The sequence below is a fragment of the candidate division KSB1 bacterium genome, assembly GCA_022566355.1.
Lineage (GTDB): Bacteria > Zhuqueibacterota > JdFR-76 > JdFR-76 > DREG01 > JADFJB01.
In genome coordinates this window covers 1-57,671 of the sequence record JADFJB010000010.1, presented here as the reverse complement: position 1 = coordinate 57,671, position 57,671 = coordinate 1, and the positions used below count along the sequence as shown (strand labels likewise).

At 38.7% G+C, this 57,671-nt stretch carries 44 protein-coding genes (1 of these 44 running past the window's edge); 34 read left to right on the top strand and 10 right to left on the bottom strand.

Annotated elements, in window-relative coordinates:
- The 3 genes in view from IIC38_03515 to IIC38_03505 are tightly spaced (at most 40 nt apart) and all read left to right on the top strand, a layout consistent with a single transcriptional unit that may run on beyond the window.
- Positions 1–579, top strand: partial view of an endonuclease III domain-containing protein gene (locus IIC38_03515; protein ID MCH8125017.1) — the 3' portion only. The gene continues 66 nt to the left of window position 1, outside the view; 579 of the gene's 645 nt are visible here — the last part of the coding sequence; its start codon lies off the left edge, out of view; the stop codon is at positions 577–579.
- A complete protein-coding gene (locus tag IIC38_03510; protein MCH8125016.1) occupies positions 576–1,988 on the top strand; it encodes a tetratricopeptide repeat protein in 1,413 nt (470 codons plus the stop codon). The genes IIC38_03515 and IIC38_03510 overlap by 4 nt, the downstream gene beginning before the upstream one ends.
- A gap of 40 nt (positions 1,989–2,028) precedes the next feature.
- Positions 2,029–3,081, top strand: coding sequence for a hypothetical protein (locus tag IIC38_03505; GenBank protein ID MCH8125015.1), 1,053 nt, complete (start codon positions 2,029–2,031; stop codon positions 3,079–3,081).
- Positions 3,082–3,187: 106 nt separating this feature from the next.
- On the opposite strand, the gene IIC38_03500 is transcribed toward IIC38_03505, so the two are convergent.
- Entirely contained in the window at positions 3,188–3,391 is a 204-nt protein-coding gene (locus tag IIC38_03500; GenBank protein ID MCH8125014.1) for a hypothetical protein, read from the bottom strand.
- Between the two features lie 354 nt (positions 3,392–3,745).
- Between IIC38_03500 and IIC38_03495 the strand changes: the two genes are divergently transcribed.
- From IIC38_03495 to IIC38_03405, 19 genes are all read left to right on the top strand, one after another.
- Complete coding sequence (locus IIC38_03495) at positions 3,746–7,576, top strand: S8 family serine peptidase (protein ID MCH8125013.1); 3,831 nt, start codon at positions 3,746–3,748, stop codon at positions 7,574–7,576.
- 159 nt (positions 7,577–7,735) lie between these two features.
- Positions 7,736–8,086: a response regulator gene (locus IIC38_03490; GenBank protein MCH8125012.1), complete on the top strand. Its 351-nt coding sequence runs from the start codon at positions 7,736–7,738 to the stop codon at positions 8,084–8,086.
- Between the two features lie 186 nt (positions 8,087–8,272).
- Complete coding sequence (mutS, locus tag IIC38_03485) at positions 8,273–10,876, top strand: DNA mismatch repair protein MutS (protein MCH8125011.1); 2,604 nt, start codon at positions 8,273–8,275, stop codon at positions 10,874–10,876.
- Between the two features lie 76 nt (positions 10,877–10,952).
- On the top strand, positions 10,953–11,933 hold the full coding sequence (locus IIC38_03480; GenBank protein ID MCH8125010.1) for a PorV/PorQ family protein: 981 nt from the start codon (positions 10,953–10,955) through the stop codon (positions 11,931–11,933).
- 170 nt (positions 11,934–12,103) lie between these two features.
- Positions 12,104–12,982 (top strand): YicC family protein, encoded by an 879-nt coding sequence (locus IIC38_03475; protein MCH8125009.1) that lies wholly within the window; start codon positions 12,104–12,106, stop codon positions 12,980–12,982.
- A 32-nt stretch (positions 12,983–13,014) separates the two neighbouring features.
- Positions 13,015–13,608, top strand: a complete 594-nt coding sequence (gene gmk, locus IIC38_03470) for a guanylate kinase (protein ID MCH8125008.1) — start codon at positions 13,015–13,017, stop codon at positions 13,606–13,608.
- Between the two features lie 3 nt (positions 13,609–13,611).
- Positions 13,612–13,917, top strand: a complete 306-nt coding sequence (locus tag IIC38_03465) for a DNA-directed RNA polymerase subunit omega (GenBank protein MCH8125007.1) — start codon at positions 13,612–13,614, stop codon at positions 13,915–13,917.
- An 11-nt stretch (positions 13,918–13,928) separates the two neighbouring features.
- Positions 13,929–15,167, top strand: coding sequence for a bifunctional phosphopantothenoylcysteine decarboxylase/phosphopantothenate--cysteine ligase CoaBC (gene coaBC, locus IIC38_03460; GenBank protein MCH8125006.1), 1,239 nt, complete (start codon positions 13,929–13,931; stop codon positions 15,165–15,167).
- 9 nt (positions 15,168–15,176) lie between these two features.
- Positions 15,177–15,941, top strand: a complete 765-nt coding sequence (locus IIC38_03455) for a uracil-DNA glycosylase (GenBank protein MCH8125005.1) — start codon at positions 15,177–15,179, stop codon at positions 15,939–15,941.
- 35 nt (positions 15,942–15,976) lie between these two features.
- Entirely contained in the window at positions 15,977–17,356 is a 1,380-nt protein-coding gene (gene dnaB, locus IIC38_03450) for a replicative DNA helicase (protein MCH8125004.1), read from the top strand.
- A gap of 31 nt (positions 17,357–17,387) precedes the next feature.
- The gene (locus IIC38_03445; GenBank protein ID MCH8125003.1) at positions 17,388–19,607 is read left to right on the top strand and encodes a bifunctional (p)ppGpp synthetase/guanosine-3',5'-bis(diphosphate) 3'-pyrophosphohydrolase; all 2,220 of its coding nucleotides are present in this window, start codon (positions 17,388–17,390) and stop codon (positions 19,605–19,607) included.
- Between the two features lie 5 nt (positions 19,608–19,612).
- Complete coding sequence (ruvX, locus tag IIC38_03440) at positions 19,613–20,047, top strand: Holliday junction resolvase RuvX (GenBank protein MCH8125002.1); 435 nt, start codon at positions 19,613–19,615, stop codon at positions 20,045–20,047.
- Between the two features lie 69 nt (positions 20,048–20,116).
- The gene (gene lnt, locus IIC38_03435) at positions 20,117–21,649 is read left to right on the top strand and encodes an apolipoprotein N-acyltransferase (GenBank protein MCH8125001.1); all 1,533 of its coding nucleotides are present in this window, start codon (positions 20,117–20,119) and stop codon (positions 21,647–21,649) included.
- Positions 21,642–22,661, top strand: a complete 1,020-nt coding sequence (locus tag IIC38_03430) for a hypothetical protein (protein ID MCH8125000.1) — start codon at positions 21,642–21,644, stop codon at positions 22,659–22,661. Before lnt ends, IIC38_03430 begins: the two co-directional genes overlap by 8 nt.
- Positions 22,662–23,315 (top strand): hypothetical protein, encoded by a 654-nt coding sequence (locus tag IIC38_03425; protein ID MCH8124999.1) that lies wholly within the window; start codon positions 22,662–22,664, stop codon positions 23,313–23,315.
- 58 nt (positions 23,316–23,373) lie between these two features.
- Positions 23,374–24,135 carry an outer membrane protein assembly factor BamD gene (gene bamD, locus IIC38_03420; GenBank protein ID MCH8124998.1) on the top strand — a complete coding sequence of 254 codons (762 nt, stop codon included), beginning with the start codon at positions 23,374–23,376 and terminating at the stop codon, positions 24,133–24,135.
- A gap of 53 nt (positions 24,136–24,188) precedes the next feature.
- Positions 24,189–24,773 carry a nicotinate-nucleotide adenylyltransferase gene (locus IIC38_03415; GenBank protein MCH8124997.1) on the top strand — a complete coding sequence of 195 codons (585 nt, stop codon included), beginning with the start codon at positions 24,189–24,191 and terminating at the stop codon, positions 24,771–24,773.
- A gap of 113 nt (positions 24,774–24,886) precedes the next feature.
- Complete coding sequence (locus IIC38_03410; GenBank protein ID MCH8124996.1) at positions 24,887–25,693, top strand: diaminopimelate epimerase; 807 nt, start codon at positions 24,887–24,889, stop codon at positions 25,691–25,693.
- Between the two features lie 22 nt (positions 25,694–25,715).
- Entirely contained in the window at positions 25,716–26,192 is a 477-nt protein-coding gene (locus tag IIC38_03405) for a RidA family protein (protein ID MCH8124995.1), read from the top strand.
- 104 nt (positions 26,193–26,296) lie between these two features.
- On the opposite strand, the gene IIC38_03400 is transcribed toward IIC38_03405, so the two are convergent.
- A complete protein-coding gene (locus tag IIC38_03400; GenBank protein MCH8124994.1) occupies positions 26,297–29,059 on the bottom strand; it encodes a TonB-dependent receptor in 2,763 nt (920 codons plus the stop codon).
- Between the two features lie 1,313 nt (positions 29,060–30,372).
- On the opposite strand from IIC38_03400, the gene xdh reads away from it, so the two are divergent.
- The 8 genes from xdh to IIC38_03360 all read left to right on the top strand — a co-directional run bounded on the left by xdh (position 30,373) and on the right by IIC38_03360 (position 40,084).
- On the top strand, positions 30,373–32,967 hold the full coding sequence (xdh, locus tag IIC38_03395) for a selenium-dependent xanthine dehydrogenase (protein MCH8124993.1): 2,595 nt from the start codon (positions 30,373–30,375) through the stop codon (positions 32,965–32,967).
- 129 nt (positions 32,968–33,096) lie between these two features.
- Complete coding sequence (locus IIC38_03390) at positions 33,097–34,149, top strand: PLP-dependent cysteine synthase family protein (protein ID MCH8124992.1); 1,053 nt, start codon at positions 33,097–33,099, stop codon at positions 34,147–34,149.
- A 344-nt stretch (positions 34,150–34,493) separates the two neighbouring features.
- Positions 34,494–35,702: a YgeY family selenium metabolism-linked hydrolase gene (locus IIC38_03385; GenBank protein ID MCH8124991.1), complete on the top strand. Its 1,209-nt coding sequence runs from the start codon at positions 34,494–34,496 to the stop codon at positions 35,700–35,702.
- Positions 35,699–36,679 carry an ornithine carbamoyltransferase gene (locus IIC38_03380; protein MCH8124990.1) on the top strand — a complete coding sequence of 327 codons (981 nt, stop codon included), beginning with the start codon at positions 35,699–35,701 and terminating at the stop codon, positions 36,677–36,679. The genes IIC38_03385 and IIC38_03380 overlap by 4 nt, the downstream gene beginning before the upstream one ends.
- A gap of 52 nt (positions 36,680–36,731) precedes the next feature.
- Positions 36,732–38,090: a dihydropyrimidinase gene (hydA, locus tag IIC38_03375; GenBank protein MCH8124989.1), complete on the top strand. Its 1,359-nt coding sequence runs from the start codon at positions 36,732–36,734 to the stop codon at positions 38,088–38,090.
- A gap of 196 nt (positions 38,091–38,286) precedes the next feature.
- Positions 38,287–38,466 (top strand): hypothetical protein, encoded by a 180-nt coding sequence (locus IIC38_03370; GenBank protein MCH8124988.1) that lies wholly within the window; start codon positions 38,287–38,289, stop codon positions 38,464–38,466.
- Between the two features lie 359 nt (positions 38,467–38,825).
- Positions 38,826–39,413: a hypothetical protein gene (locus tag IIC38_03365; protein ID MCH8124987.1), complete on the top strand. Its 588-nt coding sequence runs from the start codon at positions 38,826–38,828 to the stop codon at positions 39,411–39,413.
- Positions 39,401–40,084 carry a nucleotidyl transferase AbiEii/AbiGii toxin family protein gene (locus IIC38_03360; protein ID MCH8124986.1) on the top strand — a complete coding sequence of 228 codons (684 nt, stop codon included), beginning with the start codon at positions 39,401–39,403 and terminating at the stop codon, positions 40,082–40,084. The genes IIC38_03365 and IIC38_03360 overlap by 13 nt, the downstream gene beginning before the upstream one ends.
- A gap of 520 nt (positions 40,085–40,604) precedes the next feature.
- On the opposite strand, the gene IIC38_03355 is transcribed toward IIC38_03360, so the two are convergent.
- A complete protein-coding gene (locus IIC38_03355) occupies positions 40,605–41,273 on the bottom strand; it encodes a class I SAM-dependent methyltransferase (protein MCH8124985.1) in 669 nt (222 codons plus the stop codon).
- 138 nt (positions 41,274–41,411) lie between these two features.
- Between IIC38_03355 and IIC38_03350 the strand changes: the two genes are divergently transcribed.
- From IIC38_03350 to IIC38_03340, 3 genes are all read left to right on the top strand, one after another.
- On the top strand, positions 41,412–42,068 hold the full coding sequence (locus IIC38_03350; protein MCH8124984.1) for an HAD-IB family phosphatase: 657 nt from the start codon (positions 41,412–41,414) through the stop codon (positions 42,066–42,068).
- Entirely contained in the window at positions 42,065–43,309 is a 1,245-nt protein-coding gene (gene serA, locus IIC38_03345) for a phosphoglycerate dehydrogenase (GenBank protein ID MCH8124983.1), read from the top strand. The genes IIC38_03350 and serA overlap by 4 nt, the downstream gene beginning before the upstream one ends.
- Positions 43,310–43,447: 138 nt before the next feature.
- On the top strand, positions 43,448–44,416 hold the full coding sequence (locus tag IIC38_03340) for a hypothetical protein (GenBank protein ID MCH8124982.1): 969 nt from the start codon (positions 43,448–43,450) through the stop codon (positions 44,414–44,416).
- A gap of 52 nt (positions 44,417–44,468) precedes the next feature.
- On the opposite strand, the gene IIC38_03335 is transcribed toward IIC38_03340, so the two are convergent.
- From IIC38_03335 to IIC38_03320, 4 genes are all read right to left on the bottom strand, one after another.
- Positions 44,469–46,712, bottom strand: coding sequence for a M28 family peptidase (locus IIC38_03335; protein MCH8124981.1), 2,244 nt, complete (start codon positions 46,710–46,712; stop codon positions 44,469–44,471).
- A 52-nt stretch (positions 46,713–46,764) separates the two neighbouring features.
- Complete coding sequence (locus tag IIC38_03330) at positions 46,765–47,193, bottom strand: HIT family protein (GenBank protein ID MCH8124980.1); 429 nt, start codon at positions 47,191–47,193, stop codon at positions 46,765–46,767.
- Between the two features lie 14 nt (positions 47,194–47,207).
- Positions 47,208–48,581, bottom strand: a complete 1,374-nt coding sequence (locus tag IIC38_03325) for an amidohydrolase family protein (GenBank protein ID MCH8124979.1) — start codon at positions 48,579–48,581, stop codon at positions 47,208–47,210.
- Between the two features lie 76 nt (positions 48,582–48,657).
- A complete protein-coding gene (locus IIC38_03320; protein ID MCH8124978.1) occupies positions 48,658–48,900 on the bottom strand; it encodes a GlsB/YeaQ/YmgE family stress response membrane protein in 243 nt (80 codons plus the stop codon).
- A 265-nt stretch (positions 48,901–49,165) separates the two neighbouring features.
- Between IIC38_03320 and IIC38_03315 the strand changes: the two genes are divergently transcribed.
- Positions 49,166–51,826, top strand: a complete 2,661-nt coding sequence (locus IIC38_03315; protein ID MCH8124977.1) for a TonB-dependent receptor — start codon at positions 49,166–49,168, stop codon at positions 51,824–51,826.
- A 56-nt stretch (positions 51,827–51,882) separates the two neighbouring features.
- Here the strand turns inward: IIC38_03315 and IIC38_03310 are convergent, their stop codons facing one another.
- The 3 genes from IIC38_03310 to IIC38_03300 all read right to left on the bottom strand — a co-directional run bounded on the left by IIC38_03310 (position 51,883) and on the right by IIC38_03300 (position 57,027).
- A complete protein-coding gene (locus IIC38_03310; GenBank protein MCH8124976.1) occupies positions 51,883–52,896 on the bottom strand; it encodes a PD40 domain-containing protein in 1,014 nt (337 codons plus the stop codon).
- 98 nt (positions 52,897–52,994) lie between these two features.
- Positions 52,995–53,264 (bottom strand): hypothetical protein, encoded by a 270-nt coding sequence (locus tag IIC38_03305; GenBank protein ID MCH8124975.1) that lies wholly within the window; start codon positions 53,262–53,264, stop codon positions 52,995–52,997.
- Between the two features lie 469 nt (positions 53,265–53,733).
- Positions 53,734–57,027, bottom strand: a complete 3,294-nt coding sequence (locus IIC38_03300) for a glycosyl hydrolase (protein MCH8124974.1) — start codon at positions 57,025–57,027, stop codon at positions 53,734–53,736.
- Between the last annotated feature and the right edge of the window lie 644 nt (positions 57,028–57,671).

The window sequence follows — 57,671 nt, the reverse complement described above, 5'->3', positions numbered from 1 at the left end:
TTTGAAGTAATTATTGGAGCAATATTAACGCAGAATACTTCATGGAAGAATGTCGAAAAAGCTATAATGAATCTTAAAAAACAAAATCTTCTTTCTCCGAAAGCAATTTATAAAATTAGTGAAGAGAAATTAGCTGATGTTATCCGTCCTTCGGGTTATTACAATCAAAAAGCAAAAAAAATAAAAGAATTTGTAAAGTATTTTTATGAACAATACGATGGGTCAATAAATAAAATGAGAGAGGAAAGAACTTCCTCCCTGCGCAGTGAACTGTTGGGAATTCATGGCATTGGCCCGGAAACAGCCGATGCGATTCTTTTATATGCCTTAGGAAAACCAATTTTTGTTGTAGATACTTATACAAAAAGAATACTGCAACGACATAAGTGGATAAACGAAAAAGCAACCTATCAGGAAATCCAAGATCTTTTTATGAAACGATTGCCGAGAAATACACAACTCTTTAATGAGTATCATGCACTCATTGATTTTGTCGGCCACAACTATTGTCGAAAGCAACCCAAATGTCATGGTTGCCCTCTGGAAAAAAGATTGCCTCAAATGAAGGAAAGCTTATGATTATGTATATTGTATCCAACCTATTTGCTGTTCTATTTTTCCTGGTTTTTTCAATAATTTCGATTCGGGGACGATCTTTATATCTGACATTGATTAACATCCTGGGAGTTGCTTCGGCCAGCTTAGCTATACTTTTGGAGTTTTCAGGCTCATTTATTTTGAACATGGAATATCCCATAGAGCAAGCTCAAAATCTTCAAATCGTATTAATTTTTCTGGCAGTCGTTATTTCTTTAGTACTTTTACTTGACCTCATCAGTCTCATTTTAAGAATTGTTAAGTATAATAAAAACAAATTTGAGATGCCTGAAACATGGCAGAAGGTAATGGAGGGAAGACCTTATAAAATGATATTCTCTTCTGAGATTTTTAATTCGGAATTGGAAATTTCCGGTGAAGTCAAAATGACCGAGAGACTACAAGCGTTGCAAATGTGGAAGTTGGCGAATCAGGCCTTTAATGATGCTGATTATGATGATGCTATTGAAAAGTATGATCTATCTAACAGATGGGTTGCCACAAGCACTTCTTGGCTAAATAAGAGTGGAATTTGTTTCGAAAAAGGTGATTTTTACGAAGTAATAAAATGCACTGAAGAAGCCACTAGGCTTAATTCAAATAAATATGAATTATGGTTCAACCGGGGTTTGGCTTATATGTCACTGAATGAATTTACCAATGCACTTCAAAGTTTTGAAGAAGCTCTATCTATCGATTCCAATAGATCAGAGACGTATACATACCATGGAACAGCTTTAAGAAAATTGGGTAAGATAAATCCGTCAATCGAAAGTTATGATAATGCCATTAAACTAGATCCGGAACATTTGAATGCCTGGTATGAAAAAGGAATTGCCCTGACCATGAATGAACATTTCGAAGAGGCAGCTGATTGTTTTCGCAAAACCTTGGATATAGATAAGAAATTTGCTATGGGTCATTATTATTTAGCAAATACTTTAAATAGACTCGATTGGAATGAGGAAGCTGTTGAGTCATACCACCGTTGTTTAAAAATCAACCCGGGTTATCAGGAAGCTTGGAATAACTTAGGAATCGCACAATCTAAATTAGGTAAAATAAAATATGCTTTAAAGAGTTACAGTCATGCCATATCAATCAACCCGGATTATCAAGAAGCCTGGCTTAACCGGGCTCTAAGCTATGAAACTTTGAAAAAGTACGACCTTGCAATTGAATCTTATCGCAACTTTCTGGAAATAGTACCATTGACTTCGAATAAACACCGTGAGATAGCTCAAAATCATATGAACGCTTTAAAGACCGAATTGCAAAGCAGAGAGAAATCCAAAGCGCTTAAGAAAAAACCTAGAATGAAACTCAATCAAAAGAAACAAGAAAGCAAATCTCAAAAGGTGAAAACCGATCCGGAAAATATTGAAGCTTAATTTGCAGGGAATTTGAGTCTTAAGTTATAGTTCTGGAAAAATGAAAACGATAAAAGTTAATTTCGAAGGAGCATCGTTCCCATTATTTATTGGCAATGATGTTCTTGAGCGCTTTAGTGAATTATTAAACCTTTACCGTTTTCCAGACAAAATAGCCATTGTATTACAGGAAGGAGTTAGCGCTCAATTTATTCCTGGATATGAAACATTTGATGAGATTATCCTTCCCAAAAATATCAATTTAAGTGAACTAGAAACAATTGAGCAATTTTACGCAGGCATCCCATGGAAACAAATAGAGTCGAGTTTTACACTTATTGTTGTTGGTGATGAATTGCTCCTGAATTTGGTTTCCTTTGCTTGCCGACTTCTCACACATCCACCAGTTATCGTGAATATGCCCACAACATTATGGGCAATGAGTGAATGCGGGGTAAAAAATAGTGCCTTCTTAAACTGGAAAAAAAGACCTTCGGTAATCTCAGTTTTTACATGGCCCCAAATGGCAATATTGGACCTTCAATGTTTGCAGAATACAGATCGTAACGAAATATTCCTATTACATGCAAGTTTTGTAAGAAATCTTTTGCTAGCCAGTTCTGAAAAATTCGCGGAATATGAAGAATCTTGGCAAAAAATTGGATTCGAAAATGAAGAATTACTGATCGATAGCCTGGAACATAATGCAAAGACCCGGATTGCAATTTATAATCAGGGTAATCAAGCCCATTATTTATTGGAAGATTTCGGTAATCGAGCAATCAATATAATAAAATCAGAAGGCAAGTATCGCTTAAAACCAAGAGAAATTGCCTCGATGATTTTTTTAGAATTACGTTGGCGAATTAAATTGGCGGAACAATGTAATCTTGACAATTCGGAAGAATCCAGCCGAGTCTTATTTTTGATTGAGAGGCTTCTTGCAGCATATCATGTGAAACAGGAGGAGTGGGATAAAGCAAGAGATTTACTGCTCCAATGTTTTACCCCAACAATGTTGAATAATCTATATCTACCTTCTGCAATAGGGAAAATACAAAAATTAAAAAGCATAGATCGAAGTGTAGCGGAGCAGTGTTTAGTAGATTGCTGATTAATATAAAAAAAGCGGGCTTTACCCCACTCGATTTTTATGATCGGTGAAATAAAGCCCTATCCCGGATTTAGGGGAGTTATGGGAGGGATTCTTATAAAGTTTGTTAAAGTTCTAAATAATAATTCCCCTCCGAGTCTATCTTGATTTTGCCCGAACAAACGACATACTCGGGACTGACCGTTTTTAATAAGTTGTTTAATTTTTCTAAATTCTCTATTTGCTTTACCGAATAACCTTTCTTTCTAATCTTTGCTTTTAATCGTTGTCCAAAGTTTTTATCTTTCCCCAACAGAACTATCCTTTTCATCTTTTATCCACCTTTTTATTCAAAGGGCATATTATCAAAAATCAACCAAATAATACCTTGCGAAAAGCATACCAAAAAATATGTTGGATTTTATAATCGTAACTTCAATATAATTATTGGGTTGTGTTGTAGTGTAATTAAGGAATGTAGTTTTAACTTATAACATATGTTACGTTTTGAGACAGAGGTATGATCAATAATTGCTAAAAATCGTTTATTTAACTATTTGTTGTTAATAGGTTTATATATTGGTTTAAATCAAATGTTCTGAGAGTTGACTTGACACTGTCAACTGAGAAAGCTAAATTCTTTAAGTAGCTAATAAAATAAAAGTATCGTGAGGCAGGCCTAGTAGTGAGTTGTGTTCGTTTTATTTTGAATAAATCTTTCCTGACTATTTTCTTATTCATTTTAATTTTGCAAATCGTTTCAATTGTGATAGGATTGGATAAAAAAGATTCCAGAACCTTTAAGCAAAAGGATCATTTGAATTCAGGCCATATACCTGGACAGGTAATTATTGAATTAGAAAATGGGGCTGCATGGTTGGGGAAGAGGACTGCTGCGGAAGTAATCAGTCAATTGCAAGTTAATCCTTCATTTATTGCAGTATCAGATAAAATGGGTCTTCTTTCGATAGAACCTATGATTAATTATAAATTGCTAGATGGCTTGAAAAACTCGGAGTCTTTGAAAAGATTTTTGGTCATTTTTTACAATGAGGAATTTTCTTTTGAGTATGTTCAATTTCTTTTAAGCAAAGTTCAGGAAATTCGATCTGTTGAAGCTGCAATTAATTATTTCATTCAACTGGTACCCAATGATGTAGAATATCCGAATCAAAATCATCATCCTCAAATATCATCTCCGGAAGCCTGGGATATTGAAAGAGGAGATTCGACAGTTATTATCGCGATTGTTGATAATGGATTTGATATGAGTCATATAGATTTGATTGATAATTATTATATTAATCTAATTGAGAAAAATGGACTTATTGGGGTTGATGACGACGGCAATGGTTTGGTAGATGACATTTCAGGCTATGATTTTGTTGAGGATGATTCTGATCCGGGTTACAATACCAACAAACTAAACGGTTACAAGCATGGGACACATGTTGCAGGAATTGCAGCTGCTGTTGGAAATAATGAAATAGGTGTATCCGGAATTTCATGGAAAAGTAAAATATTGCCAATTAAAGTAGCCAAAGATAATGAACCTCGAGTTATTCCTTTAGTGCAAGCATTACGCGGGATTACCTATGCGATTGCTCAAGGAGCACATGTAATCAATTTGAGTTGGGGAGGAGTAGGTAATGAAAATCGTGCAGCACAAGAGGTCATGAATCTTGCTTACCAGGAAGGTGTAATTGTAGTGGCTTCTGCGGGAAATAAAAATGAAGAAGCATACTTTTACCCTGCGAGTTATCATCATGTGATAAGTGTTGCCTGGGTTGACGGCAGTGATTCGAAAGCGCTTCTTGCAACTTACGGCAAATCTGTGGACCTTTCCGCACCGGGATCATCCATATTATCTCTTTTTCCTGAAAACCAATATGGCAAAATTAATGGTAGTTCAATGTCTTCTCCAATGGTAGCCGGAGCTGCTGCTCTGTTAAAATCATTGCATCCACAATTAACTATTGAAGAAATGGAAAAACAAATTGTATTTAGCGCTGAGCTCATTGAAAGTCAACTAACTTATGCCAATAAATTAGGAAGCGGCCGGTTGAATGTAGCGAATGTATTAACCGTAACAGAATTGCAGCAACCACCAGTAAAAATTGTCTTTCACAGCTTTTCTTTGAGTGATTCTTTATTGGGCAATGACAACCAGGTTATAGAACCGGGTGAAACCTTTTTTTTAAAACCGTTACTGTCTAATGTATCCCTTGGCAGTAGTCCTGCAATGGAGATTAGTCTTACTACAGATCAAAATAGTATTGTCACAATTGAAAATGGCAATTTACAAATTAATGTTTTACCCGATACTGAAATTGAATTATCTAAATCTTTTAAGCTCCACGCTTCTTCAGAAATTAAATCCGGAGTGGTTCAGTTATTATTAAGTTTTGCAGGTGACAATGTGCTTGCTGAAACCGAATCACTAGTATTTCAAATAGGCAAAGCACCCATACTGATAGTTGACGATGATGATGGCAATAATAACGTTGAAAGATTCTATACCAAGCCTCTTGAAGTGTTCAAAGTACCTTTTGTAAGCTGGAACCATAAACAATTGGGTGAGCCGTCAGGTGAATATCTAAAACAATTTCCGATGGTTATCTGGTTATGCGAATGGGCTTTCCCTAGTCTAAATCCGCTAGATAGAGCAGCGATCAGCGAGTATTTGGAACTGGGAGGAAATTTATTTCTCAGTGGCCAGGATATTGGCTGGGATCTTTCTGATCCGGCTAGTATCAATGCGACAGATGATGCCCGGGATTTTTATGAAAATATTATTCAGGCACAATATACTTCTGATGATGCAGGTGATTCTCAGTTACGTGGAATTCCTTTTGATAAAATTGGTGATAATCTTCAGTTTTCCATATATCAACCGGGAAGATCAAAGAGCGAGCAATTCCCTGATGTTTTCCAGCCAACGGATTCCGCTTCAGTTGTTTGGAAATATGAAAACAATTCCGGAGTTGGTGGCTTACTCTTTGATGGAATTTATCGATTAGTGTACTTTGGCTTTGGCTTGGAAGCAATCAACGCGAAAATTAATACAAACCCCGATGATATTGAAAATATACGCTTTGAAGTCTTTGAACGAGTATTGAACTTTCTACATCCTTTGAAACATGAGCCAGTTATTGATCAAACAACAGCAGCCGCTTCAATTCCAATATTAGCGGATTACCAGGCACCTGGTGACCTACCTGACGAAATCAACTTGTTGTTCAAGTTGCCGGATGATACTCTATTTCAATCCGTGCAACTGACAGAACAAAACAAAACGTTCACTGGCGCATTTGACTTACAAAACAAAGAAGGATTATTTCAATATTATTTTGAATTGATCGACCCTAATTCCAGATGGTTTTTTCCCATCGCAGGACAACACCGACCATTCATTTTTTACGTTGGAAGGGATACGATACCGCCTGTTATTTATGCAGAAGAATTGAATAACAGTTTAGCAAATATGGCATCCTTCTCAATCACTGCATCGATTTCAGATAATGCCGGATTAGATTCTGCAAATCTCTTTATTTACTATCGTAAATCATCGATGCCGGTTGATTCTATTCAACTCAGGTTCGACCGGGAAAACAACCATTTTATGGGTGAAATACCAGGCAGCTTCTTATATGGCGATTCAATAAAATATTGGATAACCGCAAAAGATAAGGCAGATCCTGCCAACCAGACAAGACTGGATACGGTTAATTTTATCATTGGACTGGATGATTTTGAATCAGGTCTAGAACAATGGACTTTAAGTTCGGAAAATTGGGGCTTGGATCAATCGGAAGTTTTTTCAGGAAAGTATGCACTTTCACCTTCACCAGGCCAAAACTACTCCCAGAATCTAAATACTGTAATACAATCCAGGGATAGCCTCGATTTTGGCGGTCTCAATCAAGCAAGACTGTTATTTAATTCAAAGTATTCAATTGAAGCGGGAGATGCGGGATTCGTTGAAATGAAAGTAGGAGAGGGTGAGTGGCAAATTATAGCAGGGCCACTAAGCGGTTTGCAAGCACAATGGCAGCAAGTAAATATCGATTTGCTGCCATTTGTGGGAGAACCTGAATGCCGCCTGAGATTCCGTTTTTTCTCAGATGATCAAACGACGACTCTATTGCCTGGATGGTTTATTGATGATGTGCGAATTATACAGGATGATTATATCACCGAAATTTCCGAGGAATCGATTGTTAATTTCAGTCCACCGAATAAATTTCACATGTGGCCAATATTTCCAAATCCGGTTCGAGAAAGTGCAGTCATTCAACTTGAGATTCCAAAGCCTACTATCCTATCTGTTACAATATATAATCTGTTAGGACAAAGAGTTCGTGAAATCTTTTCCGGAGAAATAAATTCCGGACAAAAGAAGTTAACTTGGAGTAACATAGACGATTCGGGAAAGTTACTTCCAGCTGGTATATATTTTTTGGAAGTTAAAAGTGAATCCTACATAAAATCTCAAAAAGTAATTGTTCTCCATTAAATCTTCGATTTTGAGTTATTTGGTTAAATTATTGTAATATAAGAGGGTTAACTTGATAATTACTTAAGCTTATCATAAGTTTCAATAATCAATTCAGATCTATTCAATTGAAAGTAAAAATTACTTTCTGGAATCCCAACACAGCGGAGGGTTATTCAAATGAAAAATGTGCTTGTGGTTGAAGACGAAGATAGTTTGCGTCTTTTATATAAACAAGAACTGTCATTGAAAGGACTCAATGTCATAACCGTAGATACTGGAGAAGATGCTATCAACAAAGTCAAAACAACCGATATTGACCTCGTTGTTTTGGATATTCGCTTAAATGGGATGAATGGGCTTGAAGCACTGGAAGGAATGTTAGCCAAAAGGCGGGATCTGAAAGTTGTCATTAATACTGCTTATTCCAATTATAAGGACGATTTTAGCTCCTGGCTGGCTGATGCGTATTTAATTAAATCTTCCGATTTAAGTGAATTAAAAACTACTATTCATAATTTGATGAATTGACTTCACCAAAGTTGTAAGCACTAAAAACAATTCCTGCCCTTATTACTCAAAGTCTCATATTTGGGCAAGATGGTTCTTCCCTAATTCTTCTTGATTTTAACTTCTCTATCTTGTTATTTTATTTTACCTGTTTGTATGAAATTTAACTAAGGTTAATTTATTTTAATGAATGACTCCACGCCATTAATGAAACAATATTGGGCGATTAAAAACCAACATTCCGAGCAAATTTTATTTTTTCGGATGGGTGATTTTTACGAACTGTTTTTTGACGATGCAAAAATTGCCGCAAAAGAGCTGGGATTAACCTTAACTTCTAGGGGATATGGAACGACCGGTGACGTTCCATTGGCAGGATTTCCATACCACTCTTTGGATGGATATCTAACTAAAATGGTCAAGGCTGGTTACAAGGTGGCGATCTGCGATCAGGTTGAAGATCCGAAAAAAGCCAAAACGATCGTTAAACGTGAAGTTATAGACATCGTCACTCCTGGCACTATTCTTTCGGGGGATTTATTGGATAGCAAAAGTAATAACTTTTTAGTGGCTGTGTACTTTAAGAGCAATACCTGTGGGTTTACAAAAGTTGATCTTTCGACAGGCGAGTTTTCGATAATCGAATTTGATCGATCTGAAATCAAAGATTATTTATTGAATATCCAACCTGCGGAAGTATTGGTTTCTGTCGAGCAAGTCGATTATCTCACAACTCAAATGAATAATCAGGGTAGCTTTACGCTAACTAAACGAGACGAATGGTTGTTTTCCTATTCGTTTGCATATGAAACCTTGATAAACCATTTCAAAACGACGACCTTAAAAGGTTTTGGCTGTGAAGACCTCGACGCGGGAATATCTGCGGCTGGAGTTGTCTTACATTATTTGAAAGAAACCAAAAAGTCTGAACTCGATCATTTTAAGAAACTAAGTCGTGAGTTTCCAGAGAACCACATGGTCCTGGATTCTGCAACATTACGAAACCTCGAAATTCTTTCAACCTTTTCAGGTGACCATAAAGAGGGCAGTTTAATTTCAATTATTGACCAGACCATAACTTCAATGGGAGGTCGGTTAATACGCAAATGGACACAATATCCAATTCGTGATATTAATAAAATCAACCAACGCTTGGATGCTGTAACTGATTTTGTTCAACACTCAAGAATTCGTTCGGATTTGCGAGGCATCTTGAAATCAATAGGTGATCTGGAGCGTTTAATTTCCAAAATCTGTGTTCGTAGATGTAACGGTCGCGATTTGGTTGCTATAGAAAATTCACTCAAAAACATCCCAAATTTAATGGATACGTTGTCTGGATTGGAAAATGTCCTAATTCAAAAGCTAACCAATGAACTTAATGCTCTGGAGGAATTGGTTGTTGAGATAGGAAAAGCAATTGTTGATGAGCCACCAATTTCCATTTCCGAGGGACGCATAATTCGGGAGAAATATAACCAAAGACTGGATGAGTACCGAGAGCTGGCTTATTCAGGTAAAAAATGGATTGCGAATCTGCAAGCTCTGGAGCGCGAAAAAACCCGGATACCGTCCTTAAAAGTGGGTTACAATAAAGTATTTGGATATTACATTGAAGTGACTAAAACCCATCTTGAAAAAATACCGGAAACATTTATTCGAAAACAAACTCTGGTTAACGCTGAAAGGTATATTACTCCTGAATTGAAAGAATATGAAGAAAAAATTCTAAGCGCAGAAGATAAGATGGCCGAATTAGAATATGAGTTGTTTGAACATATTCGTTCCAAAGTTGCATTTAATGCGGCCGCAATTCAACAAAATGCACAAATTATTGCACAGCTAGATGTGCTTTCTTCATTTGCGGAATTGGCCGAATCTGAGAACTATGTTAAACCCATCGTCGATAATCAAAGCCAAATCGAAATCCACGAAGGCCGGCATCCGGTGATTGAAAAATTCTTAACTGTTGGTGATGAGTTTATTTCGAATGATACTTTAATCGATAATAAAAATGACCAGATATTGATCATCACTGGGCCAAATATGGCAGGTAAATCAACTTATATTCGTCAAGTCGGATTAATTACGCTACTTGCGCAGATGGGTAGTTTTGTTCCGGCTAAATCCGCTCAAATTGGGGTTGTAGATCGGATATTTACACGCGTGGGAGCTTCGGATAATTTATCCGGTGGTGAATCCACGTTTATGGTTGAGATGACGGAAATGGCCAATATTCTCAATAATGCAACAGATCGCAGCCTAATTTTATTGGATGAGATCGGCAGAGGTACATCCACTTTTGATGGATTATCGATTGCATGGTCTGTAGCGGAATATCTACACAATAATCCAAAGGTTTCGGCAAAAACATTGTTTGCAACTCATTACCATGAGTTGACCGAATTGGAATTAATTCTCAGCAGGGTTAAAAATTACAACATTGCCATCAAAGAATGGGGTGACCAGATCATTTTTTTACGTAAAATAGTACAAGGTGGCTGTGATCATAGCTATGGTATCCAGGTCGCTAGACTTGCGGGTTTGCCGGATGATGTGATCAACCGTGCTCGTGAAGTACTTGCCAATCTTGAAGCAGACGAGCTCACTCCCTCAAAAGCACCCAGGCTCGCTCGGCATAAATCTAACGCGAGTAACAACGGTAAATCTCAATTGGATTTGTTTAAATTAGAAGATTCAAAAATTCACAATGCCCTTTCCGGTGTGGATATAAATCAACTTACACCGCTTGAAGCATTGAATAAGTTGAACGAGCTAAAGAAATTAATGGATAATGAAGAAAAAGAATAAGGTGTATCTGTTATTATTGGAATCATTTTTTAAGATTAATGGTTTAATCTTTCGACAAAAGAATAATTTCATTGATATGAATCGAATCAAATATATTATCACTTCAATTGTCTTAATTTCTTCTTCTGTGATATTAGCTCAAACGCCCACAAAATATGCAGGTGAATTTATAAGCATTGGAGGTGGTTCACGGCCTTTGGGAATGGGCGGCGCCTTTGTGGCTATTGCTGATGAAAGTATTGCTTCATATTGGAATCCGGCTGGACTAATCCAACTGGATCATCCTGAAATTCATCTGATGTATGCAGAACGTTTCGGGGGAATAGTAAAATTCAATTTTATGTCCGCAGCCATGTCATTAAAAAATGAATCGGCAATAGCTGTTTCAATTATGCGCATTGGTGTGGATGATATCCCAATATCCGCTTTGCCCAATCCGGACTTGCCTGTCGGAGTATTGAATAAACCCTTCATAGATCACAAAGTTAACGATGTTGAATATATAGCTTATTTTTCCTATGCTAAACGATGGAAAGGTAATAGTTCAATAGGGACGAATGTTAAATTTATTCGCAAATCAATTGGTGAAAATACCGCCTGGGGAATTGGCTTTGATATAGGAATGTTGACATCAATTAAAGGAAACTTACAATTTGGAGTGAATCTCCAGGATATTACGACGACTTTAATCGCCTGGGATACTGGGACAAAAGAACTCATAGTTCCGAATGTAAAGTGGGGCTTTTCGTATCCAATTATATTCAATTCTCTGGAATTTCTGCCGGCGTTTGATATTGATACCAGGTTTGAGGGTAGAAAATTTGCCAGTCAATTGAATGCGGGAGGGATTAGTTTTGATTTTCATTTTGGCCTGGAAGCAGCTTATAAAAAACTTGTTTATTTGAGAACCGGTTCGGATATCGGGCAACTGGTTGCCGGCGCCGGTATTCAATTACCAAAACTTCGTTTTGATGCTGCATTTATGAATCACCAGGCATTAGGTGATACATATAGATTGTCAGTCACATTCCGATTTGAGAAGGACAAAAGCCAATAAAATCAGAAAGTCTATTGAATCGATTCAATTTGGGCCACCATTTAATATCCTTATCTCCCAACTTTAAAGGTAAAAATAATTGTTTCAATTGTTTATTTTTGATAACTTAAATGTTTCTCAATTAACTAACATTATTGAGTTTTTTTAAAGAAAAACCATAAGGATGAATAATGCTGCATAGTATGACCGGATTCGGTCGTGGAGAACATGTAAATGGAGAGATTCAGGCTACTGCTGAAGTTCGTTCGGTAAATAACCGTTTCCTCGACATTTCAATTCGTTTACCTCGTGAACTTTCCGATTTTGAACCTCAAGTGAAAGAGTTAATTCGAAGTAAAATTAATAGAGGAAAAATTAATGTATTTGTTTCTATTCAATCTCCACAATTGAATAATGGCAACATTAATTTAGACATTGATGCAGCAAAATCTTACAAGACGATGTTATCCAAATTAAATGAAGAATTAAAGATAGGTGGAGATATTCGCCTGGAACATCTCTTGAATTTTCCGGATATTTTTACAACTGAAAACGGTGGAGAGTTAGATGATCTCTTATGGAAGTGTGCTGAAGAAGCTATAGTTAAAGCAACTGCTGAAATGAACAAAATGCGTGCCCAGGAAGGGGAATTCCTCGCTGATGACCTGCTGCAAAGATTGGAGATTATTGAAAAATATCTCAAGGGAATTATGGCTTTTTCGAAAAAAAATGCACCTGAGCAACTAAAGGTTTTACAAAAGCGGCTTTCGGAATTATTGGATAACCCGGATTTAGATCGAACAAGATTGGAAACTGAAATCGCCCTCATTTCGGAACGCTTAGACGTAACGGAAGAATGTGTTCGATTTCAAAGCCATAATGCATTGTATAAAGAATTGATTTCTGGAAAACGTTTAGCAGGAAGAAGTTTAAATTTTTTGTTACAAGAAATGAATAGAGAGGCAAATACCATTGCCGCAAAAGCTAATCATGCTGAGATCTCTCACCGTGTGGTTTTTATCAAAGAAGAAGTCGAGAGACTTCGGGAACAAGTTCAGAATATAGAATAATTAATTAGGATTTTGATTAGAGAAAAGAGTATATGTCCAATAATTTAGGTTTTGGCAATGGTTTATTGGTTATAGTTTCTTCGCCGTCTGGTGGAGGTAAAACTTCCGTAATACATGAAGTGCGGCGACGAAACTCTAAATATGGCTATTCAATTTCAGCAACCACACGGCCTAGAAGGGAATCGGAAATAGATGGTTCTGATTACTATTTTATAACCGATAAACAATTTGACGAACATATTGAAAAGAAAAGTTTTGTCGAATGGGCTAATGTTCATGGATTTCGTTATGGCACTTTAAAAGAAACGATAGAAAAACAACTTAATGATGACAAAATCGTTTTGTTAGATATCGATGTAATTGGCGGTATGAATGTAAAAAAGCAATTTCCGGACAATTCATTTTTGATTTTTCTATATCCCCCATCGAAGCAAGAATTGGTACAACGCCTGGAAAAAAGAAATTCGGATTCAAAGGAAGATATTGAGAGAAGAATTGGCCGGTTGCCAATGGAAATGTCTCATGTTGATAAATATGATGTGAAAATTATTAATTACAAGTTTGATGAAACTGTTCAACTAGTTGAGCAGGAAATCAAGAAATATCAATCTAAATTGGAGGTTTAATTAATGGTCACGACGATTAAATTAGATGAATTAACAGCGAATACGATCACATTATACGAAGCGGTAATGGTAGTTGCAAAACGAGCACGACAAATAAATAATGAAGAGCGAGCTAAAATGGATCTTAATCTTGGTACGGATGAAGTTGAAGAGGAATTTGATGAGTTCCCATTGGAAATTCAAAGTCAAGTTTTTGATCGCAAAATTAAACCAACCAAACAAGCGATTAGGGAGTTAATTGAAGGAGAGATTAATATCACTCGTAGGGTTGATAAAGAAGAAGTTGAAGACGAAGAAGAAGAAAAGTAATTATTTTGAAAATGAGTGTATTAGCTAATAAAAAATTAATTATTGGCGTCACTGGTGGAATTGCAAGTTATAAAGTTTGTGATGTTATCCGGTCATTGAAAGAGCTTGGCGCTGACGTCCAAGTTATTATGACTGAGAGTGCAAACAAATTTGTCACGCCACTCACTTTCGAATCTCTTTCATACAACCCTGTATTAACCGAGATGTTTGCTGAAGATGAAAGGGTTGCCACTCGTCACATTGATATTGCAAGGGATTGCGATGCGCTTTTAATATGTCCGGCGACAGCAAATATGATTGGTAACGTAACACATGGTATTGCAGATGATTTATTATCAACGATTATAATGGTTGCTGGTGCAAAAAAAACCATTTTAGCACCGGCAATGAATACAGACATGTGGAATAATCCAATTGTTCAAAAAAATGTAAGTACACTAAAGGATTTAGGTTACGAATTTATAGAGCCTGAAATTGGATTGTTAGCCTGTCGAACGGAAGGAATTGGGAAACTAGCAGCCAATGAGCGTATCGTCTCAAAGGTAAAAATAAAACTTCTGCAAACCGAGGAATTTAAAAATAAACATTTTCTTATCACTGCCGGTCCTACTCAAGAAGCTATTGATCCGGTACGATTTCTAACAAATAATTCATCTGGGAAAATGGGGTTTTCTCTTGCAGAAGCTGCATTAAGCGGGGGAGCGGAAGTCACTTTGGTTTCTGGTCCTACATCGCTGAATCCTCCTGAAGACGCCGTTTTTAAATCTATACAGACAGCCGAGGAAATGAAGATAATTATTAACGATATTTATCCTACCTCAGATGTTTTGATAATGTCGGCTGCTGTCTCGGATTATAGACCTGTTGCAATTAGCTCAACAAAAATAAAAAAGAATAATAAAACCCTAAACATAGATTTGGAAAAAACCACAGATATTCTGGCTGAACTTTCAACCAAAAAGAACAATTGCGTTTTTGTAGGTTTTGCTGTTGAAACTGACAATATAATTGCAAACGCAAACGAAAAAATGCGTAAGAAAAACTTGGATATTATAGTTGTAAATAATCCACTGGTTGAAGGTGCTGGATTTGCAACAGATACCAATGTGGTTACAATTCTGACTCAATCTGGCGATGAAATCAGTCTACCCAAAATGAATAAATTTGAAATTGCCTTACACATTCTGGATGAAGTAGCTATTTTATTGGGATTAAGACCATCTAAATTTAAATCCGCAATTCAAGTTTAAGTTTTTAAAATGTCAATATCACAAAAAAATATTAATGGGTTGTTCGTTCGCTATCTGGAACAACAGAAAGATATGTTCGGAGATGGTTTTATCATGTCTACTAAACAACTCAATGCGATCGAACAAGCAATGCAACCACAAAATAGTTCACCTTTCAGTGAAAGTAATTCAGGCAAAATAACCCTTGTAGATTTTTATCATCAAATAAAAGAATGCCAGAAATGTTCTTTGGGAAAGACGAGAAAAAATTTTGTGTTTGGCAGTGGAAATCCAAACGCAGATGCCATGTTTATTGGTGAAGCTCCTGGTGCGGATGAGGACAGTGTCGGCAAACCTTTTGTTGGCAAAGCCGGGCAGTTGCTCACCAAAATGTTGGCGGCAATAAATTTCAATCGGGAAGATGTTTTTATTGCCAATATCTTAAAATGTCGTCCCCCGAATAATCGAGATCCACTTCCGGAAGAAGTTAATGAGTGTGAACCCTATTTACATCGACAAATTGAGCTTATTCAACCCAAAGTTATGATGGTGTTAGGTAGAATTTCAGGTCAAACCTTACTCAGGACTTCAGATTCTTTACGCGATTTGAGGGGCAAACTAAATTATTATTGTGACATCCCGATGATCGTTACATTTCATCCTGCTGCTTTGCTGAGAAATCCAAATTGGAAATACAATGCCTGGGATGACTTAAAGTATTTTAGGAAAGTGTATGATGTGATTTTGGCAGGAGATGATCCAAAGGATGTAATTTTTGAATCGAATTATAAGTAACCGGAAGTAATATGGCAGAAAAAAAACAGAAGAAAATGGATTTCACGGAATCTCATGAACCCAGCGATCGTATTCCACCTCAATCCATTGAGGCTGAAATGTCTGTTTTGGGTTCTATGTTTTTGGATCGTGAAGCTACCGGCAAAGCAATTGAAATTTTGGATGAGTCTGCATTTTATAAAGATATTCATCGAATAATTTATTTAGCTGCAATAAGCTTGTATGAAAAAAGCGAGCCGGTTGACATCATCACACTTACTGAAGAACTTACACGGCAAAAACAGTTGGAACAAATTGGGGGAAGTTATTATCTAACAGAATTAGCAGAATCAGTTCCTTCTGCTGCGAATGTCGAATATCATGCTAAAATTGTTTTAGAGAAATCCTTACTGCGAAAATTAATAAATGTTGGGAATAATATTTCATTAGAAGGCTATAGTCCTGAGAAAGAAGTTTTTGATATAATCGATAAAGCAGAACAGGCGATATTTAGCCTTGCGGAAAAACGCCTACAAAAAGGATTTTTAGATATCAACCCAATTATGCATGAAACATTCGAGCAGATCGAAAAACTGCATAGCAAAGAAGGTGGTATATCCGGAGTGGCTTCTGGATTTAAGAAACTGGATGAGATGACTGCGGGATTTCACAATTCGGAATTTATTGTTATCGCAGGTCGACCTTCAATGGGAAAAACAGCTTTAGCCCTTAATATTGCCCGTAATGCAGCATTAGACAACGATGTTTGTATAGGAATACTAAGCCTTGAAATGGCAAATTATCAGCTGGGTATGAGATTATTGTGCTCTGAGGCAAGAGTGAATGCACATAGTTTACGAACAGGAAAATTGTCAAAAAATGATTGGCCAAAATTGAGCGAAGCGGTTGGCAAATTATCTGCATCAAAGATTTTTATTGATGATTCTCCGAACTTGGGAATTCTTGAGATTCGCGCCAAGGCAAGGAGATTAAAAGTTGAGAAAAATCTAGGATTATTAATTATTGATTACTTGCAGCTTGTACAGGGACCCTCTTCAGAAGGCCGACAGCAAGAGATTTCAGCGATTTCACGGTCGTTAAAAGCCTTGGCCAAGGAATTGGATATTCCTGTAATAGCATTGTCACAGCTTTCACGTGCAGTTGAGCAAAGAGGGGGCGATAAACGCCCTGTACTTTCTGATCTTCGAGAATCCGGTGCTATTGAACAAGATGCCGATCTGGTCTTATTCATTTATCGTCCTGAAGTCTATAAGGACATATATGATGATGAAGGAAATTCACTTGAGGGAATTGCAGAAATCATCATCGGAAAACAGAGAAACGGACCTATAGGAACGGTCAAGCTTGCATTTATAGAGGATTATTCCAAATTTGAAAATTTGGATACGTATCATGATTTTGATATGACAGGTTAAAAAAAATAAATGTATTTGTATAGTTTAATTTATGCCTGAGACTAAACGAAAAAAATTCCAGGAATACCTTGAAGAAATAAAAGGCTTGGTTGGTAATAATATCACCAACCAGGATTTGCTAATGATCGATAAGGCATTCCATTTTGCCAGGAAGGCACATAAAGATCAGTTGCGACTCTCAGGTGATCCTTATTTTATTCATGTTCTTGAGGTTGGTAAGATCCTAGCAGAAATGGAAATGGACCCTGTAACCATTATTGCCGGTCTTTTACACGATGTCGTAGAAGATACCGGGATCACGACAAAGGAAGTTGAAGAAGAGTTTACATCTCAAATTGCCCAGTTAGTAGATGGGGTTACAAAAATCAGCGAATTGCATTTCAACAGTCTTGAAGATAAACAGGCTGAGAATTTTCGCAAAATGATATTTTCAATGATTCAGGATATTCGGGTCATCATGATAAAATTTGCTGACAGACTCCATAATATGCGCACCATCGAGCATATGCCAAAAATCAAACAAAAGCGAATCGCAATCGAAACGCGAGAAATTTATGCACCGTTGGCTCATCGATTGGGAATTGCACGAATTAAGTGGGAACTTGAAGATTTGGCTTTCAAGGTGCTTAATCCAAAAGCATATGATGATATTTCTCTTAAAATTAATGCCAAACGCAGGGAAAGAGAAGTTTACATCAAACAGATGACGGAACCGATCAAGAAAGAGTTAAAGAAGGTAAAGATCAAAGCTGATATTTCCGGCAGAGCCAAGCATTTGTTAAGTATCTATCGTAAAATAGAGATTCGCAATAAGCCATTTGAAGAGATATATGATCTTTTTGCCTTGCGAATTATCTTGAAAAAAGTTGATGACTGCTACTTTGCACTTGGAATAATCCATACTCTTTATACTCCGGTTCATGCCCGTTTTAAAGATTATATAGCAACTCCTAAATCCAACATGTACCAATCCATTCATACGACAGTTATAGGTCCGGAAGGAAGAATGGTGGAAATTCAAATTCGAACTGAAGAAATGCACAAAACATCAGAAGCCGGAATTGCTGCTCATTGGAAGTATAAAGAGGGTGTCGTTAAGGAAGATGAATTCGATAAGCAATTAATGTGGCTTCACCAAGTATTGGATTGGCAACGAGATGAGGGCGATCCTAAAGAATTCATGGAAGACTTAAAAGTTTCCCTTTTTCATGATGAAATTTTTGTATTTTCTCCAAAAGGAGATCTTTATAAGCTACCCCAAAATTCAACACCTGTAGATTTTGCTTTTACAGTTCATACGGACATTGGTATGAATTGTATTGGGGCTAAAGTTAACGGTCGGATTCTACCGCTAAACAACAGCCTCCGAAGTGGGGATTCCATTGAAATTATTACTTCAAAAAAACAATTACCAAATCCCGATTGGCTAAAGTTTGTAAAAACATCGAAAGCCCGAGGTAGAATAAAAAAATGGATGAAAGATTCCCTGTTAGAAGAAAGTATAAAACTTGGTAAAGAGCTTCTTGATCGAAATATAAAGAAATACAGCCTTAAAGTAAATGAAGAATTGCTGACAGATGTTGCTCAAAGTAAGGGTTTCTCAAAAATTGAATATCTTTATGCTGGACTGGGAAAAGGTGATACATCACTGCAGGGTGTTTTGGAAAAATTAGGAAAAAATAATTCCACTGATGTGAAGTCAGGTTCATTCCTCAAGAAATTTATCTCACGGTCCACCAAACAATCGGTAGTGCGAGTACAGGGATTGGATAATTTATTGATTTCCTTTGCAAAATGTTGTCAACCTGTTCCGGGGGACAATATTCTAGGTTTTATCACAAGAGGCCGGGGTATTGTGATTCACAGGTCTGATTGTGCCAATCTACTGGACTTATTTGATGATTCTGAAAGAAAAATTGAAGTGAAGTGGGATGTCGAAAATGATCAAAGATTTGTAGTCCGTTTAAATTTAGTAGGTGAAGATAGGAAGAGATTTTTAAGAGATGTTTCCGAAGCAATTGCGAGCTCGGATACAAACATTTTAAGTATGGATTTGACAACAGAAGATTCTTTTGTTAATGGTAGATTTATGGTAGAAGTCCGCAATCTTCAACATTTGACAAGAGTGATCAATAAAATTGACAAAGTCAAAGGTGTGATCCGAATCGAGAGATTAGATGGCGTGCAACATAACGTAGAATCAGAAGAGCAGCCATTGGTTATTTCAAATCTTAACCAAAGCAGAAATTAATTATAATGATCAGCAGAAACATAAAGCGAATATTAGCATTAGATTTTGGCAAGAAAAGAGTAGGAGTTGCTATCAGTGATCCGCTCAATATTACCGCACAACCATTGTCAACGATTGTTTACAAAAATGATATGGATTTATGGGTGAACTTAGATAAAGTCCAACAATCATTTAAAATATCTCATATTGTTTTAGGAAAACCGCTTAATATGGATGGCAGTAAAAGTGACTTTTGTAAAGAAGTTGAATCCTTTGGCAAACAACTAAAGAAGCGTTACTCGGTCCAGGTTGATTATTGGGATGAAAGATTGTCATCCCGGGTAGCAGAAAATACCCTTAAATTCAGTGGGAAAAGTCCAAGCCGGAATAAATCTACAGTAGATAAAATAGCGGCAATTTGGTTTTTACAAGGCTACATGGATCGATTGAATTCGAACTAGTTGATTGTACATATAATAAATTATTTAGTCATAGAGATTTGGTATTGAAAGTATCGGCTGACCCTAACGATGACAGTTAAACGGCCATCTCCAATGTGGATCCGTTTATATTTATGCCTTTTATTTGCGTTATCCTTAGGCCTTGCGTTTCCACCATTACAACTTGGATTCTTTGCTTATTGGGCATTTATTCCTCTATTTTATTTATTTGAATCTTGTTCATCTAAACAAGCATTGATATGGGGGTATTTAGCCGGTTTCATTTGGAACTTATTTGTCCTCTATTGGATTTATGTTGCGACTATTGTAGGACTTATTGGTGTGCTTCTTGTCTTGCCGTTATTCGTGATGATCTACGGTTGGTTTCATGTAATACTAAGAGAAAAACTTGGCCGTAAATCTATTTTTTTTATGCCGGCTATTTGGGTGGCTATCGAGTACTTCAGATCGCTAGGTTCCCTCGGTTTTCCGTGGACTGCCTTAGCCTACACCCAAACATTTTACACCGACTTAATTCAACATGCTGCATTATTTGGGGTGTTCGGTGTCTCTTTCTGGGTGTTGTGGATTAATATTATTTTGTTTATACTGATGAAGGAAAGACCACCCATCAAGAAAGCCTTCGCTCTGATCGGAGTATTGATTGGGTTATTCTTAATTCCGTATGTGTATGGTAAATTAACCATTCCAAAATCCGAAAATTTTGAAAACAACTTTCGAGTAGCATTGATTCAAGGTAATATCGATCCTTACTTAAAATGGAGTGAAGGTTTTGTTGATAGTAATATTGCGATCTATGATAGCTTGACAAATGCCGTATATTCGGAAGATGTGGATTTGGTTGTTTGGCCGGAAACTGCAACAGCCGTATTTGTGAGGAATAAACCGAAAGTATTAAAAAAACTTTACGAGTTGACAAACCGATTAAATGTGCCGATTTTGACAGGATCACCTGATTTTAGATACTTAGGTAACGGAAATTACGAAACCTATAATAGTGTTGTGCTGTTTCAACCAGGTGATGAAGAATTCCAAACATATAATAAAATGATACTGGTTCCTTTTGGTGAGAGGGTTCCCCTGGAGGATACATTTGAATTTTTAAATGAATTTTTAGAGAAGTTCAATATGGGTGCAGGAGACTTTACACCTGGCAAAAAATTGGATGTAATTAATGTTAATTTCAACCAAACAATAATGAAAATCGGCTGTCTCATCTGTTATGAATCTGTATTTCCCGGACATGTTAGAAAATTGGTAAAAATGGGCGCCCAACTATTAGTGATTGTTACAAATGACGGGTGGTATGGAAATTCCAGCGGCCCCTACCAACATGCACAAATTGCAGTTTTTCGTGCGATTGAGAACAGAACAAGTATCGCAAGATGCGCAAATACCGGTATTTCTTCTTTTATTGATCCTTATGGCAGAATTCTTGAAAAAAGTAAATATAATGAAATTTATTACTCAGCGATAGATTTGCCATTGCGCAATGAGTTTACAATTTATACCATCTATGGTGACTTTTTTGCGCTGCTAATGGTAGGAGTTAGTGGAGTGGCCACAGTTTTGGCATTTACCAGAAGAGGGATTTTTGTCTAAGATATTGATCATCATTTTTCTTACATTAGTTTGTACAACCGATATCGCAGCCCAAACAAAGGATTATTATTTTACGGTAAATTATGCGAAAGCCCGGCCTTTGGCAATGGGGGGTGCTTATATGGCCGTAGAAGGTGGATTGGCAACCATTTTCTTTAATCCTGCGTCATTCAGGCTATCAAGTGATAAACAGGGCATTCGAATTACCAGCTTTTTTAATCCTTTTGCAAGCGCCAGTCTATATTCTTATTATAAACGTGATTTAAAAAAGGGTATAAGCAATTCGGAATGGCGGAATATCGTTAAACTATTGCCAAGAGCTTTGGTTGTTTCAAGTTCAAATTGGGAATTTGTTATTTTAGGACATGAAGAATTAGAAACCCGAAGAGATATTCACAAGAACCAAAGATTTTTTGAAGCAGATAGTTTATTTATTTATTCTCTGCATTCCACACTCTTAAAAATTCGACTGGCAAATCAGGTATTTATAGGAGGCACATTGAGCTACTTCAATTCCCCCCAATCTTTAAGTTTCAATGAGCATGTCGGATTTAGCTATGGTATTTATTTACTTCCCTCCACCAAGCTTGGGGTTGGTGTTGTTTTTACGGATGTCCCGAATGATTTCAAAAATGTCTTCCTGGATTATAATCGTATTGAAGATGGAAGTGTAAATGTGGGAATTAGTTATAAACCAAATCCAAATAACAATATATCAATCGACGTACGGAATATTTCCGAAGAGGATAAACTGACTACAAGGGAGTGGCATTTTGGAGTTGAGCAAAGTTTTTGGGATCATATCGCCTTAAGGTCCGGGTATTTTCGTTCTCCAAAAGATAAAATAAATTATTTTTCATTTGGAGTTGGACTGTTAAATCTCAATTTCAGCAAGTATGGGGTAAAGAAATTTATAAATCCTCTAATGGCTTTAAATTATTCTATTTTGTTTGAAAATAATGGGGGAACGACAAACAGGTCTCATTTTTTATCGTTTAATTTGGGATTTTAAATGCGAATTCTTCTAGGTATATTAATCAATCTCATTTGTATCCATCTAGCTTCAACTGTAGCTAATACTAAAATCATGCAGGCTCAGGTCCCCCTTAACAATCAACAGTGGTTGGAAAATATTTTGGATTCGATTTTAACTAAAATGATAGATCACAACGTCTTAAAAGATGGAGAAGTTATTCAAATTGAAGTGATATCAATAGATTCAAGTTTTAATAATTACCAAAGAACTTTTTTAAGGCAAAAACTTCTATTCGGACTTAATGCTATATTATCGACGGAAAATTCAAAGGAATATATAGCGGATAAAAAATTGCTACTTAGATGGATAAAGTGGGATATTAATTATACGTTAACAAAAAAATATTTTTGGCAGAAGTCACAATATCTACGAAACTTAACTGCAGACTTTTTCGTTGAAATTGAGGATTTGAAATCAAAAGCTATCATCTTTGTTGAAAGGTTTAGATTTGATAAAAATGATACAATTAGTAAAAGTAAATTGAAAAGTATTCGAAATATTAATTTGCCATTTGCAATGGGTAATTTCACGGAAAAAAAAGGGATTATGGCTGGCTTGGTGGAACCATTATTTTTATTTGCGATTTCAGGAACTGTCGTTTATCTTTTTTACTCAATACGATCGCAATAATGAGCAGGCATATCAAGAAGGGAAATATATAAATAGTATGAAGTGTGGTTTAAGAAAGATGATTAAGTTTGTAATACTATTGATTTTGCTGACTAGTATAGCTTGCTCGTCTCATAAGTTTGCTTCTAATATGGCAATGGATGAGAGGTTTGAAGTAGCAATGAAATTATTAGAAAAGGGAGATTATTTGGGGGCGAAAACACAGTTTACCATTTTGGTGCTCAATTACCCGGGAACACAAATAGCAGATAAAGCGCAATTCTATTTAGCTGAAAGCCATTTTGGTCTGAAAGAGTATATTATTGCTGCTTCAGAATATGAGAAATTAGGTCGCAATTATCCGCAAAGTGATTTAGTCGATGACGCACAATATAAAATCGGATTGAGTTATTATAAGCTTTCTCCGGGATATGCTTTAGACCAAAATTATACAATACAGGCAGTCAAAGAATTCCAAACATTTCTGGAAGAATTTCCTACCAGTGATATCCGTCCGAAAGTTGAAGAGTTACTTACAACCTCGCGCAATAAATTGGCAAAAAAAGAATTTAAAGCTGCAAATCTGTATCGAAAAATGGGTCATTATAATGCGGCGATTATTTATTTCAATGAGTTCCTTAAGGTTTATTATGATACGGATTTTGCCGAAGAAGCGCTATTCAGAAAAGGCGAGAGTTTAAATAAGGTTGAGAATTGGGAAGAGGCGCAAAAAACTTTCGAAGAGTTTGTTAAGAAATATCCGGATAGCAAATATATCCCATTGGCTTATGATTCTCTAAATTTATTAAAGAGTAAAATTCCTACTAATGGCGGAAAATAAAAGCCATTTCTCTAGCTACCAATACTTATCATCCTTACCAAGCAATTTAATCAATGAAATATGGTTATTTTGGTGGAACGTTTGATCCAATCCACTTTGCGCATTTGTTGATTGCAGAGACAATTAAAGATTTATTACTGCTAGAAAAAGTGTGCTTTATCCCTGCTGGAAATCCACCTCATAAAGGAAACCAACAGATCACTTCCACAAACCATCGATTAGAGATGTTAAGCCTTGCAATACAAGATAATCCAAAATTTGAACTCTCTGAGATTGAAATAAAACAAAAAGAAAAATCCTATTCAGTTAATACCTTACGATTTCTAAATCAAAATATGAAAACGAAAAACATATTTTGGATTATCGGTTCCGATAACCTTCACATGATGCACACCTGGCGAGAGCCGGAAGAGATTTTCAAACTGTCCCAAGTCGTAGTGTACGAGCGAACAAATTATCCATTAGCTGATGCGCGTTCAGAGTATCGCGATCGTTCAATTATTTTAAACACACCAATCATCGATATCTCCGCTTCGGAAATTCGAAAAAAGGTTAATCGAAACCAATCTATCAGATATCTCGTTCCCAAAGATGTAGAAGTATACATTGAAAAAAATGAGCTTTATAAAAGCCAATAATTATTTTCCAGGTTTATTATAAATCAGGGGTTGTTTCTTTTGGAAAGATTCTGTTTATTTTTTTATGCTGTTTATTCATTTCAGAATTTTGATACTCAAAGCAATTTAATAAAATGAATGCACAATTGATTTCTTTTTCAAAATACTCTGCAACTGGGAATGATTTTATTATAATAGACGATCGCCTTTTGCAATTCCCGATCTCAAATAATCAATATATTAAAAAGCTTTGTACACGCAGATCTGGAATAGGTGCAGATGGATTGATCTTACTTCATAAAAGTGACAAATCAGATTTCAAAATGAGGTATTTTAATGCAGATGGAATCGAATCCGAGATGTGCGGTAACGGATCCAGGAGTATTGTGGCTTTCGCCAGGGAATTGGGAATCATTGAAAAGAGTACAAATTTCGACTCAATGCTTAGTTGCCATGAGGGGAAAATCGTTGGAAGCAATATCAGCGTTAAAATGAATGTACCCCAAAATCTTCTCTTAAACGAACCAATGATTCTGAATTTGGATTTTGAAGTTGGCGGTTATGTGGAAATTGGAGTGCCGCACTATATTCTTTATAGTCCAGAAATTACTTCTCTGGATGTTCAACGATTGGGTGAAAAAATAGCTCATAATGACCATTTTTCTAAAGGTACAAATGTAAATTTTGTTCAGTTAAAATCAAACAGTGAAATCGATTTAAGAACCTATGAACGAGGTGTAGAAGCCGAGACTCTAGCCTGTGGCACGGGTGCAACGGCTAGTGTTTTAATCACAGCAAAAATCCATCATTTAAAATCTCCCGTAAAAGTGAATGTCTTAGGAGGTTCATTAAATATAAATTTCGATGAGGGAATGACTGAATTTTGGCTAACCGGCACAGTTAATGAGATTTACCGTGGAGAAATTCAATTAAATCCATAACCTTAAAATTTGGGAGAAAGAGATGAGACGATATTTTGGCGTAGTATGTTTAGTCGTTAGTTTGATTTTACAATTTGGTTGTGGAAATAATGATCAAACAGAATCATCATTCAAAAAGATTGTAATTTCTTCAGTAGATGCACCTGCAGCGATTGGCCCGTATAGCCAGGCAATCCTTATTGGAAATACGCTTTATTGTTCTGGGCAAATTGCATTTGATGTGAAAACGGGTGAATTAATTCAGGATAACATCGAAGCAGAAACAAAGCAGGTATTAAGCAATTTAGGCGCTGTTTTAAAAGCTGCCGAAATGGATTACGATGATGTTGTAAAGGCAACGGTCTTCTTACAGGATTTGACTGATTACAATGCAGTTAACAGTGTTTATGCAGAATTTTTTGGTGATAAACCTCCGGCTAGAGAAGCGGTGGAAGTTGCAAGGTTGCCAAGAGATGCAAATGTTGAAATATCGTTGATTGCAGTAAAAAATATAAACTGATTTAGATAAAAAGAATCGAATAAAAAAGGCCCTTCATCAAAAAGGGCCTTTTTTGCTTTCAGCGAAAAGAGAGACAATCAAGTTCCCTCAATTTCATTCGGATACTAGTAAGATAAACTAATTCCTAAATTGAAATACCTTTGCAATCCGAAGAAAATTTCAGCATCATCCGCATCATGATCTCCATCGAAGCCATTGAAAGAACTATTGTCTAAAGCATCCTGGATGTACATTTTGTCGAATAAGTTGAAAATGTTCAAGTTAATCAGCGGTTTAATTCCACCGAAGCTGAACGGTAATTTGTATGAAGCATGGAGATCGACAACTGTGGCATTAGGAACCTTCCAGCTTTGAATTCCACGTTCATCAATATTTGTTCGATCGAAAGGATTCCAATTGGCATAGAAATCTCTGTAATTTCTTACAGTCAAACCAGTCTGAAATCCGGTATTTGTCATAATTGTAGCGCCGAGCACAATTTGTGTTTGGGGTGCATCACCAACCTTTAGATCGTTAACGTAGTAGTTAAAATTCTGGCTGGTTGGTCCGGATGGATCGCTAAAATCTTTATATTCACCGGAAGCGTCACCTGTATGCTTCCAATCGCCTAATGAAATTGCAGCGTCCAATCGGATATTTCGATTTGCTCGAAAACTTGATTCGATTTCAATTCCCTGGTGTAGAATATCCATACCGGTTAAGAAAATAAGAGCTTCAGAGCCATCAGCATTTGTAATACCTAGAGAATTGGACCTGTCTTTCCATGCGGTATGATAAGCGCTGAGTTTTGTGCTTAGTTTTCCTTCTAATAATCGGAAATTCACACCTGCTTCAAAGGAATCGAATTTCTCATTCTTTGGATCTTCGGCTTTAGTCCCAGCCGCATCACTGATCACATTATCGAAGATAGGCACTTTTTCAACATGGCCAAGGTTACCATAAATTTGAACAACATTAGATAAACGATAACTTATTCCACCCTTAAATTGGTATGCGCTAATATTGTCAGATTCTAAGACTAATTCGTTTCCGCCAACATTTGTGAAATGGTCGGTAAATTTATATTTAATCGTAGACCATCCAGCCATACCGTATGCACTAATTTTGTCAAAGCTGTATTCGGCCTGACCAAAGAAGCCCAACCAGTTAACATTATTGGTATTGTTATAGGCCACCTTATCACCGAGGCCTCTTTTCTGCTGTGCTTCTGTCGTCCAAAAATCTGAAGCTGTGGAACGGAAAAAATCTCCGCCAAGCAGATCACGAACTTCACGATAATGCTCGATCTCGGCAGTTCTCCAGTCGATACCACCAGTAACTTTGACAGCGTCCGAAAGATCATATTCCAATTTAGTGATGTTGCCAATTGTCCATTGGTTATTACGGCTATTTCGTAAGATGGCCAAGGATTCACCAGCTATTTTATCGCCGCCTTTTCGATCTAAAGTACCCCGGTTCATAGCTATATTTGCATCCCAGTCGGCAAATCGAGAAGGGCCGGAAAAGTCCCAAATAAATGCGCTTGAACCACTGGCAGTTCTATTGTTTAGAGTACCTGTACCACCACCTTTACCACCGGAATAATAAGTAATGGAGTAAAGCCCTAAATTGTCAGTAAGTCTTGAAAACCAATTTAAATTTATCTGTGGTTTATGGAAGAAGTTTTCTCTTTCGTTAAGAAAATTGGGATTGAAACGATCATGAGTGGTGCTTCCGTTCCAAGCTTGTTTCCCGGTATACGAAGAGCTTACCGGGCCCCAAGTTTCATTGTATTTACGGCCGGCTTCAGGAAACTTATCCAACGCGGCTGGATCGTAATCGTCTAAGCCTCTGGCATAACTATGGCTATAAGCGCCAATATTTTGAGCATATAGATTTTGGCCATGACGTTGGGGCGCTCCAATGGCATACAATTCCAACCTGTTATTTGTATTAACCTGGTAAGACGCCGCTAAATAGTAAGCCCAGGCATCGGTCCAGGTTTTGTCATTAATGCCATCACCGGTTTTGCGAACCACGGCAGCGGAAATAGCATATTTATTGTCCATTAATCCACTGTTAAATACTAGAGTAGTTTTAGTAAATCGATCATCATGCATATTAAATGTATTGCCAATTTCTTGCTTGATGGTAACTCCTCGTTCTAAAGCAGTCGGGTCAGTTAGGATATTCAAGGTGCCGCCTATCGAGGGTACGGCAAGATTATTCGCACTAAGGCCGCGTTGCACTTGAATAGAGGATGTGACATCCGCAATGCCATCCCAGTTAGACCAATAGAGCCAGCCATTTTCCATATCATTTGTCGGCACGCCGTTTATCAGGATGGCCACATTACGTTGGTTAAAACCTCTGACATTGATACGAGCATCACCGGCGCCGCCACCTGTTGCGGTTGCATAGACGCTTGGGGTGGTGTTTAACACCAATGGGATATCTCTGGAACCCAGATATTCTGCAATATGCGCTTTACTAACATCCGTAAAAGCAACTGGTGTCTCCCGTTCACGTGCTCGGTTTGAGGTAATCTGAATCGTCTTACCGGAAAGTATGGCTTCAGTCATGGCAAAATCTGCTGTAACCGTGGCGCCTTCCATAACGGCAACCATTTTTTCAGTTAAGCCATAACCAATAAAAGAAACTCTAACCGTATAATTTCCAGGCTTTAAACCGGTGATCGTAAAAATACCATCTTGATTTGTGATAGTACCTTTTGAAGTACCTTTTATTACTACGTTGGCTCCTGGCAGGGGATCCCCTGTTGTAGCGTCTGTTACTTTTCCTTTAATGGTTGCATCAGCAGCAAACAACGCCACAGGACACAAAACAATCAAAAGAAAAATAAGTAAAATTTTATATTGTTTGTTCATTTTACTTTACTCCTATTTATTATTTAATCCTTGCTATTCATATTGGATTAAGCAAATATACAACTAATGTAAAATTACATTTATGTTTAATAAACATAAAAAAGGAGAGTTTATACACTCCTAATGATTTGATGATATATGACAAAGAACATACTTAATTTGGTTATGAATAAAGCAAGAATATTACTTTGTTTATTGTTGCATTTAATTTGATTTATGAGTGTAAATTGTACTTGAAATAATTACTATTTGCTATGAGTAGCCGTGGAAATAAAATTAGGTATAGGTAAAATCGCTTATAATTTGGATCATTAAATTAAAGTATTTCCTATTAAAAAAAGGTTTATTTAATATTCCATTTATTGTTACTATTAAATTAAGTTATTGACAATATTTATTCGAATAAATGATCCCCTTGGTGATTTAAAACAAAAAAAAGGAGCGCAATGGCTCATCCAAACAAGGAACATGAATACTATATGTTGTTACTTTACTCATCGTATCCACTATTTATGCCTTCCAAAGATTTTTAGAGTATACATAATAATTAATAATAAATCAAGACTTTTAATCTATTATTAGCACAAAAATAAATTTTAGAATTTTGGTTGATTGTTAAGGTTGCAAAGTGTTACATCAGGAACAATTCTTACCGAAATACAAAAAAATTTAGGATAACATTACTTGATTAAGGGAGGAATAGCCAAAAAAAATTGATGATATTGTTATCAGCCCCCTTTTGAAGATTTTATTGAATGATTCCACAATTTTGTAGTAATAATTTTTATTGCTGAACACAACCGAAGCTTTACGTAAAACTCTATTTTCTCAAAGAAAATATCACTTCAATTAAGCTGGTCAATAAAGCCAGATCTGTTGTGATTTCTAATTTATTGCCAGCATTTTCCTTTTCTTCAAAAAACAATTTATATTCAACCGGTATAGATATACCTCGCCTGAAACATGCTGACCATTTTTTTCATTCCATCCCATTTTATGGAATAATTCTCAAACAACTCATTTTGTTTATTAGTAGTTAGTTTAGTAGTAATTCTTATTTGTTGTACCATGTATTGTATATTTTAAGAACAACGCGATGGTTTTTTTTAATGAGTAGTGGGAATCAGGCCGAATATAAAAGGCAGAAAAGTTTTCGTTTCATTTAACTCAATAAACGATGCAATTTACCATTGAAGTATTGGTTCCTCAATTTAATTAGATTGCTAAACTATTTTGAAATAAATTAATGGCACTGTATTTTAATTTCGTTATTGGGATTTGATTATTTAGATATAATGTTTGCCGAACCACAGATTCAACAAATATCATTTAACTTGAACGAAGACCCAGTTTCCGTTGAAGCTGATCTTAATGTCTCTTTGCTTGAAATCCTCCGGAACCAGTTTAATATTACCTCTCCCAAAAATGGTTGCAGCCCTTTGGGCCAATGTGGCTGTTGCGTGGTTCTCATTGATGGAAAAGCAATGGTCGCCTGTGTTGTGCCCATCAGTAAGGTTGCTGGAAAATCTGTCATTACACTTGAGGGATTTTCAGAAGAAAAACGAGAAGTTTGGAGTCATGCGTTTATGGCGAAGGCGGGTTTGCAGTGTGGTTTTTGCATTCCGGGGATCGTTGTAAGAGGGGAGTCCTTGTTATCTCAGAATCCTAATCCATCGCGAGAAGAAATAGCTAAGTCATTGAACCAGCATATCTGCCGATGTACTGGATTCGTCAAGATTATCGATGCCATCGAGACTGCAGGCAAAATGTTCCTGGGCGAAGCTCGTCCCGAACTCGATTATTCCGGCAAAGTTGGTTCCTCATTACCTCGCGTTTCAGCCGTCGAGTTAACGTTAGGAGATCGACTTTATATCGATGATATGAACGTTGAAGGTATGCTGTATGGAGCGCTATTATTTTCTCCCAGCCCCCGTGGTCTCTTGAAAAAGATCCATACAACCCGAGCTGAAAATCTACCAGGTGTTCATGCGGTGATCACTGCTAAAGACATACCAGGGGAGCGATACCAGGGTTTGATTACCAAAGATTGGCCGCAATTTGTTGCCGAAGGAGAAGAAACCCGTTGCGTGGGAGATATATTAGCAGCGGTTGCTGCAGAATCGGAAGCGATTGCTCGTGCTGCAGTTGCAGAGATCCAACTTGAATACAAAGAATTGCAACCCATCACAAATCCACATGACGCACTTAAGAAAGATGCATATCAAATCCATCCCGATGGGAATTTATTATCTAAATCTGTATTAAAGCGAGGCGATGCGGAAAAGGCTTTTGCAAATTCTGCACATGTGGTCAGCCATACTTTCCAAACCCAGATGATCGAGCATGCATTTCTTGAGCCGGAAAGTTGCCTGGCGATCCCTGAAAATGGCGCAGTGAATTTCTATAGCCAGGGCCAGGGAATTTTCGACGATCGTGCTCAAGTTGCTTCTATTCTTGGGCTAACAGAAGATCAGGTACAGGTTACACTTGTTCCCAATGGTGGCGCTTTTGGCGGTAAGGAAGATTTATCCATCCAAGGGCAAACAGCCGTACTGGCAATGGTTACAAATCGTCCTGTTAAAACAACCTTATCCAGAATGGAAAGTATTCGATTCCATCCCAAACGGCATCCTATAGAAATGGAATATAAAGTCGGCTGTGATGAAGATGGCCATATTACGGCTGTTTTCGCAAGAATGATCGGCGATAAAGGCGCTTATGCATCGGTTGGTGCCAAGGTGTTAGAGCGTGCGGCCGGCCATGGCTGCGGCCCTTATAAAGTTCCCAATGTTGATATTGAGTCACTTGCGGTCTATACAAATAATCCACCATGCGGCGCCATGCGAGGATTCGGCGCCAATCAAGCTGCATTTGGTATTGAAAGCATGTTGGATATTTTGGCGGAAAAGCTTGGTATCGATGGTTGGGAAATACGCTGGCGCAATGTTCTGGATGTAGGAGATATGTTTAGCACTGGGCAAGTATTAAAAAAATCAGTGGGAATGAAGAAAACGTTATTGGCTGTAAAGGATCAGTATCGTAATGCAAAATACGCTGGGATTGCATGCGGCATCAAAAATGTTGGTATTGGAAATGGCATGCCTGAAAGTGGTCAGGCACATATTGTCATTGAAGAGGATGAATCTATCACCATTTACTCTGGCTTTACTGAAATGGGTCAAGGTTTGTTGACGATTATGGTGCAAGTACTGTGTGAAGTAACCGGCATCGATCCACGTAAAGTAAGAGTGAAAATTGATACTTCAAAACCTGTTCCCTGCGGAATGACCACCGCTTCTCGAGGGAGCTTGTTGGCGGGTAATGCGGTTAAAATGGCTGCTGAAAAATTACGAAAAGATATGGAAACTGCTAATCTAAAGGAACTGGTTGGCAGGGAATATATCGGCGAAGTAGTCGATGATAAAACCACTAAAATAGATGACATGTCGCAAGAACAACGAACGCATATTACCTATGGATTTGCCACCCAGGTTGTAATATTGGATGATGATGGTAAACTTCAGAAAGTCATTGCCGCTCATGATGTAGGAAAAGCCTTAAATCCGCAACTACTTGAAGGCCAAATTGAAGGTTCTATCCATATGGGCCTGGGATATGCCTTAACCGAGGAACTTCGATTAGAAAATGGTGCTCCGCAAAAGTATGATTTACGTTCGCTACATATTTTGCGGGCGAAGGATATGCCAGAGGTCGAAGTGATCGTTATCGAAGAACACGAGCCGGAAGGACCTTTTGGCGCGAAAGGAGTAGGGGAGATCGGCCTGGTGCCAACCGCACCTGCCGTTGCAGCAGCACTTCATAAATTTGACGGCATTCGCCGGTTTTCATTGCCAATGAAGGATTCGCCTGCTGCAAGAGCGATCATTGGCAATCGAAAAATCGCGTAATGGCTATTTTAACAATCTTAGATAATTATTAACGAAGAAAACAAAGTTTTTCTTTAGACTTTTATTAGTGTCCTTTATGTTCTTCGTATTTGAATAAGATGTACGGATTAAATTAGAAACGGAGAAGATATGTCTGGAGATTGGTCACGAAATCAGAAAATAGCAAATAATATATTCGAAACAATAGGTCAGACACCCCTTCTTAAACTGAATCGAATTCCGCAACAGGAAAATATCAACACCACTATTCTGGTAAAATTGGAATGGTTTAGTCCGAGTGGGAGTTTGAAAGATCGTATTTATTATCACATGTTCGAAAAAGCGGAAGAAAGGGGAGAACTGAAACCAGGAATGACCGTTCTTGAATGCTCCACAGGTAATGCCGGAATTGGCTGTTCTTTTGTATCTGCGGTAAAAGGCTATCCATGCATCATCATAATGCCGTCAGGAATGTCCGAAGAACGCAAAAAGTTAGATCGTGCTTATGGAGCAGAAGTCATTGAAACACCTGGCGGAGAAAGTGATGTTGACCTTGCTTTAGCTAAATTGGAGGAGGTCCGAAGCCAGGATCCACAAAAATATTGGGTACCGGCTCAATTTGATAATCCTAATAACATAGATGCACATTATCTCACAACTGGCCCTGAAATCTGGCAACAAACGAGCGGTGAATTTGATGCATTTATTGCAACCCAAGGGACTGGCGGCACGATTTCGGGTGTCGGAAAATATTTTCGCGAACGTAATCCTGCCGTACAATTATTTGCTATTGAACCTGCCGAGTGTCCCTTGTTATCGAAGAGAGAGTGGGGCCCGCATGGAATCGAAGGAATTGGCGATGGCTTCATTCCAAAAAATTTAAATGTCGGTATCCTAAATGGAATAATAACAACCACAACAGAAGAAGCAATGGAAATGGCTCGCAGGCTATCACGTTCTGAAGGCGTATTTTGCGGCATTTCCTCAGGAAGTAATATTGCGGCAGCCATGAAACTAGCGAAAAAACATCCCGAGATGGAAACTATAGTCACAATGATTAATGATACAGGTCAGCGCTATTTCTCAACCGAGCTGTGTGGCGAGGTAAAAGAAGTTGAAATTCCTGAACGTGAACATCCTATGGATGATTATACCATAACTGAGTTAGATAAATACCAGCATACATGGGAATTGATTGGATAAAAAAATAACCAAAGATCACAATACAAAATTTGAATAATCACAAAAACAAGTATTCGACGTTTTAAACTGTAAATTAGCTGAAATTTAGTTTTGAATTTTGAAAATATGTGATTTGAAAATTAATTAAAACTTGGTTAATTCATAAATTCCAGTTTTATACATAAATCATACTTAGTTGTCATCCCGACAGCCTGCATGACGGGATCTTGTTAGATATGATCGAAAAGGCTCATAAGTGAGTATAGAATAAAGGGCCAAATAGGTCCCTCCTGGATGACAGTAACGATACTTATGAATTTCGAGATTAATCAACGGTTAAAGAATTATTATTTATTGGAATATTTATGAATTATGATTTTCTGAAATTAGCAAAAGAACTTGAACAAGATTGTCTGAACTTTCTCCTAGAGCTAATAGCCATAAAATCCATGTGTAGTGAAGAAAAAAATGTGATTCAGCGTATCAATCAAGAAATGGAAAAGTTAGAGTACGATGATATAACAATCGATCCTATGGGCAATATTTTGGGACGGGTTGGCAATGGTCCAATAAAGATTGCTCTGGATGCTCACGTAGACACGGTGGATGTGGGCAATCTATCGCTGTGGGAAACCGATCCTTTCAAGGGTGTGATTAAAAACAGGATTGTTTATGGCCGTGGTGCTGGTGATATGAAAGGTGCACTAGCATCGATTGTTTATGCTGGAGGATTGATCAAAAAATTGGGACTAACTGATGGCATTTCTTTATATATAACTGGAACCGTGATGGAAGAAGATTGCGATGGTTTGTGCTGGCAGTATATCGCTAAAGAAGATAAATTACGCCCGGATTGTGTGGTGATTGCCGAACCAACCAATTTAAATATACATCGCGGTCAGCGTGGCCGCATGGACATTCAGGTGGTCACAAAAGGAATTTCGTCTCATGGCGCCATGCCGGAAAGGGGAGTGAATGCCATCTACAAGATGGCGCCTATTATTGCCGATGTCGAACAATTAAACCATCGATTAAAACAGGATGAATTTCTTGGCAAAGGCACTATAACAATCTCTCAGATTCGATCTACGTCTCCTTCATTAAACGCGGTAGCAGATGGCGCTACTATCCACATTGACAGGAGACTTACAGCAGGAGAAACCCTCGAATCTGCACTAAACGAAATAAAGTCCTTACCGAGTGTTCAACAAGCTGAGGCCGAAGTCATAGTCCCGGTTTACGATACGCCCAGTTATACCGGTTTAAAATATCCGACAAAAAAATATTTTCCAACCTGGGTCATCGAGGAAGATCATTATGCAATTCAATCCGGGGTGAAAGCGTACCAGCAGGTTTTTGGTGATCATCCAATTGTCGATAAATGGAATTTTAGTACAAATGGTGTGGCAACAATGGGAATGCTTGAAATTCCAACGATCGGCTTTGGGCCGGGAAATGAAATTTACGCCCATTCACCACAAGACCAGGTTCCAGTGGATCATTTACACAAAGCAATCGCATTTTATACTGCTTTCCCACAACACTTTAAAAATGAAAAGGAAGAGTTAGAATGACAGAAGAATTACGGGGCAAAGATTTTATCTCAACACAGGATTGGACTAAAGAAGAAATAGAAATTGCTCTTGAAACAGCAATTGAATTGAAGGAAAAATTCCGAAAGGGCGAACCGCATAAATTATTATCGGACAAGACGCTCTTTATGCTCTTTTTTGACAAATCTACCCGAACCAGAAATTCGTTCGAAGCAGGTTTAACCCAGCTTGGGGGTCACGCTCACTTTATTGATTCAGAAACATCACAAATTGCCCATGGGGAAAGTCCAAAAGATACTGGCATTATTATGTCAAGTTATGGACACGGTATTGCAATTCGTCATGATTTGGTGCCTGGTGAAGGTAATGTATTTATGCGTGAAGTCGCCCAATGGGCAGAAAAACCCGTACTAAATATGCAGTGTGATATTGACCATCCTTTTCAAACACTGGCTGATTTAATGACGATCAGGGAGAGATTTGGCAATAATCTACGAGGCAGAAAAATTGCAATATCCTGGGCTTATGCACCCAGTTATGCCAAGCCCATGTCAGTTCCACAAGGCTTGATAATGCTCATGACACGCTTTGGACTTGATGTAACTTTAGCACATCCACCTGAATTTAAACTAATGGATTCGACTTTAAAACAGGCACAGGAAAATGCTGAAAAGTCCGGGGTTAAATTTGAAATCGTCGACAATATGGATGCAGCATTCGAAAACGCTGATATTGTATACCCGAAAAGCTGGGGAATTGAATCTCTCTTCCATAAACCTGAAAAGGCGTTAGAAATATCTAAAAAATACCGCAATTGGATTTGTGATGATAGAAGAATATCGATAGCAAGGGATGATGCTATTTACATGCATTGTTTGCCAGCAGATCGAGGCAATGAAGTAACTGATGAGGTAATCGATGGGTCGCATTCTGTTATATACCAGGAAGCCGAAAACCGATTACATACATGCAAGGCAATTATGGCTTTGACCATGTGATTCCGGGATATTTTTTATAACTAGGCATGACAGTAAATGTGTATTTGGGAATATGAAAACCCTGATCAAAAACGGAAACATTGTCACTCCACAAAAGAGTTATTACTCAGAAATATTGATTGAGGATGAAAAAATTAAAGAGATCATTGATTGTTATACTGGAGATTACGATCGCGTTATTGATGCCCAAGGAAAATATATTCTTCCTGGCATAATTGATGCTCACACCCACATGGGTATTCCAATTATGGGCACCTGGTCTTCGGATGATTTTGAATCGGGTTCCATAGCTGCAGCATTTGGAGGCGTGACTACAATCATAGATTTTACGGTTCAGAAAAAAGGCCAATCATTACCTGATTCGCTTCGAGAGAGGATGAAATTAGCCGAAGGCAAATCTTATGTCGATTACACATTCCATTGTAATGTAACGGATTTTACAGAGACAACTACCAGTGAAATGGAATCCGTTTTAGATATGGGGGTTTGCAGCTTTAAGACATTTATGGCTTACAAACAGGCAGGGATGATGTTGCGAGATGATCAACTCTTGCAAGTTTATGCAAAAGCAGCAGCATTGGATGCGATTGCAATGCTCCACGCTGAGAACGGTGATCTTATTGATTTTGTGACCGATCGGTTAATCAGTGCGGGCAAAGAAACAGCTAAAAATTACCCCAATAGCAGGCCAGTTGAAAGCGAGATCGAAGCTGTGCATCGAGGGATTTTTTTAGCGGAAGCTACAGGAGTTACGTTATACATTGTGCACTTAACTTCGGGCGGAGCATTGCAGCTTATTCATCAAGCTCAGAAAAAAGGACTTACCATAATTGCAGAAACCTGTCCACAGTACTTGCTTTTTAATCGTGATATTTATGAAGGAGAAGAAGGCCATTGTTTTATTGCCAGTCCTCCTTTCCGTGAAAAAAGTGATTGTGATTATCTCTGGCAAGGCATACAAAAAGGATGGATCAGTACAGTCGGAACAGACCATTGCCCTTTTACTCGGGAACAAAAATATAGTGGGTTGGGAAAATTTCATACGACTCCTAATGGTCTGCCAGGCGTGGAGACATTATTAACTTTATTATATAGTGAAGGTGTACGAAAAAAACGGTTGACGATCAATAAACTAATAGAAGTATTGTGTGAGAATCCTGCTCGAACATTTAAATTATATCCGCAGAAGGGTTGTATTCGCGAAGGATCGGATGCAGATCTGGTTATTTTTGATCCACTGAAGGAAACAACTTTGAGTGCTTCCACATTGCACAGTAATACAGATTGGTCGCCTTATGAAGGATGGGAGGTTACAGGCGCTCCTAGTCATGTTTTTTTAAGAGGGCAGGAGATTGTGAGAGATGAAGAAATAACAACAACAAATTTAACGGGGAAATATTTATCATGCTAGAACTGACAGAAAAGATATGAAAAGATTAAACCTCTCAGGTTTTTAAAACCTGAGAGGTTTGCTTTCCAGCAAAAACCGACTTTTTTCGAGCGAAGCTGCTTCTTTTTATCCATCCTTATTTAATTTTATTTCATCAATGAAAATAATTTTGTAACTTAGAAAGTCGGTTTTTAAATTCTCAACGAATCGTAGGAAAATGAAGAAAAAAAGCAGTTACGCAAAATTAGGCCTAAAGGCATTGAAGCGTGCCGACGCAAAAGTTTATGAAGATGCAAGAAAGAACAATTATAAAATTCCGATTTGGGAAAATGGGCGGATTGTGTTTGTAACCCAGGAAAAGAATCTTGAGCAAAAACATTCATTAGATTCGCAATAATCTGATTTTTGGATAATTTACTGTCTATTAATGTAATTTAAAGAAATCAGACGATAAACTAATCATTTTCGATTTACATTATGAGATTGTGATAAGTACATCGAAATTACATAGTAATACAAATTGATATCCTTATGAAGAGTGGGAGGTGATAGGCACTCCTGATCAAGTATTTTAAAGAAGGAAGGAAATTGTTTGTGGGAAACGGACTAAGTTTCTCGCGGGCCTTGAGCGCATGATCAAAGGGCCATCCATTACCTTCCCTCAACTTTAATCCTCGCTATTATTCCTTGACAAAACTACACTAAGAACATATACTTATCATATTTGTTAAGAATATATGCTTAGTAATAATAGTTATGGACCTCATTAAACTAAAAGCTCTTGAAAAGAAATTATTTTTCCGTTCAGAGGATGTGGCCGGCCTTTTTCAAATACAGACTAAATCGGCCCATGTTCTTTTAAGTCGGTATGTTAATAAAGGTATCTTTATTCGACTGAAAAATAATTTCTATGTTTTAGCCAATCGTTGGGAGAGCTACACACGCGAAGACTTTTACCGGATCGGTAACTTTCTGCAAGTTCCCTCCTATTTCTCCCTTTTATCGGCGCTCTCTTTTTATGAAGTTACCACCCAGGTTCCCCAGGGGTTTTTTGAAAGCGTTTGTCTCAAGAGGACGGTTTCTTATGAGGTCGATGGCGTTACCTTTAACTTTATGAAACTTAAAAATTCCTACTATTTTGATTTTAAAAAGAAAAATAATATCTTCATGGCCACCAAAGAAAAAGCTTTTGTGGATTCTATTTATTTATTTTCTTTCGGAAAATATAAGCTGGATCTAACCGCAATAGATTTAGCAAAGCTTGATATGGAAAGGGTGAATAAGCTGATCGCAGTTTTTCCGGAAAAAACAAAAAAGGTTGTCCGGAGATTATGCGGGATTTAATTAAGCAGGAACAATTTGAGCTTGAGGTTTTGGAAAATTTAACGAACCGGAAACTTTTGAATGGTTTCGTATTTACCGGCGGAACCATGCTTCGTCTTTGTTTTGGGCTTAACCGATATTCGGTAGATTTGGATTTTTGGACAATTAAGGATATAGATTTTGATCGCCGATTCGCTGAGATGAACATTTTCTTACAGAAAATATACCAGGTAAAGGATGCCGATTTAAAGAAATGTACACTGCTTTTTGAAGTTCGATCTTCCCATTATCCCAGGAATCTCAAGATCGAAATCAGGAGAGAATTAAAAAATAGAGATACTGAGGAAGCGATTGCATATAGCGCTCATTCGAATCGGCAAATCCTGCTAAGGGTAGCTTCACTGCCTGAAATGATGCGGGCTAAAGTTGCCGCTTTGATAGATCGCAACGAAATTCGCGATGCTTTTGATATCGAATTTTTGCTGAAAAAAGGCATTCCTATACCCAATGATAAAAAGTTACTAGAAGGGATGCTTTTGGAAATTCATAAATTTATAAAAACGGATACCACTTCAAAACTTGGGTTAATACTAGAGGGTGAACAACGAAAGTTTTATGTAAGTGAGAATTTTAAAATATTGAAGTTAGCTATTAAAGAGAAACTTATAGAGTTTGGGGCGAATCCAACCTAGAAATCTAGAACATTTGTCATTTAGAGAGATCTATTGACTTACCTGGATTATTCACAAACCTAATCTTAATAGCAAGCTGTCTGAGTACAAAAAAAATGTCATTCCCGAATGTTTACCCGCTAAAAACATGCGGGTACAAGTTTATCGGGAATCTTGCTATTTTAGCAAGCATCAGACTGGACTCCGGATTAAACTTGTGTCCGCGTTCTTACCTGCTAAAATCATGTGGGCACAAGTTTATTGGGTAGCATATAGTAAGTGAAAAAGCCGGTTCTCGGATAGCCTTGGACAGTGTTGGAGATAAAAGAAACGGTCTCCCACACTGGTTGGGGTTGTGGAAACCGCTGCGCTAATTTCGAAAATACGGCTTTGCTTTTTGGATAAACTTTTTGGTAGACGCTTTTTCTTTTTTGGCAGGGTTAACAAATTATACTGGATTTTTATACTGATAACCCTGTTTATCCTGTCAAAAAATGAACATCCAGATTAGTTAAAGTATTTTTTTTGCAACGTCATGAAATTATCCATACAAACCAGAAACTATAACATGGCGATCGGTTGCCTGATAAACAGATAGAAAATCCAAATTAGCTTCTTTTAACTGGTCCTTAATCTCATCAATTTCATAAGCTGCAAGAAATGAATTGAAATAATCTAACTTAAGAATCCAGGACTCTTCTCTTGCATATTTCTCTACCAGGTTCCTGGCAATTTGTTCATTGGCAGGTCTTATGAGATCCATGATGAAAATGGGTGTACTCCTATCGGCATAAGATTTAATCGTTGTCCAAAGATCTTGAGGATTTTTAAGATGATGTAATATACTGTTGCTGATAATAATATCATACTGATCTCTTGGAAGAGTAGCACCGGGGAGCAATCCATGGATCAACTTTACACGCTCCTGGATATCATATTTCTTTGATAATATTTCATGGCCGTAACGCAGCATAGCTTCTGAGCCGTCAACACCGTGCACGATACACTTTGGGAATGTTTTGGCAAATCGAAACGAAATATCTCCAGGTCCACAGCCAAGATCCAGGACATAACCTTTGTTATCTTCAGCGCCAAATTGTTTTATGAACTGTTCGATAAAACGTCTGTGTGGGTCTTCAAAGTCGGCTTCGGCATAAGCTTGCGCTTGCACGTCGTCTGTCATTAATTCTGGTTCAGGGGTTCTTTTCATTTCCATAAATCCTGATTTTTAGTTATTTATCTAAACATACAGATGTTGATTAAAATGTCAAGACAAACTTGTTTGTATTTGGGAGGAAAAGAAACTAATTTATCATTCAAAATTGAAACTCATCGATTAGGTTGAACTATGTGTACTATATTTTTTGATTTTGACTCCACATTGATTTCATGCGAAAGTCTTGAAGAGATCATAAAAACAAAGTTAGGTAATGAGTCAAAGACTATTGAAAAAATAAGCAAAATCACCCAAATGGGCATGGATGGCCAGATTAGTTTTATTGAATCTTTACAACGACGATTGGAATACATTTCTTTATCCAAATCGGATGTCGTACGATTTGGCAGACAAGCAGAGAAGTATATTACTGTAGGAATGCAAGAATTAATCCAAGATTTGCACAAGAAGAATGTTGATATTCATATTGTAAGCGGCGGATTCAAAGAGGCAATTTTCCCAGTAGCAGAGGTGCTAAATATATCTCCTGATAATATACATGCGGTTCAATTAATATGGGATTCACAGGGTAATTTTAAAGAGATAGATGATGATGACAAATTTAGCCAGTCAAAAGTTGAGGGAATCAAATCCGTTTCAAAAAATTGGCCGAAACCGAAAATAGCCATTGGAGACGGAAGTACTGATTTAGCTCTATTTGAGTATGGTTTGGTCGATCATTTTATTCTGTTCACTCAACATGTGCGGCGAAGTGAATTAATGATTAGATCTGCCAACGTTGCCGGCAATGTGAAAGAATTGGTGAAACTTTTGGAGCAGTGGGCATGAAAAACACTTTATCATTGAGTAAAGAGAAGATCAAAATAACTCTTCTGGAGGGGATCCATCCTTCGGCAGTAACCACTTTCGAAAATTATAATTATTATAAAATAGAGAGGTTTACCCATTCACCGGAGCCAGATGAATGGGTAGAAAAATACAAAGATACCCATATCCTTGGGATTCGTTCCCGGACGCAAATATCAACAAAGATTTTGCAGCAATTGCCCAAATTAATTGCAATCGGCTGTTTTTGTATTGGGACGGACCAAGTTGATTTGGAAGACGCCGCGCGTAAAGGTATTCCGGTTTTCAATGCGCCGCATTCTAATACTCGCTCAGTTGCAGAATTAGTGATTGGATTAACAATTATGCTTTTGCGCGAAATCTTTCCCAAAAGTTTTGCTGCCCATAATCACGAATGGCAAAAAACCATGAAACAAAGTTCCGAGGTTCGCGGCAAGACCATGGGAATCATTGGCTATGGTCATATAGGCTCGCAGGTTTCTGTACTGGCCGAATCCATGGGAATGCAAGTATTCTATTATGATATTCAAATCAAACTCCCACTCGGTAATGCAAAACAGGTAGATTCAATTGACCAGTTGTTATCCACTTCGGATATCGTTACCATCCATGTCTCTGAAAATGATACCAGCCGGAATTTGATGAATCGGGATCGAATCAAAAAAATGAAAAGAAGTGCTTGCCTGATTAATGCAAGCAGGGGCAGTATTGTTGATTTGGATTCATTGGCTGAAAGTCTAAAAAAGAAGCAACTTCAAGGCGCCGCCATTGATGTTTTTCCAAAAGAACCTGGCTCACAAACGGAAAAATTTGAGAGTCCGTTAATTGGTTTGCATAATGTGATTTTAACTCCCCATATTGGTGGATCAACCATGGAAGCCCAGAAGAATATAGGAATAGAGGTAGCGAATAAGCTTGTTTTATTCAGCGACCGGGGCGCCACAGAAGGGGCTGTTAATTTTCCGGGCGTCAAGTTACCGCCCAATGAAAACGCCCATCGAATCTTACATATTCATGAAAACAAACCGGGAATCTTGAAAGAGATTAATGAGAAGGTAGCGGAGAAGGGCATCAATATCCATGCGCAATATTTGGAAACAAATAATTCGATTGGCTATGTCGTTCTTGACATAGACCCTATGGTTTCAAAGCGTCACCTAAAATTATTAAGGCAAGAGATAACCGAAATCGACGGCACTATTCGAACTCGAATGTTATATTAGCCAAACGAAAAAATTTGCTAAGATTAAAAAAAATTCAAAGAATAAGTTGTCAATCATTCTAAAATAATTATACATTCAAGCGATTTTCACATATACAATTTACAATTCATTTCCAATAATCCAAAACGGGAGACCATCATGAAAAACAGCAAAAAATTATACTTATTTCTCATTTTCTTATTCGTTTTATCATCCAACCTATTTGCACAAGAAGGTTGGGAAATCCAGATCAATCAGCATGAATTTGATCGAGACTTCCTGATGGCATATGCATCCGATAAAAATGTCCAAGAACCGGAGAAGTTGAAAAAGCTGTTTTTAGGGACGAGTTTGAAAGAATTACTCACTTATGCGAAAGAGAATAAATTTTCCACGGGATTGGATAAAACCACGTTACGAGTTCAGGGTGATTATGCCAGGATGGATATAAACTCAGAAGGGCAAAATATGAGTATCGTGTTTAACCGGAAAACCGGCGACGTCACATTTTCCAGGCACGATCGCAAACAAAAAGCCACAACCAACAAAAAGAAGATGGAGGAAATGCGCAATAAAATGATGGGTGGAATGAAATCGCCGGCTGGAATGCCAAATATAAATATGGAAGAAATATTTAAAAACCTGCCTGCGGATAAACGAAAAGCAGCCATGGAAGCCTACAAGAAAGCGCAAGAAAGTGGTTTTACTTTGCCAGGTGCGGGAATGATGGGCGCTAAAAAATCAGATAGAAAAATCAAAGAGACCGGAAATAAAGCGAAAATCAATGGGTTCGCATCCGTTGAGTACTGGATTACCGAAGGAGATAAAACCATCTCTCTCTGGAATACTAAATCCCTGCCGGAGCTTACGAAATTATATCATGAAATTGCTGATGGTTTCGATCAAATGTTTAGTATGGGTTCTAAAAAAGATGACGATGATTTAAGCGATGAATTTCCGGATTCAATCCCGGTTGTTAAGAAAACCCTTCGTTTCAATATGTATGGGAACACGAATTTGAAAATTGAAGATATGGCATCAGTGATCCGGAAAAATATTAATAAGGAGGTATTTGTCGGATTTAGCGATTATAAAAAAGTGCCATTCATGAATTTGATGATGCCGTAAATGTAATTTATTACCGATGCCATCGTAAGGAGCGAAGGCATCGGTATTAGTTTTATTTCTTCATTATCTCTGTTGCAGCTACAATCTGCTCTGCAAAATTAGTTAAAACCTCAGCAACAATAGGGATCTGTTCTTCAACCTCTTGCCAGTTCCTTTGCTCAATGGCTTCACGAACTCCAGGTAAGGTTTTAACGCCATAGCCGGTATAAAAACCCGGTGCATAGATGTGGTGCTTAAACCAGGATCTTCGCGGCAATCCTTCTTTTCTTGTAAGAGTTCGTTCAGTTTGATAAAGGATTTTTCCTAATTCTTTTTGCTGATTTAAGCTCAAAGAATTCCCTGAATCCATCATATCCTTTAAAACTTGCTCGAAGTTGTCAGCCTTTGTTTTTAGATTAGAAAGAGCATTTTGCAGGGGTGCAAAATTAAAATAGGGGACGGCGTCCTTTTTATCCGGCATGACATATTGTTTTGTGGGATCATAAACAGCTTTGTAAATGCCATCGGTGATCATTGAATTTTCGCGCTCGGTATCGTCACGTAGTTTATCAGCAAGCTCGCTCACTTCTTTGATATAATTTGAAATGGTATCTGTAAAATTCTGAAAATCAAACGGCAGAATATCTGCGTTTGCCAGGCGGAGAACAGCGCGGCCGGCTGTTTTGGCAAGGGCGATTCCATATTCGAATTTTGGGTCGCCAAAACGGATGTAGTGGTCGAAAGAATCGTAGATGGAATGATATTCACCACCACGGTTTTCACCGCCATAACCGAGATTCAATGACGCGATCCCTAAATGCTGCAGGAAAGGTGTATAGTCAGAGCCAGAACCCAATGCGCCGATACGCAAGTCGGCTCTATTTTTTGCTTCACGACGTGATTCTGCACTACCCCTCATAATTCTTAGTGCACGAGCGCGTTTCAATACGCTGATGCCTTTTTGTGGATCCTCCACATCACGAGCGACCTGGTTAATAAATTTCTCCAGAGTATGGGAACCACTCATAAAAAGAAATCCGCGTCCATAGGAATCTGTGTTAATATAGACAACCGCTTTTTCCTTGAGTTCACTAGCATGATGTTCCACCCATTCGGTTGAACCCAACAAGCCAGGTTCTTCCGCATCCCAGGCGCAATAGATGATGGTTCGTTTTGGTTTCCAGCCGGACTTAACGAGACTTGCTACTCCCCTGGCTTCTTCCAGCATGGCAACCATACCGCTGGTTGGATCATCGGCGCCATTGACCCAGGCATCGTGGTGATTGCCGCGAATGATCCACTCATCCGGAAGCTCACTACCCATGATCCTGGCAATGACATCATAAGCAGGTTCGATATTCCAATTGAATTCGAGCTTAAGGTGCACTTTTGCCGGTCCTGGACCAATGTGGTAAGTAATAGGCAGCGCTCCACGCCAATTTGATGGAGCTACAGGTCCCTCCATAGCTTTCAAAAGCGGTAAAGCATCACTGTAGGAAATGGGAAGAACCGGTATTTTAACCAGGTTAGGTGCGTTTTTTCGTTCCAGGCGTTTGGCGTTTTTTGTGGCGCCAATACCGGGAGTTAAGGGGTCCCCCGGGTAAAGGGGCATATCTTCCACAGAACCTCGCTGGACTCCATGTTCATTTTTGAAGGAGCCTTTCGGATAAACATCGCCCTGGTAATAACCATCATTTATCGGATCCGAATACAAAATGCAACCGATAGCGCCTTTTTCAGCGGCCACTTTGGGTTTAATCCCACGCCAGGAACCGCCATAGCGGGCAATCACAATTTTGCCTTTCACGTCGATGCCGAACCGTTCCAATTCCTCATAATCTGCAGTAATGCCATAATTGACATAAACCAATTCTCCGGTAATATCACCGTCCGGAGAATAAGCATTATAGCTCGGCAATTGCTCATCAACCTGTCCGGATGTAGCATCTTCTTTCAGTTCGGGTTCGAACAAAGCAGCTTTATAATGGGTGGGTTCTATCATTTCTAAAAGTCGGAGTTTTGGGGTAGGGAAGAGGACATGGAAAACTTCAATCTCTGTTTCATAACCCCAGGATTCAAACAACGATGCAATCATTTCAGCATTACGTTTACCGTGTGGAGAACCTACATGATGAGGGTGGGCTGATAATTGCTTCATCCAATTGCGTAGATTGTCACTTTTTAAATTGGCATCGAATTTAGCTTCGAGTTGGCGTTGAGCTTTGGATTGATCTGCCGTAAATCCTAACAATGGTTTGTCGGATTGTGACAAAGTAGGTGAAGTAAAAAAAATCATCGTAACAAATAGCAAAATCATTTTTCTTAAGTCCATGATGACCTCCGGATAAATAATTAGAATTACTTTTTTCTTATTCCTTTATCAAGTTCCTAACTTCAGCCCGAATGGATTCCTGTACTTGTATAATATGGTCGACTTCTTTGTATGTAGTTCGAGGCCAGAAGAATCCTTTCAGACCATCGCCTTTGGTTCTTGGTACAATATGAACATGAAGATGAGGAACGCTCTGGCTAACAGTATTGTTCATCGCTACAAATGTTCCCTGTGATTTCATCGCTAATTGAACCGCCCTGGAAAGAAGCTGGGCAGCCACGAAAAACTCAGGTACAAGAGCGGTTGGTAAGTCTGGCAAAGTAACGTAATGAGACCTCGGTGCTAGCAGAATGTGTCCTGGAAATAACGGCCTGTGGTCTAGAAATGCTACGGATGTATCGTCTTCGTAGACGAAGGCTGCATTGATTTCACCTTTTACGATATCACAAAATGTACACTGAGACATAGAAAGATCGGTATTTAGTTACCCCAGGATGAAGCAATTGCTTGTAATCTCTTTTGAATATCGACTTCCGACATCCATCGTCCACGAATCATAACACCAACCCGTTTTTTGACATTGGCAATATTGTCTAATGGATTTTCATTAACAAGTATTAAATCTGCTCGCTTGCCAACAGCTATGGTTCCGAACGAATCATAACGCTGGAAATAATCGCCTACATTTTTGGTGCCGGATTTCAAAATCTCATAAGGTGTTAATCCAGATTCAGACATCGCCGCCATTTCATTATGCAGTGAAAATCCTGGCACACTAAAAATTTGCGGTGAATCGGTGCCCATCAAAATACCAACGCCGCCATCATTTAACGCCTTCAAAAGTGTCCTGCGATTTTTATCCCATTGTTCTGCACGGGAAGGATTTTCCTTTCTGCGTTCGGCCGCACGACCCTGGCGAGTGCCCCAGCTTTTTACGCCTTCCACTCCAGGTCGAGATTCCTGTGGCCAATATTTCAATTCTGCAAGTTTGCTCAAATCTTCTGCATCTTCTAAACCGATGATGCCTATCCGCCAGAGCACAAGCGTAGGAACCACCCAGGCATTTGCACTTTTTGTAAGTTGAACGATATGTTGTAAACGCGCATTTTCGATTGGTTTGTCAAACGCGTCAAGAAATTGGATAAAACCATCCAGGTGGTCGAAGGTTTCCTGTCCCATTTGTATCGCATGCAGCAAACCAACATCCGCTGGAACATGACCGCCAAAACGAATGCCGACTTCAGCGGCAGTAGTGGCAATTGCGTCGTACTGATCGAGGGTTAGACCCGGATGAATTTTGAGTAAATCCCAACCTTCGGCCTTTTGATCTCGAACCCGTTGTGCACCCTGTTCCGAAGATTCTACAGTGCGATTATTAAAGCTTGGACCGGCTAAATAAAGAGTAGGTGCAAATAACTTCCCACTATTGGTTTTGGTTTTTAGCTCTAATTGATTGGGTTGCCCCAACATCCCTCTCACAGTAGTTACCCCATTTGCGGCATAAAGAAAAAGAACTTTTTCGATATCTTCATCAGAGGCTCTAATTCCTGGTAAATGACCATGCATTTCAGCCAGACCCGGCAATAGGAATTTTCCACTTCCGTCAATTTGCAAAGCATTATCCGGAACTTTAACCGAATGACTTGGACCTAACTCGATAATACGATCAAAATGAACGACTACAGTTTGATTATTTAGGACGCGCTCTGCATCCATCGGGATCACATTGACGTTGACAAAAGCAATTTTATTTTCAGTTTTGCTTTGTTTTGCTCCTAGATTTGCAGTTGTGATTAACACACCAACACCCAAAATAATTGATATCGTATAGAAATAAATCATTCGTTTAAACATCGCATGCACTCCACTTTAACCAAAAGTTCTTGTAAAAGAATGATAGCCAGGGACCGGGTTTATTTTGATTTTTACTTCAAGCTTTTTTGACCAATCTTATGATGAAAAGCAAAACGACTACACCAACGAACGCCATGATTAAGGTACCGATCAATCCGTATACAAGCAATCCAATAAATTTGAACAATAACCAACCTAAAAATGCTCCTATGGTTCCTACAATCATGTTACCCAACATCCCAAAGCCTTTGCCTTTCATAACAACACCGGCTAACCATCCGGCAGCTAATCCAACTATCAAGAATAGTATAAGACTCATTTTTCCTCCAACGTAGAATTTCTTTGTTTTTTATAGTGAATTATGCGACCAATATGCAAAACAATTATTTGAATAGCAAGCTTCAAATTTCAGAGTATTGAATAATATATATGTTTCAAGTCATACAAACTCTCAAAATTAACAATTACTTGTTTTCTAATTGACTTTTTCCTAAAAAATCTTAAACTGTGTAATTGAACCATGACATGATTCATATCAAAATAGGTTAACTTGATTATAAAACTTTACGTGGGAGGGAAGTCTTATGTGTAATAAATTCAATAAAGAGAAAAAAATATCTTATCTGGCGTTAATCTTTCTATTTTCTGTTGTAATCCTTTTTCTTTCATCCTCTTTAAGTTTTTCACAAGAAACGTGGGGTGCGATTGAGGGAAGAATAACAAATCGCCAAACTGGCGAGAGATTAGCAGACGTGAATGTAACGATAGAAGGTACAACCCTGGGGGATGTTTCCGATCGAAGGGGTCACTATTTGATCATGAGAATTCCCACCGGAAAACATACCTTGATAGTTCGGTTAATCGGTTACAAAGAATTTAAGAAAGAAATTCGTATTCGTGATGGCAAAGTTGAGAGGGTAGATGCTAAATTGGATGCGACAGTAATAGGTACGCCTGAAGTTATTGTGGAGGCGAAACGTAACCGTATACCGGAGTTAACACTCAGACCTGCGGAAATTGAAATAAGTCCGCGCGCTATTGAGGTAATGCCAGGAGCATTAGAGGATGTTTTGCGAGGGTTACAGGCGCTCCCGGGAGTTGTGGCAACAAGCGATTTTTCCACGCAAATTATCGTACGCGGCGGTACAACGGATCAGAACCTTTTCTTATTTGAAGGCATCGAACTTTATAATCCCTATCGGAAAACCGGAATTGCAAGTTTATTTAATCCAAGCATTGTTGAAGACATTCAGCTATACACCGGGGCATTCCCGGCAATTTTTGGTGATCGGTTGTCTTCAGTATTAAATGTTACACTAAGAAATGGCTCGGCAACCAAAAAGCTTGGTGCTGAAGTCGGGGTAAATCTATCGACAGCAAATCTTTTATTCGAAGGAAAGACCGGTATTTTTGATGGAGGCTGGATCGTTTCCGGGCGGAAATCTTATTACGATCTTTTCTCCGAATCATTTGTGCAGGAAATTGGAATCGTGAACGATGTGGCGTTTCCCAAGTTCGAAGATCTACAGGGCAAAATATTTCTTCAACCTGCCAAAAACCACCGGGTTGAGTTTGTTGGCCTATATAGCCAGGATACAAAAGACTGGTTGAGACGAGAAGAGCTAGGCGAACAAGAATCAACCCCCGATAGCCCAAGTAATAAAGATAAAACTAAAAATGCTCTTTTTGGCGGTAAATGGATTTATTCACAGTCTTCCAAATATCAATTAAATCTGTTTGCGAATTGGTACCGAACGAATGGTACAGCCGATTTTGCCGAAGAGTTTGTTCCCGAAGAGGAAGAGAAAAGGATAGATTCATTTTTTCCACCGCCACCTGTCTTTGGAACAGGAGATACGATTTCTTTAAAATACAACCAGGATTTCAATTTCAATCGATATTCCTTCGGTATGTCTAACAGGATAGAATATGGGAATCACCAAGTACAATTAGGAATGGGTGTTGATTTATTGGAAAATTCATTTTCTTCGGAACTGGAGTTGAATGATTTTGGCCGATTTTTATTCGATGCGTTGGAATCTGCTCCCAATTGGATTGGGGCTATTGCAAATAATGTTGTGCAGGATAATTCTTATGATCGCTGGCATTCCTATTTGCAAGACCGGTGGACACAATTTAATGGGAAATTATTGGTTCAACCGGGTTTACGGTATGATCATTTCGGACTTTTGGATAATGGATTTTTATCACCCCGGTTCAGTATTTCATATCAATTGGATAGAAAAACAAAAGCGACTGCAGCTTGGGGAATATTTTATCAAAGCCCGGGATTCGAAAAAATGCTGGATATTGGAGAGTTAGTTGCACTCAATCGGTTTGATAGTCTAAATGGCTTGGAGCCAGAAAAAAGCAGCCATTATTTACTTAGTTTGAATCATACTATAAGCGATCAGTGGCGATTAAGAGTTGAAAGCTATTTCAAAGATTTTTCGGGATTGATCAGGCAAAAACCGGAAGAAATTACCGTATTTTTGCCACACTATTTATCCGGTTCACCTGCATACGGGAATTCATATGCCATCGTTGAAGAAACTGTTTTTTCGCCCAGTACTACTCCTGTTAATGATGCAAAAGGGAAAGCCTATGGCTTAGAATTCTTACTCGAGAAAAAAACAATTCGAGCATCTGATCCATGGAATGGCTGGATATCCTATTCATACTCAGATTCTAAGAGGGAGCAATTATTAGATGGCAAAAGAATCGAATTCCCATTTGATTTCAATCGTAAACACGCAGTGAATGTTGTAATGAACCGAAGAATCGGAAACAGTTTGCAAATCGGACTTACCTGGCGCTATGGCTCCGGATTTCCGTACACACCGCCGAGTAAATTATCCCCTTTGGTAGGAAAAGCTACGAATCCATTTGATCCAAACGAAATTATTAATTTTGTCTTAACAGATCCTGAGACCGGTTTCGCCCGGTTTATCCCAATCTTCGAGTCTATCGACAATGTCAATTCTGCTAACTTGCCGGATTATCACCGGCTTGATTTGAGAATTTCTTATGGAGCCAAACTGAAGACCGGTTCCTGGGAAATTTACCTGGATCTGATTAATGTGTATAACCGAAAGAATGTATTTCAGTATCGTTATATCACCCGGTTTGAAGATCTTTTTGAAAATCTACCATCAGCATTGCACAATCCAAAGCCAGTGCTTTTCAGGCAACCGGTTTATATGTATCCATTTATTCCTTCATTAGGAATTAATGTTTCATTTTAGCCTATGAGTAATAGGGTCTTCAAGTTGATCTGTCTTCAATGCAAACTATAATTTATTTATTGAGGCACGCTGAAAGCGACACGAATGACGACAATATCTTCAAATCTATATTTAAATGTTATTTTTGTGCCATCCGGAGACCAGGCAGGATCATATTTATCCCCTTCAAGGCTGGATAATTTATAGGATTCTAACCCATTTATACTCACAATATAAATGTCCTGTTGATCCTCACTAATCGAAGTAAACGCAATTTTTGAACCATCCGGAGACCATCTCGGGTTGATATCATTGTCAGAATTTTGTGAAATATTTATTTGATCACTACCGTCGGCATTCATAACATAAATCTCTATATTCCCGTCCCGATCTGCCTGAAATACAATTTTGGAACCATCCGGTGACCAAAATCCATTGTTGTCATTGCCGGCAGATTTCGTCAGATTCGTTTGATCGGAACCATCGAGATTCATCAAATAAATCTCTTGATTGGCAAAACCATCCCGGTTTGTCGTAAATAATAGTTGGCTTCCGTGTGGAGAAAATTGGGCATAAAACTCATCATTGGAATCGTTGGTTAACCGGGCAAGGTTCGAGCCATCAACATCCATGCTATAGATTTCATAATTGTCATCACGGTTTGACCAGAAAACGATTTTTCGGCCATCCGGAGACCAGGGTGAAAAGTGCATAATATCATCACCGGGGTCCCGGGTTAAGTTTACCTGGCCGCTGCCATCCGGATTCATGCTATAAATTTCCCAATTGCCGTCTCTGTCAGAAATAAAAACAATTTTGCTGTCATCTGGAGACCAGGAAGGATAATGGTCTTGAGCATCATTTTGGGTTAATTGGATTTGCCCGCTGCCATCGGTATTCATGACATAGATTGCGAAGTCTCCATCGTTGTCCATCGCATAAGCGATCTTATTACTATCTGGTGACCAGGAAGGGCCGGAATCCCAGCCGGCATCTATCAAAAAGCGACCAACCAAGACAGTTATGGCGGTAACCAGGAATACACTTCCCAGTATGAAAAAAGTGACTTTTCGGAATTTATTTGGATGCATAAATTTTACCTTCAGTATAAAACATCGAAAACATGAAAAGAAAGTAAACGAATAAATCCCCTATAATTCAAAAGATAATGAGTTTGTGTGGGTTTATTTCATTTTTCTAACTTAATGTCGAAATTACAACGCCATATGCCATCATTGCCTTTTATGATTTCTTTAATTGAGTTAAAACGATCTTGCCGTTTATCTCTTGCAACGATCCTTTTTGCCAGGTAGGGATCACCAGCGAATCTTAACTCAAAATTTTGATTGGGATAACCTGGGCCGGAAACATTATAATGCACATGAGATGGTACGCGAGAATTTTGGACCAGGTCGGCAAGATTGTTGGCATTTGAATGGGTTTCTATTTGTAGTTCCAAAATGATTTTCTGATTGAAGTTTTTGACACTTTCTTAATATTAAATGATTGGATTTGTTGGAAGGTTTGAATGGAAATAGAATAAACCTCTCAGGTTTTAAAAACCTGAGAGGTTAGAGAATCAAGCCAAACATCACAAATATAATTCTCGAAATCTTTCAGGCTGTCCGATACCCCAAAAATGTCACCCCCGAATGATTTTATCGGGGGTCTGTTTGCATTTGCTAAACACAAAATGACTACTACTTAAACTTGTGCCTGTATTCTTACCCGTTAGAGGCGTACGAGCACAAGTTTAGTGGGCAGCATGCAGGAGTGACAAAACCTGTTCTCGGACAGCCTGTCGTTAATCGGTATCTACACGATTTGGTGCCTTTCAAGGTTCCTTGCAAAGACCTACAGAAATGACACCTTTTTACTAAAATTGATGCCATCACTTGCAGCGATGGCATCAATCATAATGTTCGATTTTACTCTATGGTCCACCTGGGAATCCTGCCAGGGGTCCAGGGTGCACCCGCATCCTCTAAATTCTGTTCAATATTTTTAAGGTCGACTTCAATCAGGGTCCGCAAGGCTCCGAGAAAAATTGTAAACTCCTCTGCGGCAATATTGTAAGCATCCTGGCTGGTTTGTGTCGGCGCTGATGAAGAGGACCATTGGGTGCGAACAATGCCTTGAACCCTGTTGTTAATGGATGGGGGAGAAGGTACTTGAAGGTCCCGGTTTACCGGATCTCCTGAAAGATCGAGGAGAAGATCTTTTAAGCGGTTCTCCAATGTCCGAATGTCTTTACCCAGTTTTAAATCAGCGCCAGGCGTATCCATGAACGCTTTTTTTAAATGATTGATTCGTGTCTGCGCTTCTCGTGCTGCCCGGCCAGCGCCGAGCACTGCTCGCTGCAATCGTGCTGTTTTCTTCTGAAATGCCAGCAACTCTTTTTTATCAGCAGCGGCAAGGGTTGCCGTTCCCAGGGACTTGGTGATGAATGATTGTGGAGTGCCCAGGGGAGTTTCTTCACCATCGACCATTTTAGATAATGCGACTTCGTAGGTACCCGGTAAACCCATTGGACCGGATGCACGTCTGCCAAATCCACGTGATTCTCCTGACCCAAGGCTGGTAGGATTGGCGGCTGGATAACGCAAATCCCACGCAACTCGATGAATGCCTGAACCGGTAGCTCCGGTTATTCGTCGTACAATATTACCATCCTGATCTCGAACTGTCAGAATAATCGTTGGTTTCTCTTCCCGCCGTTCCTGCCTGAATTGATCTCTGGTCGGATAAGGAGGTGCGCCGCCATCTTTCTCTGTTTTTTTCTCCATGTCCTGGCGTTTCTGTTTTTGGGTCTTTAGGCCCTCTTTTAAATAATAAGTAAAAATGGCCCCAAAAGGAGGGTTGGACGCGGTGTAATAGGACTCGCCCTGGAAAGATTTACCCCGGCCGCCAAGCGGAGAATCCTGCATATACATCCAGGGATCTTTCACCGGAAAAAGGGTTGCGTTTTGTTTTAACAAGTCAGGAGTGATATCACGTAATGGCTGGTAGTTGTCGAGGATGTAAAATCCGCGACCAAAAGTACCTGCTATTAGGTCATTTTCCCGTCTCTGGATATCCAGATCTCTCACTGCAATCGGTGGTAACCCACTTTTTAATTGATGCCAATCCCCGCCGCCATTTACAGTTACATAAACACTGAACTCCGTACCCACAAACAACAAATTCGATTTTACATGATCTTCTGCGATAGTATGCACCGAACCCCGTTCAGGCAGGTTACTGCTGATGGACCGCCATGATTTCCCTTTGTTATTGCTGACCAGGATGTAGGGTTTGAAATCACCGATTTTATGATTATCGAAGCTGGCATAAACCGTGTTCACATCGTGCAACGACGCTTCGATATCACTCACATAAATCATCTCCGGGATACCGGGGAATTTATCGATTTTACGCCAATTTTGACCGCCGTCTTCCGTAACCTGGATCAAGCCATCATCTGTGCCGGCATAGATCAAGCCTTCCTGAATTGTTGATTCAGATAATGAAACGATTGATCCGTAATGTGAAGTGGACGTATTCTTCGCCACGGCACCGGAACGTTGAACTTTACCCATAATGGTAAGTTGATTGCGGTCAATTTGGCGGCTCAAATCCGGGCTGACTGCTCGCCAGGAATTGCCGCGATCATCGGTGCGGTATAAAACATTCGATGCAAAATACACCCGGGTATTCAGGTGGGGGCTGATCAGGAGTGGGGAATTCCAGTTCCAACGCAGGGCAGGTTCACCTTTGCCTGGCTGCGGAACAATATTTATTCGTTCTCCGCTCCTTTTATCAAACCGCACCAGTCCGCCGTATTGACTCTGGGAATAAATAATATTGGGATCTTTAGGATCGATTTGGGTTTCGAAGCCATCCCCACCGCGAGTGACAAACCAATCGCCGTTGGTAATGCCATGGACATTGGTGGTTTGTGACGGGCCGCCCAAAGAATAATTGTCTTGCGTGCCGCCATAAACATTGTAAAAAGGAAAATCGTTGTCTACGGTAACCCTGTAAAATTGGGTGACCGGCAAATTGGCTTTAAAATGCCAGTTAGCGCCACGATCGAAACTTTCATAGATACCGCCATCGCAGCCAACCAAAAGATAATCGGTATTGTCCGGATCGATCCACATGGCATGATTATCTACATGCTTGGATTTTTCACCAAGCCTGCGAAAGTTCTTGCCACCGTCATCGGTAACCATATTGTATGTATCCAGAGAATATACACGATTGACTTCTTTGGGGTCGCAAACAATTTCCTGGTAATATTGCGGACTGCCGCTAACATAGCTGCTTTGTTTTTTCCAGTTGGCGCCGCGATCATTGGAGCGAAAAAACCCACCGCTTTTTCCCGAGGCCTCAATGATGGCATAAAGCACATTGGGATCGGCAGGGGAGATTGCCAATCCAATTCGGCCAACATCTCCTTTTGGCAATCCTTTGCTGAGTTTATTCCAGGATTCACCGCCATCTTCGGATTTGTAAATCGCAGATTCCGGACCGCCATCGATCAGGGTCCAGACCCGGCGACGCCGTTGGTAGGATGCGGCATACATGACATCCGGGTTGCGGGGGTCGTAAACCAAATCCGTAACGCCGGTATTCTCGCTAATGTCCAACACTTTTTTCCAGGTCTTTCCGCCATCGATGGTTTTATAGAGACCGCGATCGCCACCGGCGTTCCACAGCGGTCCCTGGGCGGCGACGAAAACCGTGTTCGAATTTCTGGGATCGACCACAATTTTGCCGATATGCTGGGAATCTTTCAATCCCATGTTTTTCCAGCTTTTACCACCATCGACAGATTTGTAAACGCCATCGCCGTACGAAACACTGCGCTGGCTGTTGTTCTCGCCAGAACCAACCCAAACAACCAGCGGATCGTTTTGATCGATAGTCACACAGCCTATGGAATAAGAACCCTGTTTGTCGAATACCGATTTCCAGGTTGTGCCGGAGTTTTCAGTTTTCCATACCCCGCCGGAAGATACGGCTGCAAAATAGATACTCTTATTTTGGGGATGTACGGCAATATCACCGATTCGACCGGAAGTAAGCGCTGGTCCGATGGAACGCCATTTAAGACCGGAAAAAGTCTTGCTGCTTATTTCCCCTGGATCTTTTTCCCCCTTTTTGTCGTCCTTTTGCGGACTGGCTAGTACTAACGCAACTAGGGCAAAGAGCCAAAAAATTGTGAATCCTTTTTTCATGACATCTTCCTCCGTTTTAAATATTTGATTAGATTGAATTAAAGTGACCAAATTGAAAATGCACAAGGTTAAAATACAAATCAAGGATTATTTTAGTATCAACCTAAAGAGAAGTTATTGGAACACTACAGAAACTTCACATCAGAAACTTTACATCGATTGAGTAAACCTAAGTGTTCTACTGTATGCGATTATGGCTTAGGTAGAAAAATAAATTATGATCGGCAAAACCATATCGCACTTTACCCTGTGAGATAAAAAATGCACGATTTCTTAAAAATAACGGGACTTAAGAGAGAACTTCAACATGTTGATAAATCTCCATCTTATCTCACTGGTAAACAAAATCCTTCTCCAAACTTGGCGACTACATTCGGAACTATATCCACAATCTGAGAAATCATCCATTCAAATATCCAACCAACGTCAAGAAATTCCTTGATTTTGGACTTATCAACTAGTACTATGCAATATCGCAGAAGTGGATATCCGTTGTTTACAAAGCCGAGGACACCAAGCTAACCAACGTCCAGATGGGCAAGAGATGGTCGATTCAATGAAACGAGCAAAGCTTACTACGCCTGGTGTTGTCGAATGGTTCGAGATGTGTTTTTGCCCAACACCTTTGCTGCATGAACGGAAGA

What these genes read in the sequence shown, in the direction of transcription:
- IIC38_03510 (MCH8125016.1), top strand. Translation starts at nt 576, where the DNA reads ATGATTATGTATATTGTATCCAACCTATTTGCTGTTCTATTTTTCCTG.
- IIC38_03505 (MCH8125015.1), top strand. Translation starts at nt 2,029, where the DNA reads ATGAAAACGATAAAAGTTAATTTCGAAGGAGCATCGTTCCCATTATTT.
- IIC38_03500 (MCH8125014.1), bottom strand. Translation starts at nt 3,391, where the DNA reads ATGAAAAGGATAGTTCTGTTGGGGAAAGATAAAAACTTTGGACAACGA.
- IIC38_03490 (MCH8125012.1), top strand. Translation starts at nt 7,736, where the DNA reads ATGAAAAATGTGCTTGTGGTTGAAGACGAAGATAGTTTGCGTCTTTTA.
- mutS (MCH8125011.1), top strand. Translation starts at nt 8,273, where the DNA reads ATGAAACAATATTGGGCGATTAAAAACCAACATTCCGAGCAAATTTTA.
- IIC38_03480 (MCH8125010.1), top strand. Translation starts at nt 10,953, where the DNA reads ATGAATCGAATCAAATATATTATCACTTCAATTGTCTTAATTTCTTCT.
- IIC38_03475 (MCH8125009.1), top strand. Translation starts at nt 12,104, where the DNA reads ATGCTGCATAGTATGACCGGATTCGGTCGTGGAGAACATGTAAATGGA.
- gmk (MCH8125008.1), top strand. Translation starts at nt 13,015, where the DNA reads ATGTCCAATAATTTAGGTTTTGGCAATGGTTTATTGGTTATAGTTTCT.
- IIC38_03465 (MCH8125007.1), top strand. Translation starts at nt 13,612, where the DNA reads ATGGTCACGACGATTAAATTAGATGAATTAACAGCGAATACGATCACA.
- coaBC (MCH8125006.1), top strand. Translation starts at nt 13,929, where the DNA reads ATGAGTGTATTAGCTAATAAAAAATTAATTATTGGCGTCACTGGTGGA.
- IIC38_03455 (MCH8125005.1), top strand. Translation starts at nt 15,177, where the DNA reads ATGTCAATATCACAAAAAAATATTAATGGGTTGTTCGTTCGCTATCTG.
- dnaB (MCH8125004.1), top strand. Translation starts at nt 15,977, where the DNA reads ATGGATTTCACGGAATCTCATGAACCCAGCGATCGTATTCCACCTCAA.
- IIC38_03445 (MCH8125003.1), top strand. Translation starts at nt 17,388, where the DNA reads ATGCCTGAGACTAAACGAAAAAAATTCCAGGAATACCTTGAAGAAATA.
- ruvX (MCH8125002.1), top strand. Translation starts at nt 19,613, where the DNA reads ATGATCAGCAGAAACATAAAGCGAATATTAGCATTAGATTTTGGCAAG.
- lnt (MCH8125001.1), top strand. Translation starts at nt 20,117, where the DNA reads ATGACAGTTAAACGGCCATCTCCAATGTGGATCCGTTTATATTTATGC.
- IIC38_03425 (MCH8124999.1), top strand. Translation starts at nt 22,662, where the DNA reads ATGCGAATTCTTCTAGGTATATTAATCAATCTCATTTGTATCCATCTA.
- bamD (MCH8124998.1), top strand. Translation starts at nt 23,374, where the DNA reads ATGATTAAGTTTGTAATACTATTGATTTTGCTGACTAGTATAGCTTGC.
- IIC38_03415 (MCH8124997.1), top strand. Translation starts at nt 24,189, where the DNA reads ATGAAATATGGTTATTTTGGTGGAACGTTTGATCCAATCCACTTTGCG.
- IIC38_03410 (MCH8124996.1), top strand. Translation starts at nt 24,887, where the DNA reads ATGAATGCACAATTGATTTCTTTTTCAAAATACTCTGCAACTGGGAAT.
- IIC38_03405 (MCH8124995.1), top strand. Translation starts at nt 25,716, where the DNA reads ATGAGACGATATTTTGGCGTAGTATGTTTAGTCGTTAGTTTGATTTTA.
- IIC38_03400 (MCH8124994.1), bottom strand. Translation starts at nt 29,059, where the DNA reads ATGAACAAACAATATAAAATTTTACTTATTTTTCTTTTGATTGTTTTG.
- IIC38_03390 (MCH8124992.1), top strand. Translation starts at nt 33,097, where the DNA reads ATGTCTGGAGATTGGTCACGAAATCAGAAAATAGCAAATAATATATTC.
- IIC38_03385 (MCH8124991.1), top strand. Translation starts at nt 34,494, where the DNA reads ATGAATTATGATTTTCTGAAATTAGCAAAAGAACTTGAACAAGATTGT.
- IIC38_03380 (MCH8124990.1), top strand. Translation starts at nt 35,699, where the DNA reads ATGACAGAAGAATTACGGGGCAAAGATTTTATCTCAACACAGGATTGG.
- hydA (MCH8124989.1), top strand. Translation starts at nt 36,732, where the DNA reads ATGAAAACCCTGATCAAAAACGGAAACATTGTCACTCCACAAAAGAGT.
- IIC38_03370 (MCH8124988.1), top strand. Translation starts at nt 38,287, where the DNA reads ATGAAGAAAAAAAGCAGTTACGCAAAATTAGGCCTAAAGGCATTGAAG.
- IIC38_03365 (MCH8124987.1), top strand. Translation starts at nt 38,826, where the DNA reads ATGGACCTCATTAAACTAAAAGCTCTTGAAAAGAAATTATTTTTCCGT.
- IIC38_03360 (MCH8124986.1), top strand. Translation starts at nt 39,401, where the DNA reads ATGCGGGATTTAATTAAGCAGGAACAATTTGAGCTTGAGGTTTTGGAA.
- IIC38_03355 (MCH8124985.1), bottom strand. Translation starts at nt 41,273, where the DNA reads ATGAAAAGAACCCCTGAACCAGAATTAATGACAGACGACGTGCAAGCG.
- IIC38_03350 (MCH8124984.1), top strand. Translation starts at nt 41,412, where the DNA reads ATGTGTACTATATTTTTTGATTTTGACTCCACATTGATTTCATGCGAA.
- serA (MCH8124983.1), top strand. Translation starts at nt 42,065, where the DNA reads ATGAAAAACACTTTATCATTGAGTAAAGAGAAGATCAAAATAACTCTT.
- IIC38_03340 (MCH8124982.1), top strand. Translation starts at nt 43,448, where the DNA reads ATGAAAAACAGCAAAAAATTATACTTATTTCTCATTTTCTTATTCGTT.
- IIC38_03335 (MCH8124981.1), bottom strand. Translation starts at nt 46,712, where the DNA reads ATGATTTTGCTATTTGTTACGATGATTTTTTTTACTTCACCTACTTTG.
- IIC38_03330 (MCH8124980.1), bottom strand. Translation starts at nt 47,193, where the DNA reads ATGTCTCAGTGTACATTTTGTGATATCGTAAAAGGTGAAATCAATGCA.
- IIC38_03325 (MCH8124979.1), bottom strand. Translation starts at nt 48,581, where the DNA reads ATGTTTAAACGAATGATTTATTTCTATACGATATCAATTATTTTGGGT.
- IIC38_03320 (MCH8124978.1), bottom strand. Translation starts at nt 48,900, where the DNA reads ATGAGTCTTATACTATTCTTGATAGTTGGATTAGCTGCCGGATGGTTA.
- IIC38_03315 (MCH8124977.1), top strand. Translation starts at nt 49,166, where the DNA reads ATGTGTAATAAATTCAATAAAGAGAAAAAAATATCTTATCTGGCGTTA.
- IIC38_03310 (MCH8124976.1), bottom strand. Translation starts at nt 52,896, where the DNA reads ATGCATCCAAATAAATTCCGAAAAGTCACTTTTTTCATACTGGGAAGT.
- IIC38_03300 (MCH8124974.1), bottom strand. Translation starts at nt 57,027, where the DNA reads ATGAAAAAAGGATTCACAATTTTTTGGCTCTTTGCCCTAGTTGCGTTA.